The 51,405-nt window shown below is 39.5% G+C and carries 39 protein-coding genes and 5 tRNA genes; 20 read left to right on the top strand and 24 right to left on the bottom strand.

The window, feature by feature from the left end:
- Positions 1-6: 6 nt before the first annotated feature.
- The 4 genes from GQR39_RS18520 to queE form a co-directional block, all read right to left on the bottom strand.
- Positions 7-315: a hypothetical protein gene (locus GQR39_RS18520; protein ID WP_165736323.1), complete on the bottom strand. Its 309-nt coding sequence runs from the start codon at positions 313-315 to the stop codon at positions 7-9.
- Positions 316-365: 50 nt separating this feature from the next.
- Complete coding sequence (locus GQR39_RS18515) at positions 366-815, bottom strand: hypothetical protein (protein ID WP_165736322.1); 450 nt, start codon at positions 813-815, stop codon at positions 366-368.
- Positions 816-1,203: 388 nt separating this feature from the next.
- Positions 1,204-1,947: a class I SAM-dependent methyltransferase gene (locus GQR39_RS18510; RefSeq protein ID WP_165736321.1), complete on the bottom strand. Its 744-nt coding sequence runs from the start codon at positions 1,945-1,947 to the stop codon at positions 1,204-1,206.
- A gap of 226 nt (positions 1,948-2,173) precedes the next feature.
- Positions 2,174-2,839 (bottom strand): 7-carboxy-7-deazaguanine synthase QueE, encoded by a 666-nt coding sequence (gene queE, locus GQR39_RS18505; RefSeq protein WP_002960417.1) that lies wholly within the window; start codon positions 2,837-2,839, stop codon positions 2,174-2,176.
- A gap of 145 nt (positions 2,840-2,984) precedes the next feature.
- Here queE and queC point away from each other — a divergent pair, with 145 nt between their 5' ends.
- The gene (gene queC / locus GQR39_RS18500; RefSeq protein WP_007583902.1) at positions 2,985-3,641 is read left to right on the top strand and encodes a 7-cyano-7-deazaguanine synthase QueC; all 657 of its coding nucleotides are present in this window, start codon (positions 2,985-2,987) and stop codon (positions 3,639-3,641) included.
- 90 nt (positions 3,642-3,731) lie between these two features.
- Here queC and GQR39_RS18495 read toward each other — a convergent pair whose 3' ends face one another.
- Positions 3,732-4,181: an isoprenylcysteine carboxylmethyltransferase family protein gene (locus tag GQR39_RS18495; protein WP_165736320.1), complete on the bottom strand. Its 450-nt coding sequence runs from the start codon at positions 4,179-4,181 to the stop codon at positions 3,732-3,734.
- Between the two features lie 208 nt (positions 4,182-4,389).
- Here GQR39_RS18495 and GQR39_RS18490 point away from each other — a divergent pair, with 208 nt between their 5' ends.
- Positions 4,390-4,632, top strand: coding sequence for a hypothetical protein (locus GQR39_RS18490; protein WP_007583900.1), 243 nt, complete (start codon positions 4,390-4,392; stop codon positions 4,630-4,632).
- A gap of 4 nt (positions 4,633-4,636) precedes the next feature.
- Here the strand turns inward: GQR39_RS18490 and GQR39_RS18485 are convergent, their stop codons facing one another.
- The 5 genes from GQR39_RS18485 to GQR39_RS18465 all read right to left on the bottom strand — a co-directional run bounded on the left by GQR39_RS18485 (position 4,637) and on the right by GQR39_RS18465 (position 10,753).
- On the bottom strand, positions 4,637-5,659 hold the full coding sequence (locus GQR39_RS18485; RefSeq protein ID WP_165736319.1) for a hypothetical protein: 1,023 nt from the start codon (positions 5,657-5,659) through the stop codon (positions 4,637-4,639).
- 101 nt (positions 5,660-5,760) lie between these two features.
- A complete protein-coding gene (locus tag GQR39_RS18480; RefSeq protein WP_165736318.1) occupies positions 5,761-6,441 on the bottom strand; it encodes a tRNA (adenine(22)-N(1))-methyltransferase TrmK in 681 nt (226 codons plus the stop codon).
- Entirely contained in the window at positions 6,442-7,380 is a 939-nt protein-coding gene (locus tag GQR39_RS18475; RefSeq protein ID WP_165736317.1) for a class I SAM-dependent methyltransferase, read from the bottom strand.
- Between the two features lie 2 nt (positions 7,381-7,382).
- Positions 7,383-9,377, bottom strand: coding sequence for an excinuclease ABC subunit UvrB (gene uvrB, locus GQR39_RS18470; RefSeq protein ID WP_007583893.1), 1,995 nt, complete (start codon positions 9,375-9,377; stop codon positions 7,383-7,385).
- Entirely contained in the window at positions 9,374-10,753 is a 1,380-nt protein-coding gene (locus GQR39_RS18465) for an MATE family efflux transporter (RefSeq protein ID WP_024591018.1), read from the bottom strand. Before GQR39_RS18465 ends, uvrB begins: the two co-directional genes overlap by 4 nt.
- Before the next feature lie 1,052 nt (positions 10,754-11,805).
- On the opposite strand from GQR39_RS18465, the gene GQR39_RS18460 reads away from it, so the two are divergent.
- The 16 genes from GQR39_RS18460 (at position 11,806) to GQR39_RS18385 (ending at position 24,971) form a co-directional block, all read left to right on the top strand.
- A tRNA-Asn gene (locus GQR39_RS18460) sits at positions 11,806-11,882 on the top strand.
- 21 nt (positions 11,883-11,903) lie between these two features.
- A tRNA-Asn gene (locus GQR39_RS18455) sits at positions 11,904-11,980 on the top strand.
- Between the two features lie 29 nt (positions 11,981-12,009).
- Positions 12,010-12,086: transfer RNA gene (locus tag GQR39_RS18450), tRNA-Asn, on the top strand.
- Between the two features lie 21 nt (positions 12,087-12,107).
- A tRNA-Asn gene (locus GQR39_RS18445) sits at positions 12,108-12,184 on the top strand.
- Positions 12,185-12,213: 29 nt separating this feature from the next.
- Positions 12,214-12,290 (top strand) — tRNA-Asn (locus GQR39_RS18440).
- A gap of 148 nt (positions 12,291-12,438) precedes the next feature.
- A complete protein-coding gene (locus tag GQR39_RS18435) occupies positions 12,439-14,382 on the top strand; it encodes a GGDEF domain-containing protein (RefSeq protein WP_007585367.1) in 1,944 nt (647 codons plus the stop codon).
- Between the two features lie 15 nt (positions 14,383-14,397).
- Entirely contained in the window at positions 14,398-15,216 is an 819-nt protein-coding gene (locus GQR39_RS18430) for a transporter substrate-binding domain-containing protein (RefSeq protein ID WP_165736316.1), read from the top strand.
- An 81-nt stretch (positions 15,217-15,297) separates the two neighbouring features.
- The gene (gene rsxA, locus GQR39_RS18425; RefSeq protein WP_008172491.1) at positions 15,298-15,879 is read left to right on the top strand and encodes an electron transport complex subunit RsxA; all 582 of its coding nucleotides are present in this window, start codon (positions 15,298-15,300) and stop codon (positions 15,877-15,879) included.
- A 1-nt stretch (position 15,880) separates the two neighbouring features.
- Positions 15,881-16,435 (top strand): electron transport complex subunit RsxB, encoded by a 555-nt coding sequence (rsxB, locus tag GQR39_RS18420; RefSeq protein ID WP_007585357.1) that lies wholly within the window; start codon positions 15,881-15,883, stop codon positions 16,433-16,435.
- A gap of 8 nt (positions 16,436-16,443) precedes the next feature.
- Positions 16,444-19,014, top strand: a complete 2,571-nt coding sequence (gene rsxC / locus GQR39_RS18415) for an electron transport complex subunit RsxC (RefSeq protein ID WP_165736315.1) — start codon at positions 16,444-16,446, stop codon at positions 19,012-19,014.
- A complete protein-coding gene (rsxD, locus tag GQR39_RS18410) occupies positions 19,011-20,069 on the top strand; it encodes an electron transport complex subunit RsxD (RefSeq protein ID WP_002962268.1) in 1,059 nt (352 codons plus the stop codon). Before rsxC ends, rsxD begins: the two co-directional genes overlap by 4 nt.
- Entirely contained in the window at positions 20,066-20,707 is a 642-nt protein-coding gene (gene rsxG / locus GQR39_RS18405) for an electron transport complex subunit RsxG (protein ID WP_002962266.1), read from the top strand. The genes rsxD and rsxG overlap by 4 nt, the downstream gene beginning before the upstream one ends.
- Positions 20,704-21,402: an electron transport complex subunit E gene (locus tag GQR39_RS18400; RefSeq protein WP_010553676.1), complete on the top strand. Its 699-nt coding sequence runs from the start codon at positions 20,704-20,706 to the stop codon at positions 21,400-21,402. Before rsxG ends, GQR39_RS18400 begins: the two co-directional genes overlap by 4 nt.
- Positions 21,403-21,451: 49 nt before the next feature.
- A complete protein-coding gene (nth, locus tag GQR39_RS18395; RefSeq protein ID WP_165736314.1) occupies positions 21,452-22,084 on the top strand; it encodes an endonuclease III in 633 nt (210 codons plus the stop codon).
- Positions 22,059-22,928: a hypothetical protein gene (locus GQR39_RS18390; protein ID WP_165736313.1), complete on the top strand. Its 870-nt coding sequence runs from the start codon at positions 22,059-22,061 to the stop codon at positions 22,926-22,928. The genes nth and GQR39_RS18390 overlap by 26 nt, the downstream gene beginning before the upstream one ends.
- Positions 22,929-23,060: 132 nt before the next feature.
- Positions 23,061-24,971, top strand: coding sequence for an aminotransferase class V-fold PLP-dependent enzyme (locus tag GQR39_RS18385; RefSeq protein WP_024591500.1), 1,911 nt, complete (start codon positions 23,061-23,063; stop codon positions 24,969-24,971).
- A gap of 372 nt (positions 24,972-25,343) precedes the next feature.
- Here the strand turns inward: GQR39_RS18385 and GQR39_RS18380 are convergent, their stop codons facing one another.
- The 12 genes from GQR39_RS18380 to GQR39_RS18325 form a co-directional block, all read right to left on the bottom strand.
- Positions 25,344-28,307: a TonB-dependent receptor gene (locus GQR39_RS18380; RefSeq protein WP_165736312.1), complete on the bottom strand. Its 2,964-nt coding sequence runs from the start codon at positions 28,305-28,307 to the stop codon at positions 25,344-25,346.
- Positions 28,308-28,833: 526 nt separating this feature from the next.
- The gene (locus GQR39_RS18375) at positions 28,834-31,866 is read right to left on the bottom strand and encodes a TonB-dependent receptor (RefSeq protein WP_165736311.1); all 3,033 of its coding nucleotides are present in this window, start codon (positions 31,864-31,866) and stop codon (positions 28,834-28,836) included.
- Between the two features lie 324 nt (positions 31,867-32,190).
- Positions 32,191-34,923 (bottom strand): poly(beta-D-mannuronate) lyase, encoded by a 2,733-nt coding sequence (locus GQR39_RS18370; RefSeq protein ID WP_165736310.1) that lies wholly within the window; start codon positions 34,921-34,923, stop codon positions 32,191-32,193.
- Positions 34,924-35,385: 462 nt separating this feature from the next.
- Positions 35,386-36,348, bottom strand: coding sequence for a class 1 fructose-bisphosphatase (locus tag GQR39_RS18365; RefSeq protein WP_165736309.1), 963 nt, complete (start codon positions 36,346-36,348; stop codon positions 35,386-35,388).
- Positions 36,345-37,427 carry a class II fructose-bisphosphate aldolase gene (gene fbaA, locus GQR39_RS18360; protein WP_165736308.1) on the bottom strand — a complete coding sequence of 361 codons (1,083 nt, stop codon included), beginning with the start codon at positions 37,425-37,427 and terminating at the stop codon, positions 36,345-36,347. The genes GQR39_RS18365 and fbaA overlap by 4 nt, the downstream gene beginning before the upstream one ends.
- 14 nt (positions 37,428-37,441) lie before the next feature.
- Complete coding sequence (gene eda / locus GQR39_RS18355; protein ID WP_076924850.1) at positions 37,442-38,059, bottom strand: bifunctional 4-hydroxy-2-oxoglutarate aldolase/2-dehydro-3-deoxy-phosphogluconate aldolase; 618 nt, start codon at positions 38,057-38,059, stop codon at positions 37,442-37,444.
- A 230-nt stretch (positions 38,060-38,289) separates the two neighbouring features.
- Positions 38,290-39,222 (bottom strand): sugar kinase, encoded by a 933-nt coding sequence (locus tag GQR39_RS18350; protein ID WP_165736307.1) that lies wholly within the window; start codon positions 39,220-39,222, stop codon positions 38,290-38,292.
- A gap of 74 nt (positions 39,223-39,296) precedes the next feature.
- Positions 39,297-40,604 (bottom strand): MFS transporter, encoded by a 1,308-nt coding sequence (locus tag GQR39_RS18345; RefSeq protein WP_007585328.1) that lies wholly within the window; start codon positions 40,602-40,604, stop codon positions 39,297-39,299.
- 2 nt (positions 40,605-40,606) lie between these two features.
- Positions 40,607-40,951 (bottom strand): cupin domain-containing protein, encoded by a 345-nt coding sequence (locus GQR39_RS18340; RefSeq protein ID WP_002962963.1) that lies wholly within the window; start codon positions 40,949-40,951, stop codon positions 40,607-40,609.
- A gap of 5 nt (positions 40,952-40,956) precedes the next feature.
- Positions 40,957-43,173: a heparinase II/III family protein gene (locus GQR39_RS18335; protein WP_165736306.1), complete on the bottom strand. Its 2,217-nt coding sequence runs from the start codon at positions 43,171-43,173 to the stop codon at positions 40,957-40,959.
- A 5-nt stretch (positions 43,174-43,178) separates the two neighbouring features.
- The gene (locus GQR39_RS18330; RefSeq protein WP_165736305.1) at positions 43,179-45,437 is read right to left on the bottom strand and encodes a chondroitinase-B domain-containing protein; all 2,259 of its coding nucleotides are present in this window, start codon (positions 45,435-45,437) and stop codon (positions 43,179-43,181) included.
- Between the two features lie 141 nt (positions 45,438-45,578).
- Positions 45,579-46,457 (bottom strand): NAD(P)-dependent oxidoreductase, encoded by an 879-nt coding sequence (locus tag GQR39_RS18325; protein ID WP_002962960.1) that lies wholly within the window; start codon positions 46,455-46,457, stop codon positions 45,579-45,581.
- A gap of 647 nt (positions 46,458-47,104) precedes the next feature.
- Here GQR39_RS18325 and gloA point away from each other — a divergent pair.
- Positions 47,105-47,506: a lactoylglutathione lyase gene (gene gloA / locus GQR39_RS18320; RefSeq protein WP_024598720.1), complete on the top strand. Its 402-nt coding sequence runs from the start codon at positions 47,105-47,107 to the stop codon at positions 47,504-47,506.
- A 136-nt stretch (positions 47,507-47,642) separates the two neighbouring features.
- Here gloA and GQR39_RS18315 read toward each other — a convergent pair whose 3' ends face one another.
- Positions 47,643-47,909, bottom strand: coding sequence for a DksA/TraR family C4-type zinc finger protein (locus tag GQR39_RS18315; protein WP_002962957.1), 267 nt, complete (start codon positions 47,907-47,909; stop codon positions 47,643-47,645).
- A gap of 85 nt (positions 47,910-47,994) precedes the next feature.
- On the opposite strand from GQR39_RS18315, the gene GQR39_RS18310 reads away from it, so the two are divergent.
- Positions 47,995-48,138, top strand: coding sequence for a hypothetical protein (locus GQR39_RS18310; RefSeq protein WP_165736304.1), 144 nt, complete (start codon positions 47,995-47,997; stop codon positions 48,136-48,138).
- A 21-nt stretch (positions 48,139-48,159) separates the two neighbouring features.
- Here the strand turns inward: GQR39_RS18310 and GQR39_RS18305 are convergent, their stop codons facing one another.
- On the bottom strand, positions 48,160-51,027 hold the full coding sequence (locus tag GQR39_RS18305) for a pitrilysin family protein (RefSeq protein WP_165736303.1): 2,868 nt from the start codon (positions 51,025-51,027) through the stop codon (positions 48,160-48,162).
- Between the last annotated feature and the right edge of the window lie 378 nt (positions 51,028-51,405).

The following is a 51,405-nucleotide window of genomic DNA, read 5'->3' as shown; positions in this document are numbered from 1 at the left end:
TTGTGATCAAGAGACAGGGATATTGACAATGTAGGGCACCGATTCTATGAGGGAATGTAGAGCACGGAAGAACGCAAATGCATGGGATTCAAACACACAGCGATAGTATTCTGGATTTTTCATTTCTGTTTCGCTAGGTAATTCATCAGACATAGCCAAACCATAAGATTCAAAAGCTTTGTTAAATTCTTCATAATGAAACCTACAGTAGCGTTGATGACGATCTATGCTGTCTAAAGCTAATTTCAATTTTTCTTTTTTATCTACATCGTTAATCAACGCTAGAATATCTTCTTTGCTGAATTTTACTTTCATGATTTCCCTCCTTGTCAATTTCTTCACCTTTGAAAGTCATCATTCCAATATTAATTTTTTAGGTGAATATAGATTAAATCACCATAACCCCAAATGACAGTCCCTATAACTGTCATAAACAGCGTATATTGTTTGGAGTAGCTTACCGTACTCTTGAACTTTCTTTGGACATAAATAACACAATAAACTGGTGTTGAGTGTTCGCTAAAATTAATCACATCTTTAAATTTGTTTAGAAAATAATATTCTACTAAAACTGACGATATTAAAATTAGTGCTCCAAACCTAGAAAACCATGTATGCCAATCTTCATTTAGAGGATTGCAATAGAACAAAGATACTATGAATAATAAACAAATAAAGTTTAAAAAGATCCATTTCAATCTATCGACTTTAACCTGTGCAACCTTCTTATCAGCCCAACCTTTACCCGAACCATCTCCCATAACTTCATAAAGATCACATAAAGGCATTCCCCAAGGGCTTTTTGTATCTGTCATTTGTTGTTCATATCCTTTGCTTTTCTATTCCAACTAAATAATTTAAGATTTCTGGACACTGATAACGTATGAGCTGTCAATCAATAATGGCTTAATATCTAAAGGCAAAGGACCAAATCTTTACTTCATACATAATGATTAATTAACGCTTACTTTTGATATTTTTAAACATCCTACAATACAAAATACCGAGATAAATAGATAGAATAGCTTTGTTTTTTCAATCAAGGCGTCTGTCTTGTTTAATTATGGTTCTAAGTTTAACTGCTTGATTTTATTTTCAATTGTAGCTTTTAAACATAATATAAATTAGCTGTTTATACGCGCCGAAGCTTAAATGAATTACTGTGTCGGATGGCGCTTCGCTTATCCGACTTACGTGTTTAACTTAAATTTTTACGCAGACAAAAATGGCGTTGCCTGAGCGCTGTGCCCATGGGGTTATTTTGTCGTAGTCATGTTCAAATATGTGGATTTCGAAGTACGGCTTTAAGGCTTCTTTAAGCTCGGTATAACTAAAAGCAACCATTGGGTGCTCGTCGTGCCATACGAGTGTTTTATCTGCAGTGGTTTTTTCTATGCTGAGTTTTAATAACTGTTTGCTACCACTGCCACTGTAGTGCCAACCAGAGCGAAATGTGAAGAAGCTATTTTCGCTTGTTGCTGTGTGCTCTACAAATGAATCGCTGTCGATTTTGTTTTTATCAACCGTGTTAAAGCAAAATATTCCACCTACGTTTAATGCGCTGTGTACGCTGGCAAGGCATTCTTTTAACTTATTAATACCGTCGCAGTAATGGATTGAATACAAAAAGCAGGTAATTAAATCCAAGGGCTCGGTTACTTTAAACTCACTCATGTTTTGCAACGAAAATTGCGCTTCTGGACAACGAACTTTTGCTTTATCGAGCATTGGCTGGTTTAAATCAAGCCCACTACTTTTATAACCGTTATCAATAAAGTGGCGCACATGCGGGCCGGTGCCACACGCTAAATCGAGATGGGTGTTTGCGCCATTACCAAAAATTTGGTGCAGCCTGTGAATAGAATTGCTTTGGGCTTGATAATTAATATCTGCACACATTAAGTCGTAGTAATCAGAAAGGTCGGTGTAAAGCGCATTTGCGGACATATAAGCCTAGTGGTAAGTAGTAGAATATTTTTAAGTCGCGCATAGTAAACTAGTTATGGCTATTAGCGAAGAAGATATGAGTTTTAGGGTTGTCGGGTGGCGCTTCGCTTATCCGACCTACGTATTTAAATATTATGAAAGGTTATTAGAAAATGGTGCGGAAGTAGAGATTTGTTGGGTTTAGCTTCGCTCTACCCAACATACGTAATATAACTTTAAGCTGGCTTTAACTAATTCCTAAATACTTATGTACTTGTATTGATAGGCGCCAGTTTTTGGCAATACAGGTGTCGATTGCTAATTTTGTTGCTGATACTTTTTGGCTAATTGGCTGCAAATAAACAAGCTTAGGGTTAACACCTGTTTTGGCAAATAATTCTTCTAACTCTTCTACATGCTTTTGCATGGCAACGGGGTGTTTTATCTCGTTTGCACGCTTCATGGTGCTGGTAAGTACTTCATAACCACCGCGCATATTAATTTTTGGCGATACCGTTACCCATGTTTGCTCTGGGGCGAGTATTTCAAACGTGCCGCTGGTTTCTATTTGTGTACTAAAACCGTGTTCGTGTAATAAGTTACATACTGGATTTAAGTCAAACATGCATGGCTCGCCGCCAGTAATAACTACATGCTTTGCGGTATAGCCACGTGATTGAAACAACGCTAAAATTTGCTCTGCACTGGCGTTAGCCCAATGATCTGAGTCGGCTTTTTTTTCTACGGTTTCGTCCAGCGATACTTTATATACATTATCAACATCCCACGTTTGCTTAGTGTCGCACCAAGAGCAGCCTACTGGGCAGCCTTGCAGGCGTAAAAATATTGAGGGTGTGCCAGTAAAGCTAGCTTCACCTTGAATGGTTTCAAACACTTCATTAATTTTGTACAAAAGAGATCTCACTTACTACCTAGCAGCCAAATTGCTACTATTAAAAAACCAAAAAGCGCTGTGCAAAAATTGTTATTTAAGCTGCGGCCGTGTAGTATATCGCGCCCTGATATAAACCTCTATTAAAACTAAGAGCAAAACAGATATGACGCAAAAAGTAGTTGTTATTTATTCCGGCGGTATGGACTCATTTACCGTATTAAATAAAGCCCTGCAACAAGGCCATGATGTATATGCCCTATCATTTGACTATGGTCAGCGTCATGTAAAAGAGCTTAAAGTGGCGGCAAGTGTGTGTGAAAAATTAAACGTTCCACACAAAATTGTTGATATTTCGGCGATTAACCAACTTATTGGTGGCTCATCACTTACTGATGACATTGATGTGCCTGAAGGCCATTACGAAGAAGAAAGCATGAAAAGTACGATTGTACCTAATCGTAATATGATTTTGCTCTCGCTTGCTGTTGGTTACGCGGTATCACTTAAAGCTGGCCAAGTTTATTACGGCGCTCACTCTGGGGATCATGCTATTTACCCTGACTGCCGTCCTGAATTTGTGCAAAAAATGGATGATGTATGTCGTATTGCAAATTACGACGCTGTAGAAATTTTTAGCCCATACTTAAACAATACTAAAATTGGTATTTTAACCGACGGTATTGAAATGGGATTAGATTACAGCCAAACGTGGACTTGTTATAACGGCCGTGAAAAGGCCTGTGGTAAATGTGGCGCGTGCCAAGAACGCCTTGAAGCATTTGCACTAAATAACATTACAGACCCGTTAGAATACGAATAAGCACCAATTAATTAGCAATACAATTGCTGTAAACAAAAAAAGGCTATCATCGATAGCCTTTTTTGTTTAATTTTAACTAATGGATATAAATTACAACCAGCGTTTTACGCGCGCTTTATAGGCGGTAAATTCTTCGCCAAATAATTTAGTGAGCGCACGCTCCTCGGGTATTATTTGAAAAAACGTTAAATACGCAATAAACCCTATAATACATAAAAGTGCCCACAAGGAACTTAACCAAATACCCCACCCTGCTAAAATAAATGCAAAACCTACGTACATTGGGTTACGCGAAATCCGATAAATACCGCTAGTAATAAGTGTTGACGCTTGCTCAGGTTTATTAGGGTTTACAGTGGTGTTTGCTATTTTAAAACTCACCACCCCTGCAATACAAAAAACACACCCTATAATGACCAAACTTGCTGCTAAGTAGGTAATAAATGCGGTGAAATCAATAACACTGTAATGCGCAATAAGCGCCATTATGCCTGCAAAAAACAGCACAACAATAACGGGAGGTATTTTATTATTTAACATGGCAACTCACTGTATTGGCTAAAGTATGTTTATTATATGGTGGCTATGCAGCCATTAAACAATATCTGAAGTGTATAAATGATGAACACGCTCAAACCTGAGCTTAAGTAAAGTATACAAATTAAGTTACAATTGTCAGCTTTATCAAAAGCGCTTAAAGGTTATACTTTAACCATAAACGAATAATAAAATGATAAGGAATGAGATTATGTCTGGAACTACGATGATTGTACTTATTGTGCTAATTTCGGTTGGCTCAGGAGTGGTTTACGATATGTATAAAAAGCATCTTGAGTTTAAGCATAAAATGCAAAACAACAACAGCGATGCCCATAAACAATTAGCTGAAACAAATGCACAAGTGCTTGCATTAAAAGAGCGTGTACAAACACTTGAGGCTATTGTTACCGATTCAAGCTTTAGCGTTAAAGATGAAATTAATAAGCTTTAAATTGTTATAAGTAATTTGGATATAAATGTGCATTTTCTGGCTGCTCAATGCCGTGAGCAGCTAAAAACCCACCAATAGCTTGCCCGCAGCCCTGTGGTGCTCGCCCGCTGTCTATCTCAAAATTTAACTGGTTAGCATGTTGCTTACCCATAGAGCAAAGCCCTACAGTACTTGGCGAGCGCATAGCGATACTTAAGTTACCTATTTGCTCAACCACAACGTGCTTACTAAAGCGGGCAAAACCTTTGTACTTAAATTGCTCGTTTACGTAATCATTGCTTGTGGCTACTAATGCTGCAACTAAAGCGTGTAAAAAGCTATTAGCGGATGGATCTGCGGTTAAAAACGCGATTGTTTTTTTATTAAACTCGCTAAGTTGGCAATCTTCACACAACAGCTCAACAGTATATAAATGTTGCTCGGCTATTTGCTGCTGGCTCTTAAGCTCAATACTTTTTCCTGCAAATACAATACGTTTAAGCACTTCATCAACACGGCTTTCAGCACTTTCACTTTTAACAAGCTCAGGGTTTTGCGCCATTACCGGTAAGTCGTGATGGTTATTAAATGGCGTACTTGTTGCGCCGCTTTGCATTAACTGAAAAAGCTCTCTTACTTCATGTTCACGCGCTACTTTTAACGCTAAAAATGCAGTTTGGATAAGTTCTGAAGTAGGTAAGTTTTCCTCTACTATCCAGCGTCTGCCAAATAATAGCTTTTTGGCTTTGCCTTCATTTGCAGATGCACTTTTTTGATAGTTATCTGGGCTCAGCACTGCTACTTGCAGGTAAATTTCTTCACCTTTTTGTGCAGCAAGCACCCTAAAGTGAGCCGAAAATTCTATACTCTCAAGCACTTCGTTTACGCTTTCAAGCGTGTGCTTGTAACGTAAAAAATGTTGTGGCACTACCCAACTACTATTAGCCAATTGCACAAGGGGTGCATAAGAAATAGGTTGCTCGTAACTGTGTTGCCATTTTTGCTCATTGCTAAGCAAATGATTAATGTGACTCTTGTTATCTGACATAAATAAACCAAATAAACTCGCGTTGTGCGATATAAACTATGAACACATTACGTCGTCAATGTCGTAATTAGATCACATGTACGCCCTACTTTCGGGCTTTTTTAACTATCGGTGAGTTCTTGATAGTCTGTTATAACTTTTTGATAGTATGGCTTATCTTTATTGAGTATTTTATTATAATGATTTATGAGTTGGCGCTGGTACATAGCGTGTTCTACACTAGCAAAGTCCCACATTTTATTACCGGTGTGACTAATCTCATTATTGCTACTAAAGCTCACTTCAATCACTTCATAAAAACGTTTGTTGTCGTAAACTATTTGCTCACTTACAAGCCCTAAACCTAATTGTTTTAAACCGACTCGCAACTTATAAGTGTGATGCACTGGGCATAAAATAAACCGAACATTATTTAAATGCTCCACTGCATTATTAGCAATAATTTGTTGTATTAAACTTAACAACAGCTCACCGCCAACACCTGCTATTACAACTACTTGGCTTTTACTTTGAGCAATTTCAATTTTGCCTACATCCTGACATAAGACCTGCCACTGCGGATTTTTATTACAGGTTTTTTGTAATTTATTAATAGATGATAATTGCGTTTCTAGGTCGTTCATTAAAGTGGCGACTATATCTACAAAAATAACCTGGTTTGCAGCTGCGCGTTTTAATAGCGCCATGCCTAAATAACCATGGTCGCAGCAGCAATCCCAAATAATACCGTGATGCTGCGAGATTAATGTATCAATGGCAGTTAGGCGTTTGCTGAGCTTCATTTAATCTGCAGATTGTGACGTTTTGTAGATAAGTGCTTTTAAGCTTCTGTCGCTGTCTACTTCAATAAAACGCTCGGTAGGGGCTAGGCGCTCAACAAATTCAATTGCGCCTTGGGTGTGCTCGTTTATTAACGCTTTAAACGCCTCTTCGCTAAGCTCTGGGCTATTAGCGCACAATAACAATTGTGTGGTATCGCAAAGTAGCTCTGGCAACCTGCGCAGCACTTTTTGATAGTCTTTAGTTAATATAAAGCTGCCTTTTTGAAAGCTTGGCGGATCAACTATTATTAAGTCAAACGGGGCTGCTTTTTTTAGTTTTCCAAACGACTTTAAAATATCGTGAGGTAAAAAACTTACGCCACGCTCAAAACCATTTAATTGATGGTTTTGCTTGCCGACTTTAAGTACACCTTTGCTCATATCCATATTCATCACATGATCTGCCCCGCCTTGCATTGCGGCAAGCGAAAACCCACACGTGTACGAAAATAAATTAAGCACTTTGCCATGCTTACTATTAGCCATTACAAACTCACGGCCGCTGCGCATATCGGGAAATATTCCGGTATTTTGACGGCTCTGTAAATCAACCAAAAAACGAATGCCGTTTTCGGTTACAACATGCGGGTTAGGTAATTGCCCATAAACCACGGTGTTTTGGCTTTGTACGCCAGCGCGTTGCTGATACACAAGTGACGTAATAAGCTCTGGCTGGTTTTTTTGTGCCCACTGCCACACAACATCGGTAAGCTCGCTTAGTGTTTGCTCGTCAATTTCGTCGTACGAAACCAAAAACAAACTTGGCGGATAAAAGTCTAAATTAATATGACTTAACGCCTCAACACTATGGCCACGGCCATGAAAAACACGGCACAGTTCATTTTTTAAAATTGGCGCATCTTCAAGCGCAGTAATAAGAGGAGTAAAGTTTGCTGTCATTTTTAATTAATCAACTGTTGTTGTAGTTCATGTATTTCATCGCGAACAGAGCCCGCTTTTTCAAATTCTAGGTCGCTTGCGTATGCATGCATTTTGGTTTCAAGCTGCTTAATTTGCACTGTAATTTCTTTCGCACTAAGTACCTTTTTAGAGTCTTTACGAACAAGTCTAAGGTTATCTTTAGGGCCGGCTTCTTCGCCTACATCCATCGCATCAAGAATCTTTTTGGCTAGTGAATGCGGTTCAATACCGTGTTCTATATTATAAGCATGCTGAATTTCGCGTCTGCGCGCTGTTTCGTCCATGGCCTTAGCCATCGATTTTGTAATTTTATCACCGTACAAAATAGCGCGGCCATCTAAGTGACGTGCAGCACGACCAATGGTTTGAATGATTGAACGCGCTGAGCGTAAAAAGCCTTCTTTATCGGCATCAAGTATGGCTACTAGCGCCACTTCTGGCATATCCAGGCCTTCTCGAAGTAAGTTAATGCCCACTAACACATCAAACACACCTGCACGTAAATCACGAATAATCTCAACCCGTTCAACCGTGTCTATGTCTGAATGTAAGTAACGCACTTTTACGTCGTGCTCACTTAAGTAATCGGTTAAATCCTCAGACATACGTTTGGTCAAAGTGGTTACAAGTACGCGTTCGCCCTTCTCTACACTTTTATAAATTTCTGAAAGTAAATCATCAACCTGATCGCCTACCGGGCGCACTTCAATAAGTGGATCGAGCAGCCCAGTTGGGCGAATTACTTGCTCTGCGATTGCGCCCACACAACGGTCTAACTCAAAGTCGCCTGGCGTTGCCGATACATAAATTGTTTGTGGTGAAATAGCTTCAAATTCTTCAAAGCGCAGCGGCCTGTTGTCCATTGCTGAGGGCATTCTGAAGCCATACTCAACCAGGTTTTCTTTTCGGCTTCTGTCGCCTTTATACATTGCGCCAATTTGCGATACGGTTACGTGCGATTCATCAATAATCATCAATGCGTCGTCTGGGAGATAATCAAGCAATGTGGGTGGCGGATCGCCCGGCGTACGGCCCGATAAATAGCGGCTGTAGTTTTCTATACCAGAGCAATAACCTAGCTCTCGCATCATTTCTATATCGTATTGCGTACGCTGTGTTACGCGTTGCTCTTCTACTAATTTATTAGCACTGAGTAACTGGGCTCTTCGATCTTTTAGTTCTTCTTGTATTTTATCGATAGCACCGAGTATTTTTTCACGCGGGGTAACATAGTGTGTTTTTGGATAGATAGTGGTACGTATTATATGTTTTTCGACGGCGCCAGTAAGCGGGTCAAAAATACTCAAGCGCTCTATTTCGTCATCAAACATTTCTACGCGAATTGCGAAGGTGCTAGATTCTGCAGGAAATATGTCGACCACTTCACCACGAACACGATATGTACCACGGCTAAAATCTATATCGTTGCGGGTGTATTGTATCTCAGCTAGGCGACGTAGCATGTCGCGTTGGTCTACTTTTTCGCCCACTTTTAAAAGTAGCATCATTTTCATGTATGATTTAGGGTCGCCCAAACCATAAATAGCCGATACCGACGCCACAATAATGGTGTCGCGGCGTTCAAGCAGTGCTTTGGTCGCACTTAAACGCATTTGTTCTATATGCTCGTTTATCGAGGCATCTTTTTCAATAAATGTGTCGCTAGATACAACATAGGCTTCTGGCTGGTAGTAATCGTAATACGATACAAAATACTCAACCGCATTTTTAGGGAAAAACTCTTTCATTTCCCCATATAGCTGCGCGGCAAGCGTTTTATTGTGCGCCATTATTATTGTTGGACGGTTTAAATCGTTAATAATATTAGCCATGGTAAAGGTTTTACCTGTACCGGTGGCACCTAATAAAGTTTGGTGTGCAAGGCCTGCTTCTAATCCTTCGCATAGCTGCTTAATCGCTGTGGGCTGATCGCCTGCTGGTTTAAAATGTGATTTTAACTGAAAATGGTCGCTCAATTATTGCACTCCTGTAACGATTCGCCGCTCAGCGCTTCTAGTTTTTTCATAAACCATTTGTATGCCACTATTGCTGTAAATAAGTTACCTAAAGCAGCGCCAATAAATAGCCCTAATAATCCGGCTATTTCGTTGCCTACATAAGCAAATGGTACATAAAATATGAATAACCGAATGACACTTAATACCAATGCGTACATTGGTTTGTGTAAAGCATTAAACGATGAGTTTGATAATATGATCACCCCTTGTAAGCCATAGCTTAGCGGGATGGTATAAATAAAGAGTTTAATTACATCTATTACGGCTTGTTCTTTACCAAATAATTGGCTTATAACACCTGAAAATGCAATGAGTAATACGTAAATGGCAAATTGCCATACCATCACAAATTTTAGTGTGCCGGTATACGCTTCTTTAACGCGGCATAATTTGCCAGCGCCAAAGTTTTGGCTAACAAATGGCGGTAATGTCATCGATAGCGCAAGCACTAATATACTTGCAATAGATTCTATTCGGCTTCCCACTCCAAATGCGGCTACGGCTTCTGGCCCGTGGTGCGCAACCATAGCGGTCATTACGGCCATTGCAACCGGTGTAAGCATGTTTGCGCCGGCAGCAGGCAAACCAATTTTTAATATTTTACGAATAGCGCCCGTCACTGTTTGCTTGCCTGCTTTTAGGCTCAACAAGCGCTTTTTAACCGCTAATATATATAAAATAATAACCACAGCAACCGACCATGCAATAACGCTTGCTATGGCCGCGCCTTGAATACCTAACGCTGGTACTGGCCCAAAACCAAATATCAATATAGGGTCGAGTACGGCGTTTATGAGCCCTGCTCCACCCATTACTATACTTGGCGTTTTTGTATCGCCACTGGCGCGCAGTACCGAGTTACCAATCATTGGGGTTATTAAAAATACACTACCAATAAACCATATATTCATGTATTCGTGTATTAACGGCAATACTTGTGCGCCCGCTCCTAGCAAAGTAAATATGGGGTCAATCAGTAAATACCCAACAGATGACAACACAATAACCAGAACCACACCTACCATTAAAGAAATACTGGCGTCAAAACGCGCTTCATCTATTTTATTACTCCCGAGCGCTTTTGCTATTACCGCCGATGTACCGATCCCCAGCCCTATTGCTAAGCTAATAACGGTAAAGGTAACCGGAAATGTAAAGCTCACCGCTGCAAGCGGCTCAGTGCCTAGTAAGCTTATAAAGAATGTATCGACAATATTGAACATCATTAGCGTGATCATGCCGAATATCATCGGGATGGTCATCGTCTTTAATGTGGGCAAGATGGGATCGTTTAGTAAATCTGGGCGAGTCTGGGATTTTGAAATTGCGCGCATGAAATAAATAGGCCTCTTTTACTGAACGAATCATTTTAAAGCATCAAGGCAGTTCAAGCCACGGATTTATCACTACAATTGAAGTAATTAAAGAAGTAAAGATTCGAAAAAATAGTAAAGCTTAGTTTTTGCATCTTTTTGTTAAAATAGAGCCTAAACACACCAAAAACCAATTAAAACACATTTTTATAACTTTTATTACAAACACCCAGTGATATATGATGCTTTTTTACACAAAGGTACTGCTTGGTTTATCGTTACGAAAAAATTCCCTCATCGAGTTGCATACATTCAGCATCAAATCATAACCCATTGTTTTATATTGAATTAAAAATAGTGATTTAAAAGCTTGAAATCGTTGTAGCACCCTAAACCATTGGTGCCGATGATGTTCTTAAAGTTTCATAAACAGAGTTATCCACAGAAACCGTGGATAACTCATTCAAACCCGCATTTATAAAGGCTTTGAGAGAGCCTCCATTTTCGGTGATATCCAACCAATTGACCATTTGTTAATTGTGGCATTTTTATAAACTCACGCTAAAAACTGTAGCTCACCAATTTTTCTTCTTAACATAGTTGTACGTTAGGTATAAAAAAACGTTTAATACAAAGTTAAGTTATTGATTGCTCTATTTTTGAACGGATAAAACAAATACTCATTTTATACATAGTGATTAGATCACAATTTAGATCAAAAAATATTTCTGCGAATATACGTATAGGTATATTTTTAGAAAATTAAAACAAAAAACGAATTAAATACGAAAAATATCGCTAAGTAAAAAATGAGTTTTTATGTTTTTGAGTTGTTTTTTAATAACAAGCCACTTTAATACCGTGTTTAATTTAACCAATTTGAAGACTCAGCAATAATAAAAGTCACATTGTTATTCTTAAATTTTTAAAAAAGTAACTTTAATAGAGCTATAAAACACGCAGATCGAACACAAAAACAACGAATAAACCTCTTTTTTCAATTTATGACTTTTATATGTTGACACTTTGCGGCGCGGTCATTAATATTTCGCCCCGTTGAAAGGCAAGACAATTCCCCCTTAGCTCAGTTGGTTAGAGCGACGGACTGTTAATCCGCAGGTCCCCCGTTCGAGTCGGGGAGGGGGAGCCAAGTTTATGTTTATGATGTAGTTCCCCCTTAGCTCAGTTGGTTAGAGCGACGGACTGTTAATCCGCAGGTCCCCCGTTCGAGTCGGGGAGGGGGAGCCAAATCATCATAATAATATCACTACTTTAATTCCCCCTTAGCTCAGTTGGTTAGAGCGACGGACTGTTAATCCGCAGGTCCCCCGTTCGAGTCGGGGAGGGGGAGCCAAGTTTATGTTTATGATGTAGTTCCCCCTTAGCTCAGTTGGTTAGAGCGACGGACTGTTAATCCGCAGGTCCCCCGTTCGAGTCGGGGAGGGGGAGCCAAATCATCATAATAATATCACTACTTTAGTTCCCCCTTAGCTCAGTTGGTTAGAGCGACGGACTGTTAATCCGCAGGTCCCCCGTTCGAGTCGGGGAGGGGGAGCCAATTCTAAGAATTTCATAGACATCTCAAGCTAATTCCACTACTCTTCCTTATATAACTAAAGCATTAGTTTATTCCTTAATGCGCTGTACTTAGTTTATTAATCAAGGACTTGATTCCTTCCCTTTTGAATTATTAAAAGACTGAAAACATGGCTGGATTTAAAAAACTTATTTTTATACAAATTATCTCTTGGTTATTGTGTGTTGCAGCAGGAAGCTACTTCATATCTATAAGCTTTGATACTGCGGTAAGTGATGCACAAAAAAGTGCGCAAACTACTGTTACTAAGTATATTAATGACCTTTCTTTAGACGATATTTCTGCTCAAAATTTAAAACAATCAATTGCAGATGGTAAAACGTTTTCAAGCTTCACCCTAAGAGATTACCAAGGGGCTGAAATATTTAGCATTAACCCCCCTACTCAATTACCAATGTTTGCTGATTTTGTACTCTCTAACTTTAACTCAGTGCGCCCTCAATTTGCTGTAAATGACGCCTCAGATATAAAAGTTGAATTTGTACTTAACATTGAGCATTTAGCGTCGCAGCTACAAACGTCCCTTTTTATTGTTATTTTGATTTCTGCCATTTTAGTTATTATTCCAATAATTCTAATGAAATCTATTTTTTACCATTTAAATAAAAACATAAGTACAACAGTTGCTGACATTATCGATATTTATATCAATCAAAACCAAGTTGATAATGATTTAGAAACAGCACTAGATGGCACTCGATTGAAAAAAATGGGAAAAGATTTAGTACCTAGCTTTAATCGGCTATCACATTTTTTAAAAAACAAAAACGAAGACATACAAAGCGCTGCTATGACTATTAAGCATGAAGCGTACAAAGATGTAATTACCTCGCTTGGTAATCGTAATATGTTTGTTGAGTACTACGAAAAAAATATTGAAAATACTGAGCAAAGTACATTTGGTTCTTTAGCTATGGTTCGTTGTAGCGAACTACAAGCTATAAACCAAAGCCGTGGTTATCAAAAAGGTGACGAGTACGTTAAAGGCGTTGCCGATATTATTAAGCACATAAGCGGCACTTACACTGGCAGCCAAGTATTTAGATTAAACAGCTCTGATTTTGCGGTAGTACTCCCCCACATTCCTTTAAAAGAAGCTGAGCGCTTTGGTGAAAACCTGCAATCGCGCTTCACGCAGTACCAACAAAACCAAGAGTTAAGCTCGGTAGCTAATACAGGTATTGTAGGATACGAAAAAGGTAAGCCGTTAGGCGAATTGCTTTCTGTTGTTGATAACGCAATGAGCATGGCGCAATCAAAACAAGTAAACGCATGGCACGTACAACGCGAAACCGATTTAGTTAATAACGTAAGTGCGGGTTTTGGTAATCAAAACTGGCGTAAGGTTATTAAAGAAGTTATTGAATCTAAACGTGTGCATTTGGTGATGCAAAACATTATGCCGCTTGGTAAAAGCATAAAAGCCTACGCTGAAGTACAAGTTCGATTTAAAACAGAAGACAATCAAGTACTGCCTACCGCTTCTTTTTTAGCGATGGCCGAAAAGCTTGATATGGCAATAGAAATTGATCGCCTGATAATAGACTCTTCTCTTGAAAAGGTTAAAAGCCGTAATTTATCTGAAAAGTTTTTTGGTTTAAATGTAACAGCCTCTAGTGCACACAACGATCAGTTTGTAATTTGGCTAGAGCGCCGATTATTGAAAGATACGCATATTGCATCTAAACTTGTATTTGAAGTAAGTGAGTTTGGTTTACAGCAAAACATCAAGGCTAGTAAGCGCTTTATCGACATGGTTCACCGTGTTGGCGCACGCGTTACAGTTGAACGTTTTGGTGTTGGCTTAACTTCATTTAAGTTTTTCCGAGATTTAAAACCTGACTTTATTAAAATGGACGCAAGTTATACTCGCGGCCTCGAAGACGATAAAAACAATCAGTACTTTATGCGCTTAATGGTCGATTTAGCCCACCGCATTGGTGTTAGCGTATTTGCTGAGGGCGTTGAGAGCCAAGAAGAAAAGCACATTATAGAAACGTTGTGTTTAGATGGCGTTCAAGGTTATTACATAGAAAAACCTAAAGACATATAGTCTATTGGAGGCATCATGAAAAGAGTAATTACCTTTATTATACTTTTTATTATGCCTTTGAGTTTGTACGCAAACGGCCCGCAAAAAGAATTAGTTTTTAGCACTCACAACTATCCTCCATTTTCATTTGTTGATGAACACGATAATGCCGCTGGCCCCTTTGTTGATATACTTACCTTAGCGTGTAAACGCCTCAATTATAAATGTGAGTTTATCAGCGTACCAAATCGTCGCTCTAAGCTCATGTTAAAAAACCTGCAAGCTCAAGGAAACTTTCCTATGGGCTGGAATCTTGACCGCAACGAATGGCTTTATTTTTCGATCCCGCTTATGAAAATGCAATATGGATTTTTTCAACCTGAGGGTGCAAAAAAAACCATCAAAAGCCTCAATGATCTACAAAAAATGCAAATTGCTGTTTTTGGCCCTTCAAATGCATCTTTTCAACTAATCAAAATACAGCAACAAATGATTAAAGACGGATTGAGGGAATTTGATATTGTTTTACTCACCGATGCCAATGGCACGGGTGTAAAAATGATAGAAAACAATCGTATAGATGGGTACTTTGCCAATACTTTACAAGCACGCGCTAGACTAAAACAATTTAACTTACATCATGTTAATTTGGCCTTTTTACAAAGCGAATCCCCCTATTTTATTGGTTTTAATAAAATTCAATTATCTCCTGAACAAATTGCCCTATTTAATAAAGTACTATTAGATTTATACCAAGAACACGATCAATTTAAAGATATTTTAAAGCCATATAATATCGATCCTATTCTAATTACACCTGAAATCTTAAGTCGCTTTAATATCATTACTGATTGAGTCGTTTATTTGCTTCTCATGTGTTGTTAATCGATAAAGAAAAAAGGATAATACCCACGTTTATTATAGCGTGAGGCACACATGACAGAATATGTCTTGTTATTGATTGGAACCGTTCTGGTTAATAACTTTGTATTAGTACAATTTTTAGGCTTATGTCCGTTTATGGGCGTATCAGGTAAGCTTGATACGGCGATTGGTATGTCTTTGGCAACCACGTTTGTGCTTACCCTTGCCTCTGTAACTAGCTATTTAGTTAATCAATATATTTTAATCCCTCTGGATATCGCCTTTTTACGCACCATGAGCTTTATTTTAGTGATTGCCGTTGTAGTGCAATTTACCGAAATGGTTGTGCGTAAAACAAGCCCTACTCTATATCGTTTATTAGGCATATTTTTACCGCTGATCACCACTAACTGTGCGGTATTAGGTGTGGCTTTACTAAATATCAAAGAAGATCATTCGTTTTTACAATCTGCGGTGTATGGTTTTGGTGCTGCGGTTGGTTTTTCTTTAGTGCTTGTATTGTTTGCAGCACTACGAGAACGTTTAGCAGCTGCTGACGTTCCTACGCCTTTTAAAGGCGCCTCTATTGCAATGATCACTGCAGGCTTAATGTCGATGGCGTTTATGGGTTTTACTGGATTAGTGAAGTTTTAATATGACCTTGTTTTATGCCTTGATAGCGATTGGTTCGCTAGCACTCATTTTTGGACTTATTTTAGGGTTTGCAGCAATTCGCTTTCGCGTTGAAGGTAACCCTATTGTTGAGCAAATTGATACTATTTTGCCGCAAACTCAATGCGGACAATGTGGCTACCCGGGTTGTCGCCCTTACGCCGAAGCCATAGCCAATGGCGATGAAATAAATAAATGCCCACCGGGCGGCGAATCAACCATGAAAAAGCTTGCCGGCTTAATGGGTGTTGATGAAAAACCACTTGCCGGTGGCGAGCAAGCAGAACCTATAAAAACAGTGGCTTATATTCGCGAAGACGAATGTATTGGCTGTACCAAATGTATTCAAGCCTGCCCGGTTGACGCCATTTTGGGCGCAACTCGTCAAATGCACACTGTATTAATTGATGAATGTACTGGCTGTGATTTATGTGTTGAGCCTTGCCCTGTAGATTGCATTGATATGCTACCTGTAGCCGAAACTAAACAAAACTGGAAATGGCAGCTAGATGCTATTCCTGTTACACAAATAGATTAGAGGTTTGAGTGGACAAGTTACTTGAACAAATAAAAAAAGGCACCGTGTGGGCATTTCCTGGCGGCATACACCCACCACAACAAAAATCACTCTCTAATAGTGCGAGTATCACTCGCCTACCTTTGCCCGACAAACTCATTGTTGCGCTTAAGCAACACATAGGCGCAAACGGTAAGTTACTTGTAGAAAAAGGCCAACACGTCTTAAAAGGCCAACCACTTACAGCGCCTGCTGCTAACTGGTCGGTACCTGTGCATGCGCCAAGCTCTGGTGTGGTTACTGATATTGCACCTATGCCATCAGCACATCCATCGGCCCTACCTGAACTAAGTGTTATTATTGAACCAGACGGCAAAGACGAATGGGTAGCTCTAAATAAAAATAAAAATCCTGCTGAGCTTAGTCATGATGAGCTGATAAATATTATTCACCAAGCCGGTATTAGCGGTATGGGTGGTGCTGGTTTTCCTACTTATGTAAAAGCAGATACCAAGCAACCTATCGAATTTTTGATTGTAAATGCTGTTGAGTGCGAACCTTATATTACTGCCGATGACGTTTTAATGCGCGAACACGCTAAAGAAGTTATCCAAGGCATTGAAATAATGCAGCAGCTTTTAAACCCAACACTGTGCATTGTGGGTATAGAAGATAACAAGCCTGAAGCTATTGCAGCAATGAAGCAAGCAGCTGAGCATAACTCAAAAATTATTATTCAAACGGTGCCAACTATTTACCCATCTGGCGGTGAAAAGCAATTAATTAAATTACTTACTAACCGTGAAGTTCCTAGCATTGGTATTCCTGCCGATATTGGTATTTTAGTGCATAACACCGGGACTTTGTTTGCCGTACAACAAGCCGTTTATGAAGGTAAACCACTCATTGAACGTATAGTTACGGTAACAGGTAACACTATTCATAAGCCTGGGAATGTATGGGCACTACTTGGCACTGAAATAAAGCATTTACTTGATTGCCAAGGTTTCTCGCCTGTACCGCAGCAAAGTGTTGTGATGGGCGGCCCAATGATGGGCTTTACGCTACCCACAGTGCGTATTGGCATAGTTAAAACAACTAACTGTATTTTAGCGCCTGATCATAAAGAGCTAGCGGAGCCCGGCCCTGAAAAAGCCTGTATACGTTGTAGCGCCTGTGCTGATGCCTGCCCTGCCTCTTTATTGCCACAGCAATTACAGTGGTTTGCTAAATCAAAAGAGTACGACAAACTACAAGAACACAATTTATTTGACTGTATTGAATGTGGTGCTTGTGCATATGTGTGTCCAAGTGAAATCCCTCTTGTGCAGTACTACCGTATAGCCAAAGTTGAAATTAAAGAACAACAAGCTGACAAAATTAAAGCCGACAGAGCAAAAGAGCGTTTTGATGCACGAAAAGAGCGTTTAGATCGTGAGCAAGAAGAACGTCAAAACCGCCATAAACGTAAACCTGCCGCTAAATCTGCTGACGAAAAGCAAAAAGTAGCAGAGGCACTAGCCCGCGTTAAAAATAAATCAGATAACGGCGATGAAAAATCAGCTGTTGCAGCCGCTATTGCACGCGCTAAAGCTAAAAAGCTAGGCGATCAATCTGCTGAATTAGAACCTGACAACAGCGAAGTAGCAAAAGAGCGCGCACTACGTAAAGAACAAGCGCGTAAATATAAAGAGCAAAAATCTCAAACAGATGAATCGGCCGAGACTGCACCCGTTGATGATAAAAAATCAGCAGTCGCTGCAGCCATTGCTCGCGCTAAAGCTAAAAAAGCAGCACAAGCATTAGATAACGCTGAACAAACAGTAAGTGAAGAGCCACAAACTGATGCCCCTGTTGATGATAAAAAAGCAGCGGTAGCGGCGGCCATTGCTCGTGCTAAAGCCAAAAAGGCAGCACAAGCATTAGATAACGCTGAACAAACAGTAAGTGAAGAGCCGCCTGTTGATGATAAAAAGTCAGCAGTAGCGGCGGCTGTTGCGCGTGCTAAAGCTAAAAAAGCGGCTAAAGCACTTGAGGATACTGAACAAGCAGTGAGTGAAGAGCCACAAACTGATGCCCCTGTTGATGACAAAAAGGCAGCGGTAGCGGCGGCTATTGCCCGCGCTAAAGCTAAAAAAGCAGCTAAAGCATTAGAAGAAACCGAGCAAACCGTGAGTGAAGAACCACAAAGCGATTCGCCTGTTGATGACAAAAAAGCAGCAGTAGCGGCAGCTATTGCGCGTGCAAAAGCTAAAAAAGCAGCTAAAGCATTAGAAGAAGCCGAGCAAACCGTGAGTGAAGAGCCACAAAGCGCGGCACCCGTTGATGATAAAAAGGCAGCGGTAGCTGCGGCCATAGCTCGTGCTAAAGCTAAAAAAGCGGCTAAAGCACTAGAAGATACCGAACAAACTCAGCCCCAAGAGCTACAAGTTGATAGCGCAGCACCTAAGAGTGCAGAAAGTAACACCGATGACTCATCAGTTCTTATTAACGCAGATAAACCTAAATCAGCCGACGATAAGAAAAAAGCCGCCGTGGCTGCTGCAATTGCGAGAGCAAAAGCTAAAAAGTTACAAAAAGAAGGAAATAATCAGTCATGAAATTAACCATGGCCAGTTCGCCGCATAATCACAGCCATAAATCGTTAACGCGATTAATGCTTAGCGTTATTGCTGCGTGTATTCCTGGGCTAATTGCTCAAGTTTTCTTTTTTGGAACAGGTGTACTTATTCAACTGGTACTAGCGCTTGTTGCTGTAAGCGTATTTGAAGCTGCAATAATGCTAATACGAAAGCGCCCTGTTTGGCCTGCATTAAGTGATGGCAGTGCGTGGCTTACTGCCGTGTTATTGGCACTGAGTATTCCACCACTTGCGCCTTGGTGGATAATCGTTATTGGCTGTTTATTTTCTATTGTTATAGTTAAACAGCTTTATGGCGGCCTTGGGTTTAACTTATTCAATCCAGCAATGGCGGCTTACGTACTGCTTTTAGTTTCGTTTCCGGTACAAATGACCGCATGGTTGCCTGTTACCGATTTAATAAATACGCCAATAGGCTTTGCTGATCAGCTAAGGCTAATATTCACCGATTTTACGGCCTCTGGGTTTAGCCTAGATCAAGTACGTGCAGGGGTTGATGGCCTAACAATGGCAACACCGCTGGATACTGTTAAAACAGACATAGCACACGGTTTAACCGTTACCGAAAGCATGCAAAAACCATTATTTAACGAATGGGCTGGCCTTGGTTGGGTGTGGGTTAACTTAGGCTTTTTAGTGGGTGGTTTATACTTATTAAAAGCAAAAATAATTAACTGGCATATTCCTGTAAGTTTTATCGCAAGTTTAGCTGTATGTAGTGCTATTGGTTATATCGCATCACCAGGTACAGAGCCGGGCACCCTATTTCACTTATTAAGTGGTGCCACTATGATGGGGGCCTTTTTTATAGCAACCGATCCGGTATCTGCAGCAACAACTAACAAAGGGCGCTTAATTTATGGCGCGCTAATTGGCTTACTAATTTATTTAATTCGTACCTTTGGTGGTTTTCCTGATGCCATCGCATTTAGCGTATTATTGATTAATATTGCAGTGCCGCTAATAGACTACTACACACAGCCACGTACTTATGGCCATGGAGCAGTAAAATGATCATTTCGTCAATGGCTAAAAATGGTGCTATTTTAACTGCGTTTGCGTTAGCAACAACGGGCTTAGTTGCCTCTATCAACGCACTTACTGCCGATAAAATTGCAGAGCAAGAACAACTGCAACTTACTGCGCAGCTACAAGAAGTGCTCGACCCAAAATCGTACGACAATCAATTATCACAAGATTGCGTAATTATTACTGACGAAAAGCTAGGCCCACACGCAAACCAAGTAATTTACCGTGCTCGTAAAAACAATAAACCAGTCGCTGTTGTTATTAGGCATGTTACGCCAAACGGCTACAGTGGCGATATTAACTTATTAACAGCTGTATTGAGCGATGGCACTATTGCTGGCGTGCGTACGACTAAACACGAAGAAACCCCTGGTTTAGGCGACAAAGTAGAAGTTAAAAAGTCACTTTGGATCACAACATTTAAAAGCTTAACGGTTGAAGGCGAAGAAGACGCTCGCTGGGCTGTAAAAAAAGATGGCGGCCAGTTTGATCAATTTACAGGCGCGACCATAACGCCACGTGCTGTTGTGGGCTCTGTTAAAAATGCCGTATTGTTCGCACAAACTAATTTTGATGATATTTTTGCAGCACCTAATGCCGAATGTATGGAGGTAGCTAAATGAGTGAGTTAAAAACATTATACAAAGAAGGTGTGTGGGTAAATAACCCTGCCCTTGTACAGCTTTTAGGTTTATGTCCACTGCTTGCCGTTACCTCAACTGTAACAAATGCCTTAGGTTTAGGCTTAGCAACTTTACTCGTACTAATAGGCTCCAATGTTACCGTATCAATTGTGCGTAACTGGGTGCCAAAAGATATTCGTATACCTGTATTTGTAATGATCATCGCGGGCTTTGTAACAATAGTTCAATTACTTATGAACGCTTATACCTTTGGTTTATATCAATCATTAGGGATTTTTATCCCGTTGATTGTAACTAACTGCGCCATTATTGGCCGCGCCGAAGCTTACGCCTCTAAAAACCCTGTTCATTTATCAGCATTTGACGGCTTAATGATGGGTTTAGGCTTTATGGCTGTACTGTTAGTATTAGGTACTATGCGCGAACTAATCGGCCAAGGTACGCTGTTTGACGGTGCCGACTTATTACTTGGCCCATGGGCACAGAGCTTGCGCATAGAAGTATTTAATTTTGATAACCAATTTTTACTCGCAATTTTACCACCGGGTGCCTTTTTAGGTCTTGGACTACTTATTGCTGCTAAAAACGTAATTGACGCACAAATAAAATCAAAGCAAATTGCACCGCCAGAGGCTGAAAAAGGCCCTCGAGCACGTGTTACTAGCTTAACTTAAGGGGAAAACGTATTAGAGCAACAATTAGCACTAATACGTTTTAAGTTGCATGAATAAAGAAAAACGTCACCAAATACTGTCGCGCCTGCGCGACAATAATCCGCACCCAGTTACTGAGCTTGAATATTCAAGCCCGTTTGAGTTGCTAGTAGCAGTAACACTCTCAGCGCAAGCAACCGATGTAGGCGTTAATAAAGCCACTCGAAAGTTGTTCCCTGTTGCTAATACGCCACAAGCCATTTTAGATATAGGTCACGATACACTGCGTGATTATATAAAAACCATCGGCTTATTTAATTCTAAAGCTGCCAACGTTTATAAAATGTGCCAAATTTTGGTGGATGAACATAACAGCATCGTGCCAGAAAATCGTGAAGCCCTAGAAGCCCTACCAGGCGTTGGCCGTAAAACCGCTAATGTTGTACTCAATACAGCCTTTGGCTGGCCTGTAATAGCCGTAGATACACATATATTTCGTGTATCTAACCGTACCAAGCTTGCCATGGGTAAAGACGTAGTTGCTGTAGAACAAAAGCTTGAAAAGGTTGTACCAAAAGAATTTAAAGTAGACGTTCACCATTGGTTAATACTGCACGGGCGTTACACCTGCGTAGCGCGTAAACCAAAGTGTGGCAGCTGTATTATTGAAGACTTGTGTGAGTTTAAAGAAAAAACTGATTAGTTCCAAAAGCGCGGCAAGTAGTCGCGAGTTTACCTCGCGCAATGAAGCACAAGCCTCAAAACCCCAAAAGCGCGGCATAAAGCCCCGCCTACAAATACAACGCCAACCCTGTAGTCGCGAGTTTACCTCGCGCAATAAAGCACAAGCCCCAAAATCCCAAAAGCGCGGCATAAAGCCACGCCTACAAATACAACGCCAACCCTGTAGTCGCGAGTTTACCTCGCGCAATAAAGCACAAGCCCCAAAATCCCAAAAGCGCGGCATAAAGCCACGCCTACAAATACAACGCCAACCCTGTAGTCGCGAGTTTACCTCGCGCAATAAAGCACAAGCCCCAAAATCCCAAAAGCGCGGCATAAAGCCACGCCTACAAATACAACGCCAACCCTGTAGTCGCGAGTTTACCTCGCGCAATAAAGCACAAGCCCCAAAATCCCAAAAGCGCGGCATAAAGCCACGCCTACAAATACAACGCCAACCCTGTAGTCGCGAGTTTACCTCGCGCAATAAAGCACAAGCCCCAAAATCCCAAAAGCGCGGCATAAAGCCACGCCTACAAATACAACGCCAACCCTGTAGTCGCGAGTTTACCTCGCGCAATAAAGCACAAGCCCCAAAATCCCAAAAGCGCGGCATAAAGCCACGCCTACAAATACAACGCCAACCCTGTAGTCGCGAGTTTACCTCGCGCAATAAAGCACAAGCCCCAAAATCCCAAAAGCGCGGCATAAAGCCACGCCTACAAATACCACGCCAACCCTGTAGTCGCGAGTTTACCTCGCGCAATAAAGCACAAGCCTCAAAAGCGCGACATAAAGCCGCGCCTATCAATCCATCTAGATAAAACATTTTTATACGTGAGGGCATGTTAGTGAAATAGAACAATTATTAGAACATTATCAAAGTATTAATTTCACAACGCTCACTCCTTTGGTTATGCTAGTGAGCATTATAAAATTATATTGCGAAACCCTCTATGCTACCTCTACTTCGTATCTTGATAATTGAACAAGACCCAGCCACCTTACAAGGGCTTTCAACTAATCTGTCAAAGACCATTCCTAACTTTGAGCGAGACGATATTCATATCGATATTATTGAATGCCTCGAGCTTAAACACGCGCTGGAATGTGTAGAGGAAGATGGTGATATTCAAGCCGTGGTTCTCAGTTGGGATATGCACAACAAAGTGGGTGAGCGGATGTATAGCCGCTTTATCGAGGATTTAAAGGCAATTCGTCTTGAGTTACCGGTTTATGTTATCGGCGACGACACTAAAGGGCTGGAGATCGTAAACGAATCAGAAGAAATCGAATCATTCTTTTTTAAAGATGAAGTGATTTCTGACCCAGAAGCTATTTTAGGTTATATGATCAACGATTTTGACGACCGCTCTGAAACGCCATTTTGGACGGCGTATCGTCGTTACGTTGGTGAAGCAAACGACTCTTGGCATACACCGGGGCATAGTGGGGGTTCTAGCTTTAGAAACTCCCCTTATATCAAAGATTTTTATCAGTTTTACGGCCGCAATGTATTTGTTGGCGACCTGTCGGTTTCGGTAGACTCGCTAGGTTCATTATCAGACAGCACCAATACCATTGGTCGCGCTCAAGAATCAGCCGCGGCGACGTTTGAGGTTAAACACACCTACTTTGTTACAAATGGTTCATCTACCTCAAATAAAATCATCTTGCAGACACTGCTGCGCAAGGGAGATAAAGTAATTGTCGACCGTAATTGCCATAAGTCCGTACACTATGGCATCTTGCAATCAGCTAGTTACCCCATTTATTTGGCGAGTATCTTAAATCCAAAATATGGCATTTTCGCGCCACCATCGTTGGCCGACATCAAATTAGCAATTGAAAACAATACTGATGCTAAATTACTAGTGCTTACCGGTTGTACTTACGATGGCCTACTTAGCGACCTAAAACAAGTCGTAGATTATGCTCATCAATATGGTATTAAGGTGTTTATAGATGAAGCCTGGTTTGCATACTCTTTGTTTCATCCTAGTTTTCGTCATTATTCTGCGATACATGCTGGGGCCGATTACATTACGCATTCGGCGCATAAAGTAGTATCGGCGTTTTCTCAGGCGTCTTATATTCATATTAACGATCCCGATTTTGATGCTGATTTCTTTCGAGAGATTTATAGCATCTACGCCAGCACATCGCCAAAATATCAGCTTATTGCATCGCTTGACGTGTGCCAAAAGCAATTAGAGATGGAAGGCTATAAGCTACTTAATGCGCTGCTAAATCATGTTGAGGAGTTTAAACAACAGATGGCCTCGCTTAAGCAAATTAAAGTATTAGCTAAGCAAGACTTTATGGAAATATTCCCGCATTTTAGTGGTGATAACATGGGTCACGACCCATTAAAAATCCTTATTGATATTAGTGAGCTACCTTACTCATTAAAAGATATTCATAAATATCTACTGGATGAAATTGGGCTAGAGATAGAAAAATACACACACAGCACCATTTTGGTTTTACTGACGCTTGGCGGCACACGCTCAAAAATAATTCGTTTGTACAATGCATTGAAAAAGCTAGACAGCGGTAAAGTAAAACTATCGAAATCGACGCGTAGAGCTCGCTTACCTGAAAATTTACCAGCTATAGATTTGGCGTGTATTCCAAGCGATGCTTTTTATGGTGACCGCGAATCTGTGCCTATTAGCAAAAGTAACAACCGCATTTGTGCAGGTTTAGTTACTCCATATCCACCGGGGATTCCGCTTTTAGTCCCAGGCCAGCATATCACTAATGACCATATCGAATATTTACAAGAGTTGGCAAGCCAAGGACTGACGATTCAAGGCAGTTTCGATGGTGAAATTTATGTTCTTAAGGGTAAGGTTAAGAAGTAACGGTATTGGTTTAATACTATCTCGATAATAATACCAATCTGCTTATATACGGGGTCTATTTAACGTTAAGAAAATTACGCTAGAACTAGGCAAAAATTTTTGTATCTAGTTGTTCTAAATAAAAAATTTTTAACGACGTTATAGTGCAATTTAATTCGTTAAATTGATCAAAGATTTATGCAGGTTGGTATAATTACTGGTGGCAGTGCCGCAAGACATTGCCGCTGTAACAGTATTTAAAAGTAAAATACAAAGTGGAATAAATCATTTTTATAAATGTTAACTAATTTTAAGTAAAAAAAAGCAAGCCAGATAGCTTGCTTTTAACGTCTTTAAATACACACACTTATAGACTCGATTTAACTATAACTTTTAAAATCTATAGCTAGCGCCAAATGTAATACGGCGGTCTGTAATACCTTGGAAACAAAGTAAAGCACCTTCGTTCACACAAGACTGGCTAACTTCTGATTCAGTTAAGTTAACGGCTTCAATACCGATATTTAGCTGATCGTTCACATCATAACTTATGCTGGCATTAAGCTGCCCTCTGCCTTCTTGTACAACAGGGAAACCCCATGGGAAGCTTGAAGTGCTACCAAAGTCAGTTGAACGGTACCCTTCGCGCCACGTGTAACGCGCTCGAGCAGATAGACCGTATTTCTCATAGTAAAATGTAATATTATATGCATTTTCTGACAGATCAATGAGTGATTGCTTAGCACTTATGTCTGCATCCGGGTTACCGGTTGTTAATGCAAAAACAGCATTTGCACGACTCGTTGCAGTGTCAAATGATTCACCACCAGAAAATTCTTGATAGGTATAGTTAGCAACCACACCAAAACCTGATGCCCAACCTAGCTCTTTTTCAAAACTTGATAAGTCGTATTGAGCTGCAAGCTCAATACCTTGCTGTGTTGTTTCACCAGAATCATTAATAGTAGTTTGCGTAGGAACACATAACCCTACGCCAGCATCTGGGCCAAACACGTTTATGTCTGCAATTGGATTAAATATGCCGCCGCCTTCACACTCTGGACCATTTGTATCGCGAAAGCCTGTGCTTGGGTCTTCAAATGGGTCAACTTGCTGTGTAACGTGCAAATCGCTACGTGTTTTATGAAAGTACCCCACACTTAACAAAGCAGCGGGTGCAAAATACCAATCTGTGGATATATCGAAAGAGGTTACTTCTTCTGGCGCTAAGCCTGAATTACCAATTGAAACGGCACTATTAGGGCTGGTGCCAAACGTAACAGATGTAGATAGGTCATCAAAATCTGGGCGTCTAATATCTTTTGACCAACCTAAACGAACAATCACATCTTCACTTACATTCGCGGCTAAATTAAATCGTGGTAAAAAGAAATCGTAATCACCTTTTGACGTTAGCTGAGTAACCAGTTCGTTGCCACTTCCATCTTGAGTAACAGAGTTACCTAGCGATGTAACTTCAGTCTCTAAATAACGTAGGCCAAAGTTACCGCGAAACATGCCGTACTCAAAATTTGCTTGTGCATATAAGGCATGTGTTTCTTCTTCAATATCAAAAAATGCATTTACTTGAGACGTTGGTGAACTTATTGGACCGCGATCAGAACCCGTTATTGCATTATTAGCTTCAATCGCTTGGTTAAGCGCTGCTAATACGGCTTGTGGATCAGAGGATGCAAGCTCTGGGTTTATAAGTAAGAAATCACGAATATAGAGTGCTCGCCCATCACCATCGTTAAAGTTATCTGGGCCCGCTGTTAATAATTGTGCAAATAAATCACCCGTTGGGCTATCAGCCATATTTCTTAAACCAACGTTAGAGCGAACTTGATCCGACACACTACTCGTTTTACTGTAGCGGTAACCAAAATCGACTGACGTTATTACATCATCTAAGTAATATGTAAAATCTGTACGAAACGCATCTTCTGTATTTTCTGACTCATCTTGCCCTTGGTTTACGTCACGTAGAACAACATTTGCAGGGTCGAGTAATTGAGCCATTGTTGGCGCGTTTGCCTCCCCCGTTGCAATCCCAAACGTAAGTGCATCACCTGTAAGATCATACTCAAAAGGAGTCCCGTTTTCATTTGACGAATTAGTAGCAACATTTGGATTTATAAAATTAAGCGTTGTATTAAAGCTTGGTGTAGTTGAATCAGAACGAGAGGTTGAGGCTTCAACACTTGCAAATAATCTATCGCCTTGCCATTCGCCCCCTATTCTAAATATTTTGCTCTTTGTGATGCGTGAATTAGTATCGCTAGAAAAACGCAAGTTAGGATCGCCACCACCGTCTTCAACCGGAATTACGCCTCTTACGGCCGCTTGTATGCTGCCTAGGTTTTGTCCGTCCAGTGAACCAAAATTAACTGTTTCAAATTCACTCGGTATTGATACATTTCTAAGATCACTTAGGCCAGATGCTTGTACTCTTGAGCTTTCTTGGCGGCGCTCTTGATCGTTAACAACTGCATCAAAAAAGAATTTCATATTATCGTTTGGTGCATATTCAAATGTACCTGCGAAGTTTTTTGTCTCGTATTCGTAATTATCGTAATCTTGAATTAAAAATTGTACTGGTAGAAAATCAAACGATTGTGCACTTGCAGCACCACTATCAGCGGCTACCGAATTATCTCTATCTGCGCGAGGACGAAATGCGGTTACGTCTTGCTCACTGTAACTACCACTAAATACAACACCAAACTTACCGCCCGAATCAAGCTCCCAGTTATCACCCCAAGCACCCGATACCCTAGGAGTCACGCCATCTGTTGATAAGCTACTATCTTCACCTTGGACTCTAATTGAGCCTAGAGTTTCATTTAACTGTAACGGGCGAATTGTTTTAAGGTTTATTGTTGCGCCCACAGAGCCTTCGATTGTTTTTGCTTCTGGTGACTTAATTACTTCTACACCAGAGATGATTGCAGCTGATACATCTTCAAAACTAATGCCACTTCGTCCAGACCCTGAGCCAACTGTTGATACGCCGTTCACTTCTGTACGATTAGCATTGGTACCACGAATTTGAACGCCCGTACCTACCCCTGCTTCACGAGTAATTTGAATCCCCGTTACGTTTTCAAGTACTTCTGCGAGGTTTTGATCTGGTAGCTTACCAATATCGACAGCCTCAATAATCTCAACAAGGCTATCTGCTGAACGCTTTTGTGCAAGCGCATTTGTAAGCGATTGTCTAATACCTGAAACCTCGATAACCTCAAGATCGTCCGCAGCTTTTTTTGGAGCTTCTTGCGCCTGTGTAGACAAAGACATACCAAGTGCGGTTGCCGATATAACTGCCAGTGTAATTTTAGATAACTTGTGACTCATAGTTTTTTTCCTGTGTGTGTGAAATGCTATGTTTAACCAGCTACTTTATTGTTTTTATTAAAAGCCCTTTATTATTACAAAGTCTTAACTTTATATTTACACTCACACCTACAAAGGTCAACCTTTTGGTAATGAATTTAGATCAAATATCATGCAATATGTTATTACCAAAATAGAAAAACCTAACTAAATTTCAAGTTAAAAGCAAAACTTACATTTTAAGCTTATGTTATTTATAGTTTTTAAATTTTATTAGAAATAAGACTGTCAATAACAAAGGTTAGAATAGTTATCGTTTTAAAAATGAAATAATTTAGGCAGGAGAAACCGATGATGTTGGGCGCGCTGAATAAACAGCATTATTGGTTAACCAATTTAGTTGTTTTTTAGTCAAGTAGCGTAATTCTGGAGTGAGTTTTTTTAAGTACTGTTTGTTGATGTTATCGAAAATATAAAATTGAAGAATTTGAGGATCAAAAAAGGCGGTAAAACCGCCTTTTTAATGTGATCTAATGTTTAACTATTATTACAGTTTGTAGCTTAAACCTAAGAATAAACGTGGGCCGTAGTCATTCACTTCACCTAAGTTACCTTCAACAAAGAAGTCTTGTGATTTAGGTGCACTGAACAAGTTAATTGCTTCTGCTTTAACTCTAAAGTGCTCATCAATTTTGTATGATGCGCGCATTTCCCATACGCCTACGCCATCAACATAACGAAGTCGAGTACCATTTGTAGTATATGGTTGGAAATACTCACTACGATATTTGTAAATAACAGCAGTATCAAATCCACCAATTTGGTAGTACAGCTGACTGCTAAATACATGCTTTGAGAAACCAGGTACTGAAGCCGACTCAATAATACCGTCAGTTAATTGTGTAGTATTACCATCTACGTCAGTCTCAAACGTATCGCCGTATAAGCTATCTTGGAACTCAAAATCAGTGTCTGCATAGTTGTAACCAAATTTCATACCGATGCCATTATCCCAGCGGTAAGAAAATGAAGCTTCAAGACCTAATATTTCACTGTCATCATCTGATGTAACAGAGTTAGTAATTGGTAATGAAACAGTTTCACCGGCAACAGTAAAATCTTCAATTACTGTTTGTTGTTGAAAACCACCGTTGAACTGTTTGTAGTATAAGCTTAACGCTAAGATTGAATCTTCGTTAGGGTACCATTCAAACGCAGCATCGTAGTTCCACGACATAAGCGGTTGAGTGTCCGGGTTACCAGAGCCATTTACACCCACTAATAAATCGCTAATTGATGTTGCTGTACCTTCTGTATCTTCTTGGAATGTACGGCTGTAACCTAAATTAGATGGATTTGCGCGTGACATACCACGGTATATACCTGCACGGAATAAAATATCTTCACTGTAGTCAATAACTAGGTTAAAACTTGGTAAATACTTAGTGTAATCACCACCGCTTTTTATTTTATCCAATGAACCATTATCAGATTCAACCAGAGAAAGTACACCAGTGTCGCTTGTTACTACGTCAAAGCTATTTCTAAAACCAATCGAAGTTACTTCTGTGTCTACAATACGAAGACCAAAGTTACCGCGAATGAATTTACCAAACATTTCAGTATCGTAGTTAGCCATTAAGTACACTGATGTTGTTTTTTCTGTTACATCAATTGTACCTGCATTTTCATATTCAACTTCAGGGTAAGCAAACACACCATCAGCGTTAGAACCAGCTACAGCTTGTGAGAAACATACGTTGTCGTATGTAGCCCATGATGAACCTGTACCGCTATCTACAACGTTACCGTCGCTATCAACATTTGTTACGATATCGCCATCAGATACACTTGATAAAAAGCCTGATTCAGGGAAATCGATTTGACAACCTTGTAATACGTCAAGCGCTTCAGTACCAGAGTCTAGTGTAAATTCGTTTCTTGAACCGTTACCTTGGCTACCACCATACTGTAGGAAGGTCATTTCAGATGTTCTAATACCACCTTGAATACTGGTGAAAACATTGCCATCTAAGGTATAGTCAAAATCTAGTCGCGCTGAGATAACTTCGTTTTCACGAACATTTTCACGGTCAAGTCGTGTTCTTAGGCTATCTGTAAAGTTTGAAATATCTGTTACGTCAAAATCTGTCAGTGTAAAATGAGGGATCTCATCGCCCATATCCCAAGAAAAGAAATTACGACCTGATGTTCTACCACGGTTAGATATTTGAAGTTCTTCACGTTCTGTTTTTGAGTACGCTAAATCTAGGTCAACAGTTAATCTATCAGTAACTGTATGTTCTATATTTATGCCGTAACCTTGGTAGTTTTCTTCACGAGAAAATTGCTCACCCGCTGATTCAATGCGCTCTTCACCTTCCCAGTGCAAAATACCGCCTACATCATTAGTAACAAGTGTTGGACCTGTTACGCCTGGTGTTGCACGTTTTTGTAAAAAGATTAAATCGTGGCGTGCTTCTTGTTGTGTTCTATCTGAAATCTGTGCATCAAAGTTAACATCCCAATCAGCTGACGGTTGGTATTGCAGTGCAAAAAACATTGCATCACGTTCATCTGATGTCTCGTTTTGGCGGTAACTACGGCTACTGCCAGTCCAAGCGTAAGGAGTACCATCACTTACTGCTTTACCTGTTTCAGGATCAATTTCTGTATCGTAACCTTGGTTGCTACTGCCACTAACTTGGTCTTCACAGTCGCCTGCGCTGCTACGATAAAAACCTTCATTGGTATTATTAGGATCGTTTAAACACGCCCATAATGAAGAACCTGATGGGCTAGAGCTTCTGTATTCAGCTTCTGGTTGGCTGATATCTTGGCGCTGTACGCCAAAAGACACACCAACGGCTTGGCCGTTATCAAATTCAAACTGGTCAACATAACTAAACGTGCCACGGTAACCCGCGTCACTTTGCAGCGAGTTATCTACATTACCTTCATCAGGGTTGTAGTTTAATTTAACTTCAGCTGATACACGTTGCTTGCCAAAATCAAGTGGAGTTATAGTTTCAAGTGCAATAACACCTGCAACACCACCTTCAATCATTGACGCATCTTGCGTTTTATAAATTGCTACTTTCTTTACAAGTTCAGACGGAAACTGCGAAAAGTTAACTGAGCGGTCACCACTACCATTAGTCGCTTCACGACCATTGATATGCGTTGCACTTAAAAATGGACCAAGACCACGAATAGTGATTTCTGTTGCACCACCGTTTTCACGGTGAGATGCAGCACCTGTAATTGATTCCAGTGCTTCACCGATAGACAGTGCTGGTAAATCACCAATATCTTCAGATGACAGGCCATCAACTACCGTTGTTGCTTCACGTTTAATTGCTATTTGGTCTTGAATCGTTCTACGTGTACCTGTAACACTAATTATTTCAACGTCTTCTTCAACTTCTGTCGCTTTTCCCTGATCTTCCTGTGCGCTTGCTGTAAATACGCAAGAACTTGCCATACCTGCGATGACCGCTGTTCTTACCCATTTTGCAACTGGGCGCATTGCAAACTGCCCTGTTATAGAATTATTGTTATCTCGTGACTTCAACGACATTTGAATTCTCCGCTGGTTGTTGTTGTGTGATTTTAGTGTGTTAGCTTGTTATGCTTATGTATATTTTATGTGACCTTTGACGTTAATATACTTAAACGCAGCACGATGATCAACCAATTTGACGTTTTAATATTACCATAAGGTATACCAATTTTAACTTAGCGGCATTACCAGTAGGTCAGGCAGGTTTTTACTAGAATATAAACCGCTCTAAACTAGTTTATAAATGGGTAATGTAGGTTGAGAAAAGTGTGGTGATTATTAATAAATAATAAAAAAGCCCCAAATTTGGGGCTTTTAAAAGTTAACTGATTAATTGGTTATTTAATCGTTTTGTATTTTCCATGTAGATCCAACACCGACTTCAGATGACTGAATATAATGAAGACCTTTAGCACCCGCCTCTGCCTGAAGGCCTGCAGGGTCAGTTTCTAATAACGTACTTGTTGCTGTAACGTACTCAAGTACTTCTTTGCCATTAGTTGCTGGGTCTTGGTCAATTGCACCATCAGTATCGAATGCGCCATTACCGTTTAGCTTTCTAATTTCAACCCAGTCACCGCTTGCATCGCCTGATACTCGACTATCCATATAACCAAAGTTGTTACTTAGCACCGAACTATCATGATTAATTAAGTCACAGTCATATTCAAAAGCATGGTCACTATCAAGTGTATTTGGGTAAAATAGCCCTTGAGTTGTAGCACTGCTGTTTATTGTATCTTCGTCTGTTTGATCGCCTAAACCGTTTGCAATTAAGTTTCCATTAAAGTTGATAACAAACGCATTTTTGGTTAGGCCGTATAGTACCGGCGCATTCGCTGCAGTTAACTCATCGCAATCACTTGCTGGTGCTTTAGAGCCTATTTCTGTACTAAATACAATAGGTTGCTGCGAGTTCAAAACCGTATTGTTTGTTATATTTAGTGTAAAGTCGCCGGCACTATCAAGCACTGCCTGATTACCTGAATTTGGTACACCACCATCATCTTGCGAAAATGGGTTAGCTGTAAATACAATACCGCCCGCTTCTTTATTACCAGAACGAATACCTGCAATGTAGTTGTTACTTACGGTGTGACCAAGTGGTGTAATTAATATACCCGCTGGGCGATCATCAGAGCTTGCAATATCGGTAGTTCGAATAATAACGTTATCTGTAACACTGTTGAAGCCACCATCTTCTAGTGAAATACCACCATTAGGATTTACGATTGTATTGCCTTTGATGGTTGCACCAGAAGTTTGTACACGCATTAAACGACGACCTGTTACAAAGTTTTCTACGCGGTTATACTGAATAGTAAAGTTTGCGTTATCAGCTGCACCGCTACCCGTTGTGCTACCTGCATTGATTAAATATAAACTTGATTGACCAAAGTTTGGATTATCACTGTCGCTAAATAAATTATATTGAATAACGTGATCAGAGCTTGATGATGATATTTTTATCACAGACCCTTTTTCTGCTACATTTCGATTAGAGAATGTATTTCGCTCAACCAACGCGCTTTGACCTTTTATCATCAGCCAATGGTATTCAGAGTTATTGAGTGTAGCTTCTTCTCCATCCATCGTGTTTTGCGAAAAAGTAAAGTTATCCCCTTCTGAGTAAATAACAGCACCTTCTTCGGCTTCACAAAATGCACCCGCTTTAGTATCTATATTCTTAAAGGTAAGCCCTGTTAATCCAGCGCCATCTACTCCAGCAGCTACATGCACACATACTTCACCGCTAAGTACAGGAGTTTGACCTTCTACAGCGCGAAGCGTTACTGCACTGGTTAATAAAATTGCGTCCATATCAGCATAAACACCGGTGTTTAAGCCAATAACATCACCATCAGCTAAACCGCCGCTTAAAGCACCAAGGAGTGCTTCAGGGTTACTAACTAATTGTGTGTAAACTAATGTATCAAGTGAGTTTGTAACCTCACTCGCAAAACCATCGTTATCTGTATACGTAGCTTTTACCGACATTATTGAGCCAGCGTAAGCAGAAGGTGTAAATGTTTTACTATTACTGTCGGCTACTTCAACGCCATCAGCAGACCAAGTATAAGTAACGTTTGCCTCTTCAACACCGTTGTTATCAGTTATCTCAGCGGTTAACTCGCCACTTGTCAAATAAGGCGCTACGCCCATAATGGCGACGCTACCGGCTTCGTCAACCGCAACAGCAGAAACAGCAATTGTTTCCTCTGATGTATTATCCTCGATAAATCCATTATCATCTGTGTAAGCAACTTGAACACTTATCTTTTGACCTAAAAGTGATGCATCAACTGTAAAGGTGCTTTGTGTTGCGCCATCTATCTCTTGTGCGTCAGCAAGCCATTGGTAAGTAATATCTCCTGTTGCCCCGTCGGTATCAGCAACTTCTGCTGTTAATATATTACCAACGGTTGGCGTGCCACTAATTGTAACTTCGCCTTCTGAGTTTGTTCGTGCTACAACCTCTGTACCCGTTGAAGTCACAGACTCGTTAAACCCACGGCTATCTTCAAAAGATGCACTAACTGTTATAACTGTACCAAACTGTGCGTCTGTTAACGTGAGCGTTGAAAGTGCTTCATCTGCAATCTCTATGTCATCAGCAAACCATTTATAAGTTACTGTATCGCCATCAAAGCCATTTTCGTCAGCTACATTGGCTGTTAGTTGCGAACCAACTAGAGCGTCGCCCGTAATAGTTAAACTTGCAGGGAATGCGATTGCGGCAACATCTGCGGTTGGATCTGTAATATGCGATTCATTGATACCGCCATCATCGGTATAAAGCCCTTGAACTGTAATTGGTAACCCTATCTGATCGTCAGTCAGTGTAAACGAAGCGCTATTTGCACCTGTAATTGCCTCACCATCTGCATACCAATAGTAAGTCACGTCACCTGAGATACCATCAGGGTCACTAACTTCAGCTGTTAATGTTTGTCCGCTTGTAACAGTTCCACTAAGAGCAATAGAGCCCAAGTTGTTGTCATTGTTGTTTGAGTTTGTGTCACAACCAACTATTGCAGCTGCAATAGCGCATAGCGCAAAATGTTTTAATTTCATGGTGGCTCTATTCTCCAAATTTATGGTTTTAATATTTGGTTATCTATTGTGTGTGTTACCAAATAAATCATGCGTTTATTACCAAATTCATTTAAATTGCAAATAAATTGTTAACCAACTTGGTAATATAACCATAATAAAATAACTTTTTCCACTACATCCACCCAATTAAATAACAATAAATAAACATAAAGTTAACCCTGTACTGTTATCGCAGGTCAAAAATTGAATTCAATCATGCACAATTACTGCGAAAATACATAACCTTAGAGTAAAAAATTGGTTTTACGTGGGGTTAAGTAAATCAGATTTATTTAATATATATGAAGTATTCTTATTTGAAGACTATAAGAAAATTAAGAAATGAAGTGAGTTTGTATAAAAAGGATTATTTACAGAGAGAATGAAAAATAAGGGTAAAAAAGGGGCTATTTTCTTGCCCCTTTTTTATTAAGTACTGGTTTATAAAATAGCGTTATTATAAAACTCTACAGGCTCATTTGAGCCCAAAGCAACAGGCACACGTTGATGCAAGCTAGTTGGCGCAATATCTAAAATACGCGTTCCTCTAGAGGTTGCTTTACCACCTGCGTTTTCAACTAAAAGCGCTAACGGGTTTGCTTCATAAAGCAGTCTTATTTTTCCGTTATCGTTACCACTGCGTTTATCTTGCGGATACAAAAATAACCCGCCTCGGCATAATATACGATGAACGTCGCCTACCATCGCTGCATTCCAGCGCATTGAGCTTTTTTCAAAGCTTTCACAGGTGTAAAGCAATTTATCAAAATACACTTGTGTCGGTTCGTCCCAATAACGGTAGTTAGCCATATTAACGGCAAATTCACGACTCTGCTCTGGCACACTTAACTGCTTATTTGTCAGTAGATAACCGCCATGCGTTGAGTCTAATGTATAACAACGCGTTGGACCGCCAGTACTCATTACAAGTAATGATGAAGGGCCGTATAACACATAGCCTGCACATACTTGATTTACACCAGGCTGACTAAATTGCTCGTCGCTGTCGAAGGCAACATCATCACGGGCTAAGTAAATAGTAAATATAGTGCCTATTTGCCCATTAACATCAATATTAGAAGAGCCATCTAGTGGGTCAAAAGCAACAATAAACTTACCTTCAGGATGGCCACCTACCGCATGATCTTCTTCCTCTGATGCAACTGATCGAACGCTGCTGTCGTCAAGTAGTATGTCTTTAAGTAGTTGGTTTGCAATTACATCTAGCTTTTTTTGAACTTCACCTTGGATGTTTTCATTCAATGTTGAACCTAAAACACCGGCTAATTCACCTTGGCTTACTCGAAAAGCAATTTCTTTACTGGTCGCTAAAATTGTGCGAATAAGTAAAATAAGATCGGTATCTACACCGTCTGCTTTTAATACTGTATTTAGTCTTTTCATGCGCTATACCTATTTACACAATTTAGATCGTCAAAGCATTGCTCTAGTCTTGCAACCATACTTTGCTCTGAATGACGCAACCATACGCGAGGGTCATAGTATTTTTTGTTTGGCTTATCATCCCCATCAGGGTTACCAATTTGCTCTTGCAGGTATGCTTGGTTACCTTTGTAGTAGTCTAAAATACCTGTCCAACACGCCCACTGCGTATCGGTATCAATATTCATTTTAACTACACCATAGGTTAAAGACTCTACAATTTTATCGTACTCAGAACCACTACCACCATGAAACACAAAATTAATTGAGTTGCTTGGTAGATTAAATTTTTCTGATACGTAAGCTTGTGAATCTTTTAAAATAGTTGGTGTAAGAACAACGTTACCCGGCTTATATACACCGTGAACATTGCCAAAAGACGCTGCAATTATAAAGTTAGGGCTAATACGACTTAAACGTTCGTAAGCAAATGCAACATCTTCAGGCTGAGTGTATAAAGAAGAGCTGTCTAGGTGTGAGTTATCAACACCGTCTTCTTCGCCGCCCGTACAGCCAAGCTCAATTTCAAGCGTCATACCTATTTTTGCCATACGCGTTAAGTAACGTTCACAAATTTCAATATTTTCTTCTAAAGACTCTTCTGAAAGATCAATCATATGCGAGCTAAACAGTGGTTTGCCAGTCAGTTCAAAGTGTCTTTCACCTTCATCAAGCAAACCATCAATCCAAGGTAGTAGCTTTTTAGCTGCATGATCAGTATGAAGCATTACTGCCACTTCATAATGTGCTGCCACTGAATGTACATATCTTGCAGCACTTACCGCCCCAAGCACTGCTGATTGTTGCTCTGGTAAAGATAAGCTTTTACCACAAAAAAATTGAGCTCCACCATTAGAAAGCTGAATAATAACGGGCGAGTTTTTCTTTTTAGCAGCTTCTAGCGTTGCATTTATAGATGTTGTACTAACAACATTTACCGCTGGCAAAGCATATTGATTAGTACGCGCATGCTCATACACAGCACTTACTTCATCGCCAACGATTACGCCTGGCAGTATTGTTGGGGCTAAATAATTCATTTATGCAATCCTTTCTATTTTAAAGCCTGGATACAAGAATCGGTAATTGCTTGCCAGTTTTCTTGCTCAACCCATTCTTTCTTCGCTATCCAAGTACCGCCAACGGCGAATACATTATTTAAAGAAAGATAGTCCATTTTGTTACTTTCGCTAACACCGCCTGTAGGGCAAAAGCTGACTGCTCTAAATACTGACGATACAGCTGATACAAAAGGTGCTCCACCGGCTAGCGATGCCGGGAATAATTTTTGCTCTTCAAAGCCATATTCAAGCGCCATTAAAATATCACCTGTGTTTGATACACCAGGAAGTACCGGTACATTACATTTAGCAAGTGCGGCAAGTAATACAGGAGACACAGCTGGCGTTACAATAAAGTCAGAACCCGCTTCTAGTGCTTGCTCTAAAATTTCAGTATTTATTACCGTACCCGCACCTACTTTTAGCTCAGGCACTTGTGCCTTAATAGCTTTTAATGCTTCTAAAGAAGCTTCTGTTCTTAGCACTACTTCAACTAAAGTAAGGCCGGCGTTAGCCATAGCTTTCGCTATTTGAACACCTTGCTCTGGCGTATCAGCTTGAATTATAGGTAGCAGTGTTTGTCCTGACATAAGTTCAGAAAAGCGAGTCATAACGTTGTTCCTTTATAAAAAAGTAATGCGGCCGAGGTATGGCGGCCTTTAATGTTTAATTATTTTGTTATACCAATTGCATTAAATTAATGAGCTATTATAGCGACAAGAAAATAGCTCAATAACAAGGCTAAAATTATGATACATAGTTGTTCTATATAAATAATTTTTAACGTAGTTAGTGAGTTATTTAATACGCTAAGGTGATCATGTTTTTAATAAAATTGGTATCAGATCCCAGCTTTAACCATTGCTAGCTGAAATATATCTTTTGGAGCAATAGCGCCTGGCTGTTGTATAACCGCACCGGCGGCTTTTGCAGCAAGTTGTACAGCACTTGAAATTGGTTTATCAGATAAACGAGCACCTAAGTAAACACCGTTAAAAGCATCGCCTGCGGATGTCGTATCTACAACATTTGTTACCGGTATTATGGTGTGGCTTTGAAGCGTATCGCCCTCTTTTGTCACTACCGATTCAGGGCCATTTTTAACAACAATTTCTTCAATTTGGTAAGGTTTTAAATATTCAACAACCGCTTCTACGCTATGAACGTCATAAAGTGTTGTTAAATCTTCAACGCCTGGTAGGGTAATATCTGCAAGCGTAAAGGCTAAATGATATTGCTCTTTAGTTTCCTCTACACTATTCCACAAACGCGCTCTGTAGTTAGGATCAAAAACTATTTTAACCCCAGCATCTTTGAGCTGCTTTACAACTTTCCAAAAATGCTCACGTCCACTTTCTTCAATTATTGCTAATGAAATTCCTGAAAAGAAAAACATATCACCTTGGCTAAGCTGCTCGAGTGCATCAGCATCTAAAAAATCAACAACCTTTTTAGCTGCAGAATCATTACGCCAATAAATAAAGCTACGCTCACCATGCTCATCGGTTTCTATGTAATACATGCCAGGTACTTTGGTATCGTGAGCAAATACGAGTTGTGTATTTATTTGTTCACTTTCAAAGCGTTCTAGCATTTTTTTACTTAAATTATCTTGACCTAAAGCCGTAACAACCGAAGTAGTAACCTGCGGGAAGCAACGTTTTAAATACACTGCAGAATTATAAACATCGCCTGCAAATGATTGGTGTAGTGTGGCTGCGCTCATAGCTCTAAGCTCGACCATGCATTCACCGATAAAGTAAATATTTTTCATCTTGGAAGTTACCCTATGTAGTTAACTGCTATGCGCTTATACAAAACATATTGGCATAGCAGTTATTATCTAGATTATTGAGGCTTTTTAAGAGGTTCTATTTTTGGAATTAAAATCCAAACAGCTGCCATTGCTATAATGGCTAAAGAAGCACCAATAACAAATGCTGGCGTATAGTTACCATCAGCAGTAAGAATAGGCACAAGCGATGTAAGGCCTACAGCACCAAGTTTTGCCGCCATACCAGAGAAACCTGATAATGTACCTACAGCTTTTTTGCCTAACAAATCACTTGGTAGTGTTTGCACGTTACCAATTGCAGTTTGAAAACCAAATAATATAACAGCCATAATTAGTACCGCTGTCGTTGGTCCGCCTGGATTTGCCATTGCAAGTAATGCAGGTAACATAATTAAACAGCCCAGCGTAATAGTAAGCTTACGTGTTTTGTCTGTATTCCAACCGGCTTTGAGTCGGTTTTGAGCTAATAAGCCACCAAACCAAGCACCAAACATAGCGCCAACATAAGGTACCCAACCATATATACCAATAGACTTAACATCCATGCCGTATACTTCGTTTAGGTAAATAGGTATCCAAAAAACAAATAACCACCAAATAGGGTCAATCGCAGCAGAGGCAATAATTACACCCCAGCTTTGCTTACGAGAAAGTAACTCAGCAGTTGAAGGGTTATATTCTTCTTCGTCTTCACCTGTTACATCGCCATTATCATCAACACGTCTTTGACCTGTTAAGATATATTCACGTTCTTCGGCAGTAAGCCAAGGATGAGAGCTAGGCGGCGCTTTAACTAAAATTAACCAAGGCACTAACCAAAGAAAACCTAATACGCCCACAAAAACAAACACCATTTGCCAGCTAAAGTAGATAGTTAAATAAGCAATTAAGGGAATAGCAATAATACCGCCAATAGCAGCGCCAGAGTTAAAAATACCCTGTGCTAAGGCACGCTCTTTAGTAGGAAACCATTCAGCATTACCTTTAGCTGCGCCCGGCCAGTTACCGGCTTCTGCTACACCTAAGATTGCGCGAAAAATACTAAGGCTAAGTACACCTTGTGCAAATGCATGTGCAACGGTTGCAATAGACCAAACACCTATCGATAAAACAAAACCGAAGCGTGTGCCTACCCAGTCAAATATTTTACCAAATATGGCTTGACCAAATGCATAAGCAAATACAAACACAATTGAAATATTAGCGTATATTTGTTTGCGTTCTAGCGCTGATTCATCAGGAAATAAATCTTCAACAATGTCCGGCCAAAGCACACTAAGTGCTTGACGGTCGATATAGTTAATAATGGTAGCTAGCGCAATTAGCGCTATAACCCACCAACGTAAGCCTTTAAGTTGCATAATTAATCCTCAAGAAAGTCTTCACGCGCTGGGCTAAAAGTATCAATCAGGATTCCGCCTGTTGGGCAGGTAGCTCCATGATCAGCAAATGGTGGGATTAAGCAGCTATCACCCGGTTTTAAGATTTTAGTGACGCCATCAATGTTAAAGTGGAACTCACCTTCAACAACATACGTTACTTGAGAATGTCTGTGAGCATGGTTATAACCAATAGCCCCTTTCTCAAACCAAATTTTAACAGCCATTAGCTCTTCGTTATAACCTAGCATTTGACGTTTTAGACCATTTCCTAAATCTTCAATTTCGGTCTCGTTGCCAAATGAAAAGTTTGCGCTTTGCTTTTGCATCCTATTTACTCCTGATTATTGTTCATCATATAAACGCCTAATCGGCCATTTAAAGTGAACTCTTTATTTTGATAATTGAATGTATTTTTAGCTGAGGTTGGTGCTTTATTAATAGCCACTAAATATGACTTGCCTTTAATATCAAGTTCAACAAGTGTTAAATCGCCCTGCTGACTATATTCAAGCTTTGTAATTCTACTAACAGCTTCTAACGTATATTCTTTACTTGGATTGTATTCACCGTGAGGCTCTAATACAGATATAAATTTATGATGCTTTTGACCCTCAACACGACGAATAAAACCGTTTTCGTTGCGTAAGTTAAAATCAGGGTCGTTTGCGCCTATTTGAGTAAACAAGAAAGACTCATCACCTTTAACCAAACTCGTTTGCGTATAAAAGCGACCATTTTCGTTTAACCACGTTACTTTAGCTAAACCACTTTGAGGTTGCGCTTGAGCTTTAAGCCATAGATGCTGGTAGCCATTTTTAGTACCTAATGCAGACAGTTGTGTTGCATTCGCTTTTAGCTCAAAGCTGGTATCTATAAGCTGACCTTTATAATGCAAAGGCAAATCAAGCTGATGTGCTTTATTTGCTGCAACATCAAATATATCAAGTGCAACTGTGCTTTGTAGTTCAGGTAAGTTAATAAGTGCAAGCGTACGTTCAAGATCAACGCCTTTATAAGCTGTGCTTATTTCGCCGCTTGAAACCGTGCCGTATTCATTCGTTTCGAAAAAGTTAAGTGTAGGGTAATTACTATTTCCTACTTCAACATTTGCATTAAAATGCGTTGTTTCGTCAACCACTACCGTATTGTGCGCAACAGTGTGTTTAGCGTAAGTTTCGTTTTCAGGTAAATAACGACCGCCGTATTTAGCTTCTACATTTAAAAAACGTGCTGCGCCATAATCAGATACAATTTCATTACCGTGGTCGTAAAACTGCCATGTTAATTTATCAAAATGACCATGGCCCAAACCTTGTGCAGCAGGTTTAAATAGTAGCGCTTGATCGCCACCTAGCTGCGTTCTCATTACAACTAGAGCACCTTGTTTACCGTCATTACCATCGCCGAAGGCAACAGACTTAAACGAATAAGGTTTTGCCATTTTGTTATCTAGTGCTTGAGCTACTTTTAGTCCATCACCAGAGAGAATTATTTGGTCTTGTTGCTTAGCAATATCTAAATAACCCGCATCGTTGGTTAAGCCATATGCTGCCGTTACACCATTAACTAACTCAATAGTATCGATACCTTTACTTTTTATTGCATCGTTAATTGGGAAAAACAAACCGTTGTAGCTAAGTTGAATCGTCGTATCAATCGCTTTTAATAATATGCCATCGCGATATTCAAAGATTTTTCGTTGTGGTTCGTTGTTTTCAATCGCTTTAGCAAACGTTACAAAGGGTAATAGTGCAAAGCGTTGATAGTAAGGACCTTCGTTATAGTAACCTTGTGGTGAAAACAGCATTTCTAGCTGCTTAATAAAGCCACCTTTACCCGACTTTTCTAAATCGTATAATGATTTTTCTACCCACTCAGGTTCACCTAATACATACCCTGCCATGCCAACACCCGCTGTTGCCCATGTTCCATGGTTATGTACTTTATTAAATGTAGAGGGTTGGCCTACTGATGTGAACAACGAAACAGGACGTAGTAAGTCATCCTCGATTGTTTTAATGTTATCGGCATTTAACGAGTCATGAATTAGATCATAAGCTTGTATTGTGTACACAAGCCACATTGCTTCATTTAGGCTTTGCCAAAAAAACTTACCTGGATTTTGCGAGTCCATTTTACGTTTTGGATGCAGACCAAGCGTTGGGTATAATTTTGCATACTCAAGCAACATATCACGCACGTAATTTGCATATTTATCATCTTGGCTTAATTGATAAATAATGCCCGCGTTGTACATAAGTTGGTAATTTTTCTTATGACGCTCATGTGTATAACCACCACCGCCGTCTTTTGGAACTGGCACAGTGATAGGCTGTGCAATTTGCTCATCAACTTGTGCTTTTAGCGATTCAAACGCGTTAGCAAACTTTGTGCTACTGTTGCTACTAATTGCTTGGCGCATTTGCTTAACATCATCAGTAGTAATTACTAAGTTTGGGTGCGCTGCATGCGCACCCAATGATGTAAGTAATGTAAGTGCAGCTACAGCAGCTATTTTAAAACCTGTTTGGCATTTTAATAAGTGCATAATATTTACCCTGCCTTATTTAAAATGTTGTTATTTTTTAATACTGCCGTATGCGGGCCTTTAACTCTTAGCTCTTTCACACTTGGTGCTTTAGTTTCATCAAATGTATTGTTTGAGATTTCAGTTTTAGGCTCGCCTACTGTGTGCTCTACAACAATAGGAGCAGTTTTAACAAATTTATTATCTGTGATATTAGTAACCTGAACACCGTGAACATAAATGCTCGCTTGCTCTTTATTACGCTTACCAAAGCCAATATTATTAAGCGTGTTACTCATCATTTCAAAATGAGGACCAAATGTACTTTCATCTGAACCACCACGGTAAAGCTTAACTATGCCGCCTTCTACATCGTTAAATGTATTATTATTTACAATGACGTATTCCGCGTTATAAACACCTAAGTCTTCAATTTCAGTATTTAGACGTAAAATGTCACCTGTTACTGTATTAAAGGTATTACCTGTAAGAATAATTTCATCAGCCATTGCACCTTTACCAGTGATAAAGAAATGGAATGAATGATTAATATCTAAAGCATTCAACTCAGAGTTAGTCATTACAAAGCGATAATTATCAACCATACCCCATTTTTGCGTACGAACAATACTGTTCCCTATTGCATCTGGCGCGTTTTCACCTGAAATTGATAAGCCATCTAGTTTTAAGCTGCCGCCATCATGTATTTCAAATAATGTAGAGCGTTGAAAAGTAAGTTTAGACTTGCCGCTTTGCTTCGCTTTAATTGTCAACGTTTTATCAATTTTAACCAGTTTAGAAACATCATACTGACCAGGTGCGAGTTCTAATACATCACCCGACTCTGCATTATCAATAGCGTCTAGTAATGCACTTACATCAGCTTTAACAGAATGTGTTTTACCAGAATCAAAATCAATTAAGGCAGGTACTTTTGCATACCAGCTAACACCGGTATCTTCTTTTTTCAGCACTTTTAAATCGCGCTTTGCACCTACATTTAAACTTTTAGATGTTGGGTAAAGTAGACCATTACTTGCTTTTTTAAGTGTGATTTTTTCTTTCTTTACACCGTACATTAACTCAGAAAGCACTTTTGTATCAGCAATGTTGTTACTTAGTACCAACCCACTTACATCATCAAATGTTGTAAATGGCTGTTCGCCATCTTGATTTATGATTAAGTTGTTTTTCATTGTGCTGTTTTTAGGCGCCGCACTTCGTTCAGCATCGCTACCAGCTGCAAGTTGAATATGACGCACATTTATAAATGTGTTGTTTTCAATCGTCGCATTTTCAACCTGGTGATAACGATTAATAGATGAATTTGGTACGCCGTTCATCACAGTAAAACCACTGCCAAAACGGTATCCTGTTAGACCTTGTAGGTAGTTGTTTCTTACAATTTGGTCTTTATTGATAACGCGTATACCACCTGTGTGGTCAACACCATTACCAATGAAAATATTTTCTTCTATAAGATTACCGTTACCGTGGCGCAGCGTTAATGTACCGCGCGCTTCATAAAATACATTATTACGAAGGATGTTTTTACCTGACTTAACCGAAACAATTTCTACTTCACCATTGGTGCGTTCAAAGTAGTTATTCTCTACCAATGTATGCGAATCAGTTAATGAGTAATGGCTGGTACCAATACGTAGGGTTTCACCACCGTTCGAACCAAAAGTAGGACGGTAACCAAAGTAGTTGTTATCTATACGATGATAATTTTCCTGACTTGCTTCAGTATTTAAACGCACAGCAACTGTCACGCCTTTATTTCGTTTGCCGACTAAATGGCTATGATCGAAGCGGTTATGTTGTCCATATAGTGCCACCCAATAATCAGACTCTCGTTTGTCTGGATTACTGTAATTATCGATTACTGTTTGTGTAACTCGTGAATTGTATGCTAATTCATTTTTATTTTTACGAAACTCTATTACAGCTGAGCTCGGTGTATAGCCGTCTTTGAATACTAAACCTGAAGCTTCAAGGTATTTACCTGCAAGTCTTAGGTTAGATTGACCCGATAAAATTACTTTACCGTTAGTTTCAGCGGTCAATAAAATAGGAGAGTTTTTTGTGCCTTGGCCTTCAAATAAGATTTCGAAGTCAGACCATGTACCGTTTTTAAGGATTACTTTGTCGCCAGCAACTAAGTTAGACGAAATATCACGGAAGGCTTGTTTATCATCTACAAAATAATCTTTGGCTGCTAATTGCGTAGATATACAACCAATCAGAACTAAACTTAGCTTTATAGTATTAATTAAACGCATAGTTAACTCTTTATATTGTGACTCGAATTAGGCTCTATGAATATTTAAAAGTGGTGTTGCACAAAGCAGGCTAAGTCTCGTCAATCGAAAGTGTGTGTGCTGGCGCTAAACTATAAAGCTAAGCGCCATTTGTCGTGTTTTTTACTTTTCTAACTTTTTGAAGTAATCAAAAATTTCAGGAACGTTACCTTGACCCATACCAGCGTCAAACGCTGCTTGTAGGTTAGCTGATGAACCTTCAGCGATTTTAGATTCAGTACCTAGGTCTTCTACCATTTGTAGGAAGTAGCCTAAATCTTTGTTTGCATTAGCAATTGAGAAACCAAGGTCGCTAACATTATCAACCGCATAGTTTTTACAAAATTGCATAAACGGTGAATTAGATGGACCAGTCGACATGATGTCGAAAAGTTGTTGACGGTCAACACCAGCAAGCTCTGCAACTGCAAACGCTTGTGACATAGCACATACTGTAGTCATGCCCATGAAGTTGTTGATTAGCTTAGTTGTATGACCTGCACCTAGCTCGCCAAGATGGAAAACATTTTCACCTTGATCTTCTAGTACTGGTTTAACTTTATTGAATGTATCAATATCGCCTGCAGCCATAATGTTTAAAAGACCGTCTTTAGCATGTGCTGGAGTACGACCAAGAGGAGCATCAATCATGCCTGCGCCTTTTGCTGCTAAATCAGCACCAATTTTTTTAGTAGATGATGGGATAGAAGTACCAAAATCAACTAATACGGCACCTTCTTTAATGCCTGCTAAGATACCGTCTTCTGCGTAAACAATTTTTTCTACAACTGCTGAAGTTGTAAGACAAAACATAACAATATCTGAACCTTCAGCTAGCTCTTTTGCAGTGCTTGCTGTTTTTGCGCCTCTAGCAACACATGCTGCAACCGCATCTTTGCTAAGGTCCATAACAATTAGCTCATAGCCTTTGTTTTGTAAATTTTCGGCCATATTGCCGCCCATTAAGCCTAAGCCGATGAAACCGATGACTGGTTTTGACATGAATAACTCCTAAATATGTGGCGCATACTTTTATAAGAACAAGTAAAATCTACTTTAAAATACGCTGTGTCTTTTGTTTCAATTTGTAGAGTAACTTTAAGCTTGAGTTATTTATAAATTAACCTGTGCAAAACGTAACTCTGATTAATTACCAATACATTGTATTCACTCAAACCAAGCAACTTACCAATTGGTATGCAAAAACTGTATTACCATACGCCTTTTTTGTCAACCAATAAGTTAACCAAGTAAACCCCGCATTTTTACAAATTACATACAAAAAAATTTAATACAAAATAAAAACAATTAGTTAGGGAGAACTAACCCAATCAAACCCAGGTTAACTTTTGTTGAACAATCAGTAACTTTTTTTATACTAATAGGTTGACCAATAATTAAGTGTTCTTTATTTAAATATGCAAAATTCAATAAAACGGTTCATTAATTGGCAATTTACAATTGATGTTATTGGTAAATCATAAAGGCCATACATGAACAGCTTCCAAATCTCCATCGCATTGAGGTTGTGATCTATAAGTAACGCCTACATATATGGCTAATACACATAAAACCACAAAATGTGCTTAATAATAGTGCTTAGTTGAAAATATACTGAACTTTGAAAAAATCACCAAAGGAACTTAATAATGCGTTTATTACATACTATGCTGCGTGTAGCTAATTTAGACAAATCAATTGCTTTTTATACTGAAGTCTTGGGTATGAAAGAATTACGCAGAGCCGACAATGACGAGTATCGGTATACATTAGCTTTTATTGGGTATGGAAATGAAAAGGACACGACGGTCCTCGAATTGACATATAACTGGGATGAAGATAGCTACGACCTGGGTAATGCTTATGGACATATAGCTATTGAATTTGAAGATATTTACAAAGCCTGTGCTGATATTAAGGCAGCCGGTGGCAATGTTAGCCGTGAACCAGGTCCTGTAAAAGGCGGTACCACTGAAATTGCTTTTGTAAAAGACCCTGATGGCTACTCAATAGAGCTAATTCAGAAAAAAGAAGACATGAGTAACTTTTAAATTACTCACTAACAAATTCAAGTGATAACAATTTGCTTAGTCATGTGGGGCCTAATTGAGGGTGTAACAAGTTTTATGAATTGTTCAGATACTTGTGTAGATTGGTATTAAATAAAAGGTGCTTTTTAGCACCTTTTTAACGCAACTGACTATCTTTACTACCACGTCTATTGAATGATTTTGCGCTAGCACCATTACCTTCTATTGCAGCTTGGCATGCAACACAATAACGCACTCCAGGTAACGCAAGCCTTCTTGCTTGTGGGATTTTCTCGTCGCACTCATCACATAGCTCTGCACTTGCGCCAGATATTAAATTGCTTCTTGCATACTGTACGGCGTCATTAACACTCGCATCAATTTGATCTTGAATTGCACCGTCTCGTGCCCATCCACTTGCCATAAATCCTCCTAATAAAGTTGGATGTTTAAATTTATGCTACCAAATCGAATCTTTATAAGTACTGAATAAAAAAGCTAGGAATGTGATGTTCTTTGAAGGCTTAAGCTACGAAACTATATTTTATACTTGGAGAAAAGATATTGTAGTTGTTCTTTGTGAACTCTTTTTCAAAAAAGATCAACACTCTACAATTAGGCAAAAAAAAGCAGCTAAAAAAGCTGCTTTATAATTCCAATTATTTATTTAAATATTAAAGGCTGTAATCAACAACTTTCATACCTAATTTTTCGAGCTCTGGGCGGAGTGTTTTAGCATCACCTACTACTAAATAAATCATGTCTTTAGTATTTAAGTGTTTTTTAGCTAAGGCGTTAACTTCTTCTTTGCTAATATTGCTAACAATCTCATTTCTTTCTTTTACAAAGCTAGGTTTTAAATCAAATTCTAATATTTGTGCTAAAAAGCCAAGTTTTGCATTAGGCGTTTCGTATTTAAGCGCATCTTTTTGATTGATAGCTTTACGCATAAACATTAGCTCTTCGTCAGTGACACCGTTTTGAGCATAGTTATTAAGCTCATTAGTAAACTCTGTAATAGACGCTGCAGTAGAGTCGGCTCTCACCGCTGCAGAAGCAGTAAAGCCACCTGATGTTTTATCACCCCAAAAACGAGAGCGAGCACCGTAAGTGTAGCCTTTATCTTCGCGTAAATTTAAATTGATACGGCTGTTAAACGTGCCGCCCAGTGCAAAGTTCATCAAGTTAGCTTTAAAAAACTCACCTGTAATATCTTCAACCATATCGCGTTTACCAATACGAATTTCTGATTGAGGAGCATCAGGTTTATCAACCAAATAAATCACATTAGTTTCTACTTTAGGTTCACTGAAATCAACCGCTACTGAGCTCGATTTACCTTTCCAGTTTGTAAGTGTAGCTTTAACTTTTGGTTCAATTGTTGACTCCTTTAAATCTGAGACAATAATGACTTGAGCGCCCTGCGGTTTAAAGTTTGCGCTATAAAAAGCTTTAACGTCAGCAAGTGTAATAGCCTCTATACTATTAAGCGTTCCAGTACTTGGAAGTGCGGCTATATTGTTTCCATACAGTAATTTACTATAAGTATTAGATGCTAAATACCCAGCATCCTTCATTGAATGTTGAATATTTTGAATGATTTGCTTTTTATTACGCTCAAAGTCATCTGCATTAAATGCTGGTTTAAATAACTTTTCTTCGACAAGCTTTAGCGTTGCATCTACATTTTTGGTTAAGCTAGAAACATACACATTTGTATGTGTTTTATCTGAGTAGATATTTACCTGGCTACCTAGCTTTTCAAGCGCGTTACTCATCTGCTCTGTAGTGTAGTTTTGCGTTGACTCGCTCATTAACGATGCAGTTATTGATGATAAACCCACTTTACTGGCTTGCTCACTGTACAGGCCACCGGGAACTTTAATGAAAATAGCGGTAGTTGGCGTTTCTGTACTTTGAGTACCTAATATTTTAATACCGTTTTCGGTCTTAGTTTGCCAAAGAGTAGGAACATCAACAGCAGGATTTGCGCCGGCCTCTGGATGAACACTTCGATCAAATGTATCAACAGCTCTTCGTGCCACTAAATCATCAGCTGTAGTTGTAGATAGACCTCCAAAATCATGCATTTTAGGAGTAAAGTTGTCTGGAGCAGCTATAAGTTGTGTCTGCCCTTCTGGCACAACACTCATAATAACGGCAGATTTATCTTTGATATATTGATTAAAAACACGCATTACATCAGCTTTTGTAACTTTGTTATAACGTGCAATCTCATCTTTAGCTGAGCTTGGATTACCAGTAAATGTTTCTGACGCGGCTAGTTGAGAGACTTTACCTGATACGCTTTGCAGACCAAAAATTGCACCCGATTCTATTTTAGCTTTTACTTTATCTAAATCATCTTGTGTAACGCCTCGCTCTTCAAATTCAACAAATGAATCACGAATGATTTTTTCCATATCAGCTAACGTTTTCCCTGCTGTAGGATTTGGTAAAGCATAAAGACTAATTGAACACGCTAACTCTTGGCATGGGTGATTTGCACTTGCTTGAACAGCAAGTTGAGTTTTAACTAAGTTTTTGTATAGTAGTGAATTATTACCACCACCTAATATTTCAGCAAGTATATCTAGTGGTGCTTCATCTTCAGAGCGAGCGTAAGTCGTTGGGAAGCTCATACTTAATAAAGGTAAATGAACTTTATCTTCCATTGAAATATATCTATCAGCATCTAGTGTTACAGCTGTTTTTTCTACTGTAGGAATTTCAGGGCCTTTTGGGATTGGCGCAAAGTATTTAGTAACTAAAGGCAGTATTTCATTAGCGTTGATGTCGCCACCAATAGTAAGCGTTGCATTATTAGGACCATACCACTTTAAAAAGAATGCTTTTAGATCATTTACATTTACGCGATTAAGATCGTCCATAAAACCAATTACAGGCCATGAATATGGATGACCATCAGGGTACATTGCTTGAGCAACACGCTCACCTAAGCGACCATAGGGGCGATTATCAACGCGTTGGCCGCGCTCATTTTTTACTGTTTCGCGTTGTACTTCAAATTTTTCTTGGGTTACAGCATCGAGTAAAAAGCCCATTCGATCAGCTTCTAGCCACAACATTTTTTCTAATTGATTTACAGGTACTGTTTCAAAATAATTTGTTCTATCTGAGTTAGTTGTACCATTTAAAGTACCGCCTGCTTCAGATATTATTTTAAAATGTTCCTCATCAGCAACATTCTCTGAACCTTGAAACATCATATGCTCAAAAAAGTGAGCAAAGCCTGACTTACCCAACTCTTCGCGAGCAGAACCAACGTGGTATGTTACATCAACGTGTACTAAGGGATCTGAATGATCCTCATGCACAATTACAGTTAAACCGTTATCTAGTTTATATTTTTTATACGGTATATTGATTTCACCTGCATTAGATTTCACTGATTCAATAAGTGTAACGCCAGGAATTGATGTTTCTGTAACAATATTTTTATCAACAGCTTGAGTTGAGCTATTACATGCAGCCAACCCTGATGCAAGTAAAACAGCAAGTGCAATTTTTGTGAGTTTCATTTTTTAGTCCATATTTAAATTAACTCAATGAGTTTAAAGACTAATTAAAAGTACAACAAGGAATATGGATAGATTATGGATTTGCTTTTGTAACAATGTGTAAATAGATTGATATAAAAATGAAATGTGAAATGTGAAATGAGGGTATTAATTTTTGGTTTTATTCTAATAACACTGCACTTCCCTATTAAAAAATAAGTAAATGACATACCTAAGAGATTAGCACTCTTGATAACGTCGTGCATAGAGAGTGCGATGTCACACTGCTTTATACAGTACTTAAAATAAGTAAGTGGCATCCCCAAGAGATTGGCACTCTTGATAACGTCGTGCATAGAGAGTGCGATGTCACACTGCTTTATACAGTACTTAAAATAA

Source organism: Pseudoalteromonas sp. C8 (genome assembly GCF_011378685.1).
Taxonomy (GTDB): Bacteria; Pseudomonadota; Gammaproteobacteria; order Enterobacterales; family Alteromonadaceae; genus Pseudoalteromonas; species Pseudoalteromonas arctica.
The sequence above is the reverse complement of the archived record's forward strand: the minus strand, read 5'-3'. Positions and strand labels throughout refer to the sequence as shown.

What these genes read in the sequence shown, in the direction of transcription:
- GQR39_RS18510 (WP_165736321.1), bottom strand. Translation starts at nt 1,947, where the DNA reads ATGTCCGCAAATGCGCTTTACACCGACCTTTCTGATTACTACGACTTA.
- GQR39_RS18495 (WP_165736320.1), bottom strand. Translation starts at nt 4,181, where the DNA reads ATGTTAAATAATAAAATACCTCCCGTTATTGTTGTGCTGTTTTTTGCA.
- GQR39_RS18370 (WP_165736310.1), bottom strand. Translation starts at nt 34,923, where the DNA reads ATGAAATTAAAACATTTTGCGCTATGCGCTATTGCAGCTGCAATAGTT.
- GQR39_RS18430 (WP_165736316.1), top strand. Translation starts at nt 14,398, where the DNA reads ATGAAAAGAGTAATTACCTTTATTATACTTTTTATTATGCCTTTGAGT.
- GQR39_RS18465 (WP_024591018.1), bottom strand. Translation starts at nt 10,753, where the DNA reads ATGCGCGCAATTTCAAAATCCCAGACTCGCCCAGATTTACTAAACGAT.
- gloA (WP_024598720.1), top strand. Translation starts at nt 47,105, where the DNA reads ATGCGTTTATTACATACTATGCTGCGTGTAGCTAATTTAGACAAATCA.
- GQR39_RS18335 (WP_165736306.1), bottom strand. Translation starts at nt 43,173, where the DNA reads ATGCACTTATTAAAATGCCAAACAGGTTTTAAAATAGCTGCTGTAGCT.
- GQR39_RS18380 (WP_165736312.1), bottom strand. Translation starts at nt 28,307, where the DNA reads ATGAGTCACAAGTTATCTAAAATTACACTGGCAGTTATATCGGCAACC.
- GQR39_RS18325 (WP_002962960.1), bottom strand. Translation starts at nt 46,457, where the DNA reads ATGTCAAAACCAGTCATCGGTTTCATCGGCTTAGGCTTAATGGGCGGC.
- rsxD (WP_002962268.1), top strand. Translation starts at nt 19,011, where the DNA reads ATGAAATTAACCATGGCCAGTTCGCCGCATAATCACAGCCATAAATCG.
- GQR39_RS18315 (WP_002962957.1), bottom strand. Translation starts at nt 47,909, where the DNA reads ATGGCAAGTGGATGGGCACGAGACGGTGCAATTCAAGATCAAATTGAT.
- rsxA (WP_008172491.1), top strand. Translation starts at nt 15,298, where the DNA reads ATGACAGAATATGTCTTGTTATTGATTGGAACCGTTCTGGTTAATAAC.
- GQR39_RS18400 (WP_010553676.1), top strand. Translation starts at nt 20,704, where the DNA reads ATGAGTGAGTTAAAAACATTATACAAAGAAGGTGTGTGGGTAAATAAC.
- rsxG (WP_002962266.1), top strand. Translation starts at nt 20,066, where the DNA reads ATGATCATTTCGTCAATGGCTAAAAATGGTGCTATTTTAACTGCGTTT.
- rsxB (WP_007585357.1), top strand. Translation starts at nt 15,881, where the DNA reads ATGACCTTGTTTTATGCCTTGATAGCGATTGGTTCGCTAGCACTCATT.
- GQR39_RS18330 (WP_165736305.1), bottom strand. Translation starts at nt 45,437, where the DNA reads ATGCGTTTAATTAATACTATAAAGCTAAGTTTAGTTCTGATTGGTTGT.
- GQR39_RS18305 (WP_165736303.1), bottom strand. Translation starts at nt 51,027, where the DNA reads ATGAAACTCACAAAAATTGCACTTGCTGTTTTACTTGCATCAGGGTTG.
- GQR39_RS18385 (WP_024591500.1), top strand. Translation starts at nt 23,061, where the DNA reads ATGCTACCTCTACTTCGTATCTTGATAATTGAACAAGACCCAGCCACC.
- GQR39_RS18350 (WP_165736307.1), bottom strand. Translation starts at nt 39,222, where the DNA reads ATGAAAAATATTTACTTTATCGGTGAATGCATGGTCGAGCTTAGAGCT.
- GQR39_RS18475 (WP_165736317.1), bottom strand. Translation starts at nt 7,380, where the DNA reads ATGACAGCAAACTTTACTCCTCTTATTACTGCGCTTGAAGATGCGCCA.
- GQR39_RS18310 (WP_165736304.1), top strand. Translation starts at nt 47,995, where the DNA reads ATGTTCTTTGAAGGCTTAAGCTACGAAACTATATTTTATACTTGGAGA.
- queC (WP_007583902.1), top strand. Translation starts at nt 2,985, where the DNA reads ATGACGCAAAAAGTAGTTGTTATTTATTCCGGCGGTATGGACTCATTT.
- GQR39_RS18480 (WP_165736318.1), bottom strand. Translation starts at nt 6,441, where the DNA reads ATGAAGCTCAGCAAACGCCTAACTGCCATTGATACATTAATCTCGCAG.
- GQR39_RS18515 (WP_165736322.1), bottom strand. Translation starts at nt 815, where the DNA reads ATGACAGATACAAAAAGCCCTTGGGGAATGCCTTTATGTGATCTTTAT.
- eda (WP_076924850.1), bottom strand. Translation starts at nt 38,059, where the DNA reads ATGACTCGCTTTTCTGAACTTATGTCAGGACAAACACTGCTACCTATA.
- GQR39_RS18375 (WP_165736311.1), bottom strand. Translation starts at nt 31,866, where the DNA reads ATGTCGTTGAAGTCACGAGATAACAATAATTCTATAACAGGGCAGTTT.
- GQR39_RS18345 (WP_007585328.1), bottom strand. Translation starts at nt 40,604, where the DNA reads ATGCAACTTAAAGGCTTACGTTGGTGGGTTATAGCGCTAATTGCGCTA.
- GQR39_RS18340 (WP_002962963.1), bottom strand. Translation starts at nt 40,951, where the DNA reads ATGCAAAAGCAAAGCGCAAACTTTTCATTTGGCAACGAGACCGAAATT.
- GQR39_RS18435 (WP_007585367.1), top strand. Translation starts at nt 12,439, where the DNA reads ATGGCTGGATTTAAAAAACTTATTTTTATACAAATTATCTCTTGGTTA.
- GQR39_RS18485 (WP_165736319.1), bottom strand. Translation starts at nt 5,659, where the DNA reads ATGTCAGATAACAAGAGTCACATTAATCATTTGCTTAGCAATGAGCAA.
- GQR39_RS18520 (WP_165736323.1), bottom strand. Translation starts at nt 315, where the DNA reads ATGAAAGTAAAATTCAGCAAAGAAGATATTCTAGCGTTGATTAACGAT.
- fbaA (WP_165736308.1), bottom strand. Translation starts at nt 37,427, where the DNA reads ATGAATTATTTAGCCCCAACAATACTGCCAGGCGTAATCGTTGGCGAT.
- GQR39_RS18490 (WP_007583900.1), top strand. Translation starts at nt 4,390, where the DNA reads ATGTCTGGAACTACGATGATTGTACTTATTGTGCTAATTTCGGTTGGC.
- nth (WP_165736314.1), top strand. Translation starts at nt 21,452, where the DNA reads ATGAATAAAGAAAAACGTCACCAAATACTGTCGCGCCTGCGCGACAAT.
- GQR39_RS18365 (WP_165736309.1), bottom strand. Translation starts at nt 36,348, where the DNA reads ATGAAAAGACTAAATACAGTATTAAAAGCAGACGGTGTAGATACCGAT.